Origin of the sequence: Oceanobacillus sp. FSL W7-1293 (genome assembly GCF_037969815.1) — a bacterium.
In the GTDB taxonomy this organism is placed as follows: Bacteria; Bacillota; Bacilli; order Bacillales; family Amphibacillaceae; genus Oceanobacillus; species Oceanobacillus oncorhynchi.
This window is the reverse complement of the sequence record NZ_CP150212.1, coordinates 2,584,189-2,641,859: the sequence shown is the minus strand read 5'-3', so window position 1 is coordinate 2,641,859 and position 57,671 is coordinate 2,584,189. Positions and strand designations below refer to the sequence as shown.

Below are 57,671 nucleotides of genomic sequence, written 5' to 3'. Positions count from 1 at the left end.
GCAATTTGCTTCTTCCAATGCCCAAATAGATACAGTAGGTTTTGGATTTGGAGAGCTGAAAGAAGCTATTTCGCCATACACTAAAGTATCCGTTGCCGGTGAGCTTTCTGTTAATGAGTGGAATGGGAGAAGGAATGCGCAAATAATGATGGAAGATTTAAAAATTACGGAACGGCAGCTCTTTGACTTTCGCGGAAAAAAAGCAGAGCAATTGCTTTCTGAAACAGTAAAAGAAGTTTTTGTTTGCGGAGAACCTCTTCAGCTGAGAGAGCATCAGGAGACATTCACCTATAAAGAGGCGCTTTCTATGGAACTTGACGCTTATCAGACTATTGGTTTTACAGCGTTGCCGGCTTCATTAGATGATATGAAAAAGATTATCCAGCAGATGAAACCTGAAAATATTGTCATCGCAATACGTCAGGTGCCAAACCAATATCCGTTTCAATTCCCTTCCCGGAAAGAATTTGTAGACTATTATAGCTTGATTAAACAGCATAAGAAGTTTCATATTAAAGAGATGCAGAAAGCAATTGAACAGCACCGGGGCTGGAATGAAGCAAAAGTAATGTTTATGTCGGATGTTTTTGCAGATCTAGGTTTTGCAGAGAAAAAGGATGGATGGCTCCATTACGCGGAATCAGGGAATAAAAAAGATTTATCCGAATCCGTAATTTATCAGTCCTGTATGAATCAAAAAGAAGCAGAAAATATACTTATCTATTCGAATTATCAAGATTTAAAAAAATGGTTTGAAGCTTGTATGGACACGCCCAACAACCTGAAGGAGGAAGCAGTAAATGGATTATAAAGAATATATTGAGATCGTGGAGAACTGGCCGAAAGAAGGGGTCCGGTTTAAAGATATTACGCCTTTGATGGCTAATGGACCAGCTTATAAATCGTCTGTCGATGAAATTGTAGAATATGCAAAAGAAAAAGAAATTGATGTGGTTGTAGGTCCGGAGGCAAGAGGGTTTATCGTAGGCTGTCCGGTTTCCTATGCCTTAGAAATTGGGTTTGCACCTGTTCGCAAAGAAGGCAAGCTGCCGCGGGAAGTAATTAAAGTTGATTACGGTCTGGAGTACGGGGAGAATGTATTAACTATTCATAAGGATGCGATTAAGCCTGGACAGCGTGTATTAATTACAGATGACCTTTTAGCTACAGGGGGCACCATCGAAGCAACGATTAATTTAGTTGAACAGCTTGGCGGAATTGTTGCGGGATGCGCTTTCCTGGTGGAGTTAAGTTATCTGGACGGCAAGGATAAGCTGGAAGGCTACGATGTACTTACCATCATGACCTATTAAAAGCTATGGAAAAAGAGTCAAAACAGATCTTGATACTGTGTTGGCTCTTTTTGTATAGATTAATTTATCCGTATATATTAGGTTTTAGTTGGACAGACATATAAAAAAAGTCTTATAATAGTAATTATTATCGAATAATGTATTTAAATCGAAGAAATGTAAGAGATTTTAATTCAAAGGATGGCTTCAAGCTTTAAAATACTTGTTGCTATTTTTATTTTTATTTTTATACAATTTATTGAATACTGAAGGTAAATAAAGGTGATTACATGGCAAAAGATGAAAATGTCAACATTACAGATATTGTAGAAAAAGTAAAAGAGTATTTATCTGATGACGATGTTGCTTTAATTGAACATGCATATGAATTTGCAAAAGAGGCTCATAAAGATCAATTTCGCAAATCTGGTGAGCCGTATATCATTCATCCGGTACAGGTCGCAGGGATACTGGCTGAATTATTAATGGATGCAGAGACAATTTCAGCAGGCTTTCTTCATGACGTTATCGAGGATACCGATGTCACATTTGAACAGATGGAAGAAGAATTCAATCATGAGATAGCTGCGCTTGTAGATGGGGTAACGAAGCTTGGGAAAATCCGCTATGAAACAAAAGAGGCCCAGCAAGCAGAAAACCACCGGAAAATGTTCGTGGCGATGGCGAGAGATATTCGAGTTATCATGATTAAGCTTGCCGACAGGTTGCATAATATGAGAACGCTAAAGCACCTGCCGCCAGAAAAGCAAAGGCGTATTTCCAATGAAACGCTGGAAATTTTTGCTCCGCTTGCCCACCGCCTGGGGATATCAACAATAAAGTGGGAGCTGGAGGATACGGCATTACGTTATCTTAATCCGCAGCAATATTATCGTATTGTTCAGTTAATGAAGCAAAAAAGGGAGGAAAGAGAAACGTATATCCAGGAGGTTATTGCTGATCTCTCCCAGGAATTTGAAGCTGTAAATATTAAAGCAGAAATGTCAGGACGTCCAAAGCATCTATACAGCATTTATCAAAAGATGGTCAATCAGAAAAAGCAATTTAACGAAATATATGATCTTCTTGCTGTCCGTATTTTAGTTGATAATATTAAAGATTGTTATGCTGTTTTAGGTATTATCCATACAAATTGGAAGCCAATGCCTGGCAGATTTAAGGATTATATCGCGATGCCGAAGCAAAATCTGTATCAATCCCTGCACACGACGGTTATTGGACCAAAGGGCGACCCGCTGGAGGTGCAGATTCGTACTAAGGAAATGCATGATATTGCCGAGTACGGAATTGCTGCGCACTGGGCCTATAAGGAAGGAAAGCAGGCAAAAGGCAAAAGCTCTTTTGAGGAAAAATTGTCTTGGTTCCGGGAAATTCTGGAGTGGCAAAGTGAAACACATGATGCAGAAGAATTTATGGAATCGCTGAAGATTGATTTGTTTTCAGATATGGTTTATGTTTTCACGCCAAAAGGCGAGGTAATTGAGCTGCCGTCTGGATCCATTCCCATTGATTTTGCATACAAGATTCATACTGAAATTGGCAATAAAACCATTGGAGCGAAAATCAATGGAAAAATGGAACCTTTGGATTACGAGTTGCAAAATGGAGACATCGTGGATGTGATGACGTCGAAGCATTCCTATGGCCCATCGCAGGATTGGCTGAAAATGGTTCAAACCTCACAGGCTAAAAGTAAAATAAAACAGTTTTTCAAAAAGCAGCAGCGTGATGAGAATATTGTCAAAGGAAAAGAAGCTGTGGAAAGAGAAATTCGCGCCTTTGATATCGAGCCCAAAGAAGTATTGACTCCAGATAACCTGCAGCGTGTATTCGATAAGTTTAATTTTACAAACGAAGACGATATGTATGCTGCTGTTGGCTATCAAGGAATTACCGCAGCGCTGATAGCAACCCGTTTAACAGAACGAATACGTCATTTGAGAGAAGCAGATCAAGATTTAGAGACAAAAATAGAAGAAGTAAAAACCAATAAAGCAAAACCATCCTCTAAGAAGGATTCGGGTATTGAAGTGGCAGGAGTAAATAATTTACTTGTCCGGATTGCAAAATGCTGTAATCCAGTTCCTGGTGACGACATCTTAGGGTATATTACAAAAGGCAGAGGAGTGTCTGTTCACCGTTCGGATTGTCCGAATGTACAAACCGAAGAAGCGAGGCAGCGCTATATCGATGTAAAATGGAAAACCCAATACGCGGAACGAAAACAATATCATGTAGACCTGGAAATTACAGGATATGATCGCCGCGGTCTGCTTAATGAAGTATTGCAGGCGGTCAACGAAACAAAAACAAATATCACGCATGTGAATGGCAGATCCGATCGTAATAAAATGGCAGTAATCCAATTAACTATTTTAATCCACAATACGAATCACTTGAAAAAAGTAGTCGATCGAATAAAGCAAATTCAGGAAGTATATACCGTAACAAGAACAGTTCAATAAGGAGCGTTTGTTTTTTATGAAGGTAGTATTACAACGGGTGAAAGAAGCTTCTGTCACCGTCCGGGGAGAAAAAATAAGCGAAATACAAAAAGGATTTTTGCTGCTTGTCGGTGTTACTCATGAAGACACAGAAGAAGATGTAAAATATCTCGTAAATAAGATTGTTCACCTGCGTGTCTTTGAAGATGAGAATGAAAAAATGAATCATTCGATTAAAGACGCAGACGGAAGCATATTATCTGTATCGCAATTTACATTGTACGGAGATACTAAAAAAGGCAGACGGCCAAGCTTTATCAAAGCAGCGAAGCCGGCCGAAGCAGAAGCATTGTATAATACATTTAATCAAGCATTACGTACAGAAGGCGTCATAACAGAAACAGGAGAATTTGGCGCAATGATGGATGTCCAGCTGGTAAATGACGGGCCTGTTACATTGATTTTAGACAGCAAAGACAGATAAAAACGATTATAGAATAAGTTTCTTGTTTTGTGGAGATGCTATAAAAACTTAAAGAGGCCGAATCAAAAGGAGAAATGAAGTTATGCATCGACACACAAAACAACGCAATGCCAATAATTATTCCGAATTGATGATGACAGATTTCCATCATTTTATGAAAATGGAAAAGTCATCAACCTATTTAGAAATAGCAACGGAGCTTGGAATTTCCATTCAGGAAGTAAAGCAATTGAAAAAAAGCTTAGGTCGTTCTTGACATTGTGAGCAACTAACCTTATTATTATAATCATTCCAAAATTAAATGATAAAAACCATTGAAGGAAAAAGTAATGTAAGTACAGATAGCAAGAGAGTAGTTGTCAACGGCTGGAAGCAACTATCTATACGACTTATATGAAAGACATTCTGGAGGAGTTATATCGAATTAGATGAGTAGATATAAACGTGTTGCAGGCGTTAACTGATAAAGGTGGATATCATTCAGATATCAACTAGGGTGGCAACGCGGGTAAAAACCCGTCCCTTATTTTTTATAAGGGACGGGTTTTTTGTATTGTCCAATAAAAATAAGGGGCAGCCGTCAAACATTGCCTGTTATCATTTTCGCTAACCAGAAAATTACTTTCATCCGTGTTCTGTATATTCGCAAAGGAGGAAATAAAATGGCTATGAAGGCTCCAAGAGGAACAGTGGATATTTTGCCGGAAGATACGGCGAAATGGCAGTATGTTGAAAACAAAATTAAAGAAATTTGTGAAGCCTATTACTATCACGAAATACGCACGCCGATTTTCGAGCACACAGAAGTATTTCAGCGTGGTGTGGGAGATTCTACGGATATTGTACAAAAGGAAATGTATACTTTTGAAGATCGCGGAGGAAGAAGTCTGACCCTCCGTCCAGAAGGCACAGCTGCTGTAGCCCGTGCTTTTGTAGAAAATAAGTTATTTGGCAGTCCCAATTTACCGGAGAAGCTTTATTATTTCGGCTCGATGTTCCGTTATGAACGGCCGCAAAAAGGAAGAATGCGTCAACTAAATCAATTTGGCGTCGAAGCAATGGGAAGTGAAGATCCTGCAATTGACGCAGAAGTAATTGACCTGGCAATGCATATTTATCGCAGCTTAGGCTTGAAATCTCTGAAGCTGGTGATTAACTCATTAGGCGATAAAGAAAGCCGTCAAGCCCATCGTGACGCACTGGTGGCTCATTTTGATCCATATCGTGAGGAACTTTGCTCCGATTGTCAATCACGATTAGATAACAATCCATTACGCGTATTGGATTGCAAGAAGGATCGTGATCATCCAGCGATGAAAACTGCGCCATCCATCTTGACCTATTTAAATGAAAAATCACAGGCTTATTTTGAACAAGTGAAAGCTTATTTGGACGCAATGGATATTTCTTATACCGTAGACCCTAATTTGGTTCGCGGTCTGGATTACTACAATCACACTGCATTTGAAATCATGAGTGAAGCAGATGGCTTTGGGGCAATCACAACACTGGCCGGCGGCGGCAGATATGATGGATTAATCAATGAATTTGGCGGACCTAACACTCCAGGTATCGGTTTTGGGATGGGATTAGAGCGCTTGTTAATGGCTCTTCAGGTAGAAAATGTAGAAATCCCCGTAGATACAAAGTTAGACTGTTTTGTAGCAGGTTTTGGCTCTGAAAAGGTGCGTACGGAAGCTGTGAAAGCTGTTCATCAGCTACGTATGGCCGGTATTCAGGCAGATACAGATTACCAGCACCGCAAAATGAAAGGCCAGCTTAAAGCAGCAGACCGGTTAAAAGCCAGATTTGTGATTTTCTTAGGCGATGATGAACTTGAAAAACAAATCGTAACCATTAAAAATATGGAAACCGGGGACCAAAAGGAAGTTCCGATGAAGGATATTGTTAACGAATTTAAAGTGTTATTGGAGGAGAGCTAAAAAATGACAGAACGTGTTTTATCTGGACACTTAACTGAAAAAGAAATTGAAAAGGAGGTCAGGCTGAAAGGCTGGGTCCAAAAACGCCGTGATCTTGGCGGACTAATATTCATTGATTTACGCGATAAATCCGGAATCATCCAAATCGTTTTTAACCCAGATTATTCCGGGGAAGCATTAGAAATAGCTGAAAGCATCCGTTCGGAATATGTAATCGATGTGGTCGGAAAACTGGTTTTACGTGACGAGGCAACCATAAATCCCGCTATTGCAACTGGTAAATTGGAAGTGCTGGCCAGTTCAATCACCGTATTGAATAAGGCAAAAAATCCGCCGTTTATGATTCACGATGATGTAAATATTGCAGAAGATATCCGTTTGAAATACCGTTACTTAGATCTGCGCCGTCCAGGCTTGCAAGAAACGTTTAAATTACGGCATCAAACAACGCAAAGCATCCGCAACTATTTAAATAAAAATGAATTCTTAGAAATGGAAACTCCGATTTTAACGAAAAGCACGCCGGAAGGAGCCCGTGATTACCTGGTGCCAAGCCGTGTACATCCTGGTGAATTCTATGCGCTGCCGCAATCTCCACAGTTATTTAAACAATTGATTATGATGAGCGGTTTTGAACGTTATTACCAAATCGCACGCTGCTTTCGGGATGAAGATTTGAGGGCGGACCGTCAGCCGGAATTTACACAGGTTGATATTGAAACTTCCTTTTTAACAAGTGATGAAATTATGACAATGACGGAAGAAATGATGAAAGAGGTTGTTAAAGAAGTAAAGGGCGTCGATATTCAATTACCTTTACAGCGGATGCCTTATGATGAAGCAATGGACCGTTATGGATCGGATAAGCCGGATACCCGCTTTGGGTTAGAGTTAATCCATGTATCTGATATCGTAGCTGATTCTGGGTTTAAAGTATTTAAACAGGCGGTAGAGAATGGCGGTAAAGTAGCCTTATTAAATGTGGAAGGTGCTGCTGCCGGCTACTCTAGAAAGGATATTGATAAATTAACAGAGTTTGTCAATATTTATGGTGCAAAAGGCTTAGCTTGGCTGAAAGTAGAGGAAGAAGAAGTGAAAGGCCCAATCAGCAAATTCTTGTCAGATGATGAAAAAGCAGCGATTGTAGATAAAGCCAATGCAAGCAGTGGAGATTTGCTGTTATTTGTAGCTGATAAATCAGCTGTTGTCTATGATAGTTTAGGCGCTTTACGCTTAAAGCTTGGAAAAGACTTAGGGTTAATTGATGAAGAAGCGTTTCATTTCTTATGGGTAACAGATTGGCCATTATTTGAATATGATGAGGAACTGGGCCGTTATTTTGCAGCACACCATCCATTTACATCGCCAATTGAAGCGGATAAGGAAAAATTATTGACTGATCCAATCAATGTTCGGGCAAATGCATATGACTTGGTATTAAATGGATATGAGCTTGGCGGCGGGTCCATTCGTATTCACCAAACGGAACTTCAAAACCAGATGTTTAAAGCGCTGGGATTCACAGAAGAAGAAGCAAGAGAACAGTTTGGTTTCTTGCTGGATGCACTAGAATATGGTGCGCCTCCTCATGGAGGAGTTGCGCTTGGTCTGGACCGTATCATTATGCTTCTGGCAGGACGCTCGAATCTGCGTGATACGATTCTATTCCCTAAAACAGCGTCTGCATCTGACTTGATGACAGAAGCTCCGAGTAAAGTGAGCGGAGATCAATTGCAGGAATTGTCAATTGCATTGTCAAATCATGAAATGAAAGAATAGAAATAGTAGAATATGCACGGTATTTAAAATATCGTGCATATCATTTCAGGAATATTTGCTGAAAAATGTGAATTAAAAGCAACAAATCCTCAAGAATCTTGTGTTTATTTGGTTTTTCATATAAAATATAAAAACCTTCTAGTTGAGGAATCGGTTGAAATAAATAAAGGAGATGAATGATAGAAGCCATGGAAAATAAATTACAATATCAAAACAGAACAGCAAAAGAGTACGTGCAGGGAGTCTATGAGGAACTAAAGAATAGAAACAGCCACGAGACAGAATTTTTGCAAGCAGTAGAAGAAATTGTCGAATCTTTAGAAGGCGTTTTTGAGAAGCATCCTAAATATATGGAATTAGGCATTTTAGAGAGAATTGTAGAACCAGAGCGCTTGATTGCCTTCCGTGTACCCTGGGTGGATGATGAAGGCCGGGTTCAGGTAAACCGTGGATATCGTGTTCAATTCAGCAGTGCAATCGGACCTTATAAAGGCGGGCTTCGTTTTCATCCAACAGTAAACACAAGTATTATTAAATTTTTAGGCTTTGAACAAATCTTTAAAAATTCTTTGACAGGGCAGCCTATCGGCGGAGGAAAAGGTGGATCAGATTTTGATCCAAAAGGAAAATCAGACTTAGAAATTATGCGATTTTGTCAGAGTTTTATGTCAGAATTAGCTAGACATATCGGACAGGATACAGACGTGCCTGCAGGAGATATTGGTGTGGGCGCGCGAGAAATCGGCTACCTTTACGGGCAATATAAGAAAATCAAAGGCGCTGTAGAACCAGGCGTTCTAACAGGAAAAAGCTTAGGTTTTGGAGGCAGCTTGGCACGTAAGGAAGCAACTGGTTACGGTACAGTTTACTTTGTACAGGAAATGCTTAAAGATAATGGGCAGGACTTTTCTGGCAAAACAGTTATTGTATCCGGGTCAGGAAATGTATCGATTTATGCCATGGAGAAGGCAGCTGAATTTGGGGCAAAAGTTGTTGCCTGCAGTGACTCTAATGGATATGTCTATGATAAGAACGGCATCGATGTGGAACTTGTAAAGAAAATCAAAGAGGTAGACAGAGAGCGTATTAATGTATACTTAGAAACTTATCCAAATGCAGAATACGTTGCCGGCGGATCCGTTTGGGAGATTCCATGTGAGATTGCTTTACCTTGTGCGACACAAAATGAAATCGACGAAACTGCAGCAAAAACATTAATCAAAAATGGTGTTATTGCAGTAGGTGAAGGTGCTAACATGCCATCATCCTTAGATGCAATTAACCAATTCCAGGGAAATAATGTTTTATTCGCCCCAGCGAAAGCTGCAAACGCAGGCGGTGTAGCAGTATCAGCTCTGGAAATGGCGCAAAATAGCAGCCGCGTTGCCTGGAGCTTTGAAAAAGTCGATGAAAAGCTGCAAGGCATTATGCATGATATTTATCATAATAGCATCCAAGCCGCAAATGAATATGGTAAATCAGGAAATCTTGTTGCAGGGGCTAATATTGCAGGCTTCTTGAAAGTAGCAGATGCTATGGCAGAACAAGGAATTATTTAAATAAAAAATAGGCTTTCATATATTTGAACTTTGAATCAATGTATGCTAAGATTAATTCAAATAAAACGTTAATCATCCTGATGTGTTCGTTAACAATTGGTATTTTGACCGAACACCTATAAGTTAGGGAGTCCGATTGGTCTTTAAAGTGCATGCATGCCTCAAGCAGGAAGCATAAAACCTTTAAAGCAGGACACCCACCTGCCAAAAGCGGGATCAAAACTTTATTGTTTGACGGCACTATCGGGATTACGCAAAAATACTGCACATTTTTTGTGCAGTATTTTTGTATATTGAAAAAAGGAATTCCGACTCCCTCCATCATTCCAATATATATGTCTGGTTCAAACTAGTTAGAGCCTTGTGCAATCTGTTCAAGATTTCCGTTTTTATCCATACGGAAGGAAGGAGAATTCACAAGATTGGTATCCTCAAAAACTGTCATCTTGCGGGCACGATCCATAATCTGGATAAATGTCTGATAATCTTCTTTCATCGCTTGCAGCTGTTGTTCCGTATCTGCTAATTTCTTTTTTAATTCTTCGACTTTTGTCTGCAAGGATTGATTCTCACTCTCTAACGATTGCATCGACGATCTCGATTGATTGGAAGTATATAATTCTTTTTTTAGTGATTTTAAATACTTAATAACAGTATCTAAATTAAATGCTGCAACCGGTTCAGCACTTGTTTGTACGGCCGGCACCTCCACGGAAGTCTCCAGTGGCGGGATATTTTCTGCGCTTTCAACAGGCTCTGCTTTGGGAACAGCCTGAATGGTTTTGTTTAAAGCTCTTTTTCTTTCTTTTCTTTGTCTTTTTGCTAAATCAATTGCATTTTCGTATTTATTACGCACTTCTGCATTCCATCTGAATCCACAAGCTGCTGAAGTACGGTTTAAATGATCTCCCACTTCTTCAAAAGCGTTCAATTGGGTGCTACCCTCACGAATATGCCGCAAGACAGTTTCTGCCAACAGCAAATCATCTTCATGAGACCAAGCGTCTTGTCTTACTTTTACCATGTTATTCACTCCTCATAATTATGAAAATACGTAGAAAATCTGTCATCCTTTATCGTTTAATGAATATACAGTTTTTCTTATACCTGCACGTTAAAAAGTGAGATTTTCTAACGTACTAGAAAGATTATAGTAATCTCTATTCTTTCCAGAGGAGTTTAAAATTATACATTGCTTTAAAATTATAATGTGAGTTCAAAAGTTTGATAAAATGAAGCCTCTTGTTCTTTAAAGAGAGTGGAGAGTGCAAAAAAGCCCATACACATCAGGTCTAGAATGGATGTGTATGGGCGGAAAAAGGTCACTTTATCTAATCTTTGTTAATTCGTTCATATACTTGTTTTAATGCAGTCTCAAATTTTCCTGTGTCTTTGGGTGTATAGTAGTTTCGATTTTTAATGGTCTCAGGTAAATATTGCTGTTTGATCCATGCCCCTGGATAATTATGCGGGTATTTATAATCTACACCTCTGCCAAGCTTAGTTGCCCCTGAATAATGTGCATCCTTTAAATGTGCTGGAATATCACCGCTGTTGCCTTTGCGAATATCCTCCAAGGCTGCGTCCAAAGCTTTATAGGCTGTGTTTGATTTGGGAGAAAGGGCTAATTCCACAATAATATTAGCTAAAGGAATCCGTGCTTCCGGAAAGCCGATCCGTTCAGCTGCTTGAACAGCAGCAATGGCACGCGGGCCAGCCTGCGGACTTGCCAGGCCTACATCTTCATATGCAATGACAATCAGCCTTCTGGCAATACTGTCTAAGTCGCCAGCTTCAATCAGACGTCCTAAATAATGAAGCGCTGCATCCACGTCGCTTCCGCGGATTGATTTTTGAAAAGCACTTAAAACATCGTAATGAGCATCTCCGTCTTTATCGTGAGAAAAGCTTTTTTTCTGCATACATTCTTCCGCAATTTCCAGTGTTATCTCGATTTGCCCCTCTGCGTCCGGCGGGGTAGAGCTGACCGCCAGCTCCAGGCCATTTAAAGCTGATCTCAAGTCCCCATTTGCTGAGATGGCAAAATGTTCTATAGCATCTTCATAGATATGAATCGCTTTATCTCCGTATCCGTTCGATGTATCACGGACAGCGCGCTGCAGTGCCGTTTTAACATTGTCCAGCGTTAACCCGCGTAATTCAAATAAATGACACCGGCTCCGGATTGCCGGGTTGATGGAATGATACGGATTGCTGGTTGTACAGCCTATCAAGGTCAGTAAATTATTCTCTAAATGCGGCAGTAAAAAATCCTGTTTTGCTTTATCCAGACGATGTACTTCGTCTAAGATAAGAACTGTTTGACCTTGCATTTTAGCCTGCTCGACAACAATTTCCATATCCTTCTTTTTGTCTGTAACGGCATTTAAGGTTTTGGAGGGGAGTCCGATTGTTTCTGCAAGGGCAAATGCCATGGATGTTTTTCCTGTTCCGGGAGGGCCGAATAAAATCATGGAAGAAAGCTGGTTAGCTTTTACCATCCGATCAATTATTTTCCCTTGACCTACCAGGTGTTCTTGTCCTATAATATCATCTATGTTTTTTGGTCGCATTCGAAATGCGAGTGGCTGTTTATACATGACATAACTTCCTTCATCTGTTTAGGTATCGTATTCTATTAGCTTAAAGCGAATATAGAAGAAATGCAAGAGGTTAGCAGTCATGCTATAATAGGTATTGATAATATAAATAATCAAATTTGTATAGGTGGAATTAAAAGTTGGTATAATGAAAGAATAGGTTTGAATAGAATCTTTCAGCTATTATTCGTCCGCTTGAAGATTTTTATACTTCAGGGATTAAAAAGGAAGTTTGAGTACGTTTCATAACGTGATGGAGCTGTACTTGCTAAAGTTTTTCAGTGGGGCGGGCAGCTGCAATCCCGTTTATTAGAAAAGGTAAAGTGAACCGGACTGTATGAGGCTTCCCTTTGTAACAGCTTATTATAGTACATTATATAAATGACAGAAGATAGTTAAAAAAATTGAGGTGTAAATGATGAAAATTTCAACTAAAGGAAGATACGGACTGACAATAATGATAGATTTGGCAAAAAACGAGGGGAACGGGCCGATTTCTCTAAAGGTTATTGCAAAGGATAATGATCTGTCAGAACATTATTTAGAGCAGCTAGCTTCTCCGTTAAGAAATGCCGGATTAATTAAAAGTATACGCGGTGCATATGGAGGATACCAGCTTGCTAAAAAACCGGAGGAAATTAAAGCCGGTGATGTGATTCGTGTATTGGAAGGTCCTTTAACCATTGTGGAAGGCATGGAAAATGAGAAGCCGGCACAGGCATCCTTATGGCTGCAAATCAGAGATGCGGTAAAAGATGTATTAGAAAAAACGACTCTGGAAGATTTGGCAAATTATGATGAGAGTGATGAAGGACCTGCAGAGGCATATATGTTTTATATTTAAGGGCTGGAAAGGATTTTGACTCATGGAAGCAATATATTTAGACCACGCCGCTACTTCTCCTATGGCAAGAGGAGTTGCGGAGGCAATGATTTCTGTATATGAAGAAATCATTGGCAATGCATCAAGCGTCCATTCTTTTGGGCGGAAAGCAAGACAGCAGCTGGATGCTTCAAGGCAGGTTCTGGCTGCATCTATTGGTGCAAATGAAAAAGAACTTATCTTCACAAGCGGCGGAACAGAGGCGGATAATATGGCACTCACAGGCGTTGCAGAAGCAAACCGGGATAAAGGGAATCATATTATCACATCCATTCAGGAACATCATGCTGCTCTGCATACAGCTGAAAAGTTAGAGAAACAAGGCTTCCGTGTAACTTATTTACCTGTCGATGAAAAAGGGCTGGTTTCGACGCAAGATGTTGAAGCGGCTTTAACGGACGATACGATTTTAGTTTCTATTATGTATGTAAACAATGAGACAGGTGTTATTCAGCCTATCAGTGAGATTGGAGAATTGCTAAAGGAACATCATGCTTATTTTCATACGGATGCTGTGCAGGCTTACGGTTTGCTGGATATTGATGTACATGCGCAAAATATTGATTTACTGACAGCTACTGCACATAAAATCGGCGGACCTAAAGGGATTGGCTTTTTATATGCAAATGAAAAAGTAGCGATGAGTCCGATTCAATTTGGCGGGGAACAGGAGCGGAAACGCCGCCCCGGTACAGAAAACATTCCGGCGGCAGTCGGTTTTGAACTGGCATCAAATATCGTAATGGAAACGAAAGCAGCAAGAAATCAACAATATGAGAAATATAAACAAATTTTAATAGATACCTTTACAGAATCCGGCATTGATTTTGGTATCAACGGAGATCCGGAGAAGACTGTCTCAACGATAATCAATATCCGTTTTCCAGGGGCGAATGTAGAATCGCTGCTTGCCAATTTTGATTTAAGCGGTGTTGCTGCTTCAAGTGGAAGTGCGTGTACAGCCGGAAGCGTTGAGCCTTCTCATGTATTGTCTGCCATGTTTGGTTCAGAAAGTCCGGTTACGACAAATTCAATTCGATTCAGTTTTGGGCTGGCAAATACAGAAGAAAATGTAAAGGAAGCGGCAGAAAGAATCGCAGGGATCGTAAAACGATTAACAAGCTAAAGGAGGGGCGGAAATGAAAGAGAATAAAAATACACGTGTTGTTGTTGGAATGAGCGGAGGTGTTGACTCTTCCGTTGCAGCACTACTATTAAAAGAACAAGGATATGATGTTGTAGGAATCTTTATGAAAAACTGGGATGATACGGATGAATTTGGAGTCTGTACGGCGACAGAAGACTTTGATGATGTTGTCCGGGTCTGTAACCAATTAGATATTCCCTATTACTCAGTTAATTTTGAAAAACAGTACTGGGACAAGGTATTTACCTATTTCCTGGATGAATATAAAGCGGGAAGAACGCCAAATCCGGATGTGATGTGCAATAAAGAAATCAAGTTTAAAGCATTTCTTGACCATGCGCTTTCTTTAGGAGCAGATTATCTGGCAACTGGCCATTACGCTCAAGTAGCGAAAGACGAAGACGGAGAAATTCAAATGCTGCGCGGGGCAGATGACAATAAGGATCAGACTTATTTCTTAAATCAACTCAGCTCAGATGTATTAGAAAAAGTCATGTTTCCGTTAGGCTACCTGCCAAAACCGGAGGTCCGCAAAATTGCAGCGGATTATGGTCTGGTAACGGCAGCCAAGAAAGACTCTACCGGCATCTGCTTTATTGGAGAGCGGAATTTTAAAAGCTTTTTAAGTGAATATTTACCGGCACAGCCAGGGAAAATGGTGACACTGGATGGAGTCGAAAAAGGTACGCATGACGGATTAATGTACTATACAATCGGTCAGCGTCAAGGGCTTGGCATCGGCGGCTCTGGAGACCCTTGGTTTGTTGTGGGGAAAAATTTAAAAGATAATTATTTATATGTTGCACAAGGCTATCATAATGACTATCTATATTCGGATTCACTCGTAGCAACGGATATTAACTGGATACAGCCGGATCAAATAGAAGAAACATTTACTTGCACAGCGAAATTCCGGTATCGTCAAAAAGATTCAGAAGTAACTGTGACAGTGAAAGATGATAAAGCGTATGTCGCATTTAAAGAGAGCCAGCGGGCAATTACACCAGGACAAGCTGTGGTATTTTATCAAGGTGATGTTTGTCTTGGCGGCGGAACAATCGATGAAATTATTAAAGATAATAAAGCATTACAATATGTTGGTTAGTAGGATGGTTAATAGATGGATAAAAATCAGCAGGCAATTACACTATTAAATGAAAAAAAATATGAAGAAGCAGCACAGCTGTTTAACGAAATCATTGAAGAATCTCCCAACGATCCATTGGGTTATATTAATTTTGGCAATCTTTTAATGCAGCTGAATGAGTCAGAAAGGGCAGAACGCTTTTTTAAGCGGGCTGTTGAGCTGGATGAAAAGGCCGCAACCGCATATTATGGTTTGGGTAACCTTTATTTTGACCAGGAAGATTACCAGAAAGCTTCGCAAAACTTTCTAAAGGCAATTGAGCAGGGGCTGGAGGAAGCGGATGCTTACTTTATGCTCGGGATGTGCTTTCGGAATCAGGAACAGTGGAAGTTATCTTTACCATATTTACTGCGGGCAACAGAACTAGATTCTCAGGATGAAAGCTTTCTGTTCCAATATGGTCTGTCTCTGGCGCAGGGCGAACTGCTGGAGGAAGCGCAAAAGACATTTGAAAAAGTGCTTGAATTAAATAAAGAACATAGCGATGCTTATTATAATCTGGGCGTGATTGCCTTATTCCATGAGAAGACAAAGGAAGCTTTGCATCACTTTGAAAAAGCACTGGAATTGCAGTCAGATCATGTCTTAGCTGCAAATGGAAAGAAAATTGCATTACAGTATATGGAGCAATTTGAGGATAAATAAGGGGTAATCATCATGGGAAACCAGATAGAAACAAAGGAAGCACTGCCTTTTGTAACAGGGAGCGTCATCAATACAATTTTTCGCAATGAGGCAGAACATTTCTCTATCGTCCGAATTAAAATAACAAAAACAAACCTTGATTATCAAGATAAAGAAATCATTGTGAAGGGGTATTTTGATCAGCTCCAGGATCAGACTGCCTATTGTTTTTATGGAGTGATGGAGAAGCATCCCCGCTATGGTTCACAATTAAAAGTACAATCCTATGAGACCATTCTGCCGACCACAAAGGATGGGCTTGTCCAATATTTATCCAGTGATTTATTTTACGGCGTCGGAAAAAAGAGTGCCTTAAAAATTGTAGAAAAGCTTGGAGAGAATGCTGTGTCTAAAATTATGGATGATCCCTCTGTTTTAGACGGCGTTTCCGGCGTATCCAAGGAAACAGGAAAAAAGCTGGCTGAGCGTCTCCGGGAAAATCAAGGATTTGAACGGGTTGCTGTTAAATTATCAGAGTACGGAATTGGTCTGAAAATGGCTCAGGTCATTTATCAGACTTATCGAGATGAAGCATTAGAGGTTCTGAAAAAAGATCCGTATCAATATGTTTTTGATATTGAAGGATTTGGGTTCAAAATGGCAGATCAAATAGCTTCCGGACAAGGGATTTCACATACACATGAAAGCCGTATTGGTGCAGGTGTCATTTATATTCTGCAGCAAAGCATGCAGGCAGGTCATGTATACCTTCCGTTTGAAAAATGTATGCAGGAGGTTATTTATTTACTTCATCTGCCTAATCCAGACCAAGGCTCTGTTTCTGATGTTATCATGCAGTTAAATACAGAGAAAAAGATTATTGTCATTGATGAACGTGTTTATCTGCCTTCGTTATATTATGCAGAGGATAACTTTACTGCCAGTCTGAAAAAAATTCTTACCAAACCGATAGAGGATGAAGTGCCTTTAGCGGAGCTTTTGAAGATTACGGGTGAGATTGAGGAAGAAGAGTCATTAAGCTATGGAAAAGAACAATTTGATGCGATTGTCCAGGCAATCCACTCAAAAATTATGATTTTAACTGGCGGACCGGGAACGGGAAAAACAACCGTAATCACCGGAATTATTCAAGCCTTTGCCCAAATCCATGAGCTTTCTTTAAATCTATCGGATTATCAGAAGAAGGATAATTTCCCGTTTATATTAACAGCTCCTACCGGCCGGGCAGCCAAACGAATGTCTGAATCAACTGGTTTGCCGGCTGTGACCATCCATCGATTACTTGGCTGGAACGGAATGGGCAGCTTTGAAAAAGATGAGCATGAACCATTATCCGGAAAGCTGCTGATTGTTGATGAATTTTCTATGGTTGATACCTGGTTAGCCAATCATTTATTTAAAGCTATTCCCGATACAATGCAGATTATTCTGGTTGGTGATGAAGACCAGCTTCCGTCGGTGGGGCCGGGCCAGGTTTTAACCGATTTGATGAAAAGTGAGGTATTGCCAGTTATTTCATTAACGGATGTATATCGTCAAAAAGAGGGCTCTAAAATTATTCAGCTGGCTCATCAAATTAAAAACACCAATTGTGATAAAAGTTCGTTGGAGAATGCGCGTGATTTCAGTTTTATTTCCTGCCATGATTATCAGATGACCGATGTGTTGACATCTATTATTGATAAAGCACAAAAAAAAGGAATTGATTCTTCTTCTATTCAGGTGCTGTCTCCCATGTATCGTTCGCAAGCTGGCATTCATGCAATCAATGAAGCATTGCAGCAATTGATTAATCCTCCCGGCGAGAAAAAACGGGAGATTGCATTTCAGGATGTAGTTTATCGTGTCGGCGACCGTGTAATACAGTTAATCAATCAGCCTGAGGATGGTATATACAATGGGGACATTGGAGAGATTGTCGCCATGTTTAAACCGGAAGAAAATGCAGAGAATGAAGAACAGATTGTAATTGCATTTGAAGATAAAGAAGTTGTTTTCATTCGAAAAGATTATAATAACTTTACTCATGCATTCTGTATTTCCATTCATAAATCACAGGGGAGTGAATTCCCGATTGTGATTCTTCCTGTTGTCTACTCACATCATCGCATGCTGCGAAAAAATCTCTTATATACAGCAATTACAAGAGGAAAAGAGTCATTGATTATTTGCGGTGAAAAAGAGGCTTTTATCAAAGGTGTGCAAACGGAAGATACGAATCGCAGATATACTTCACTGCAGGAAATGCTGCACATTCAATTAGCGAATCAAAAAGCAGAGAAGAAGGAATATGAAACGATAGAGGATATCCCGGAGGAAGAACTGTCTCCTTACGATTTTATGGATTAAATGTATAAAAAATTTTATTTAGGGCAATACTTGGACTGATAGAAGCAGAAAAAGGATGAAGATGTATGCTAGTATGTCCAAATTGCCGGGAAAAACAAATAGGAAAATTAAGTCCCACAAGCTATTATTGCTGGGTTTGCTCAATTGAATTGACGGTGTCTGGAAAGGAATTACACATCCACCAGGTCGAAGCGGACGGGACACTCAGTTCATTAGATGACTTATTTTCAAAAGAAGAGAGAAGATTATTATAATATGGGTTTCTAAAGCGGGCAATGGTTTTCGGCGGGGCGAGTAACCGCAGTCCCAGCCCCATCGGAAAAACCACGTCAGCTAAAAAGAAAAAGTTCGCCGCTTATCATTTAGTAACTTTTTGAACATCCTATTATAAACTCCCAGTCTGTTGGTTACACTACCATGGACTGGGAGTGATTATTATGTGGAAAAAAATAAAAGCAAAACAAGTCGTTTATTTTCTTGTGATTGCTATCCTTTCTTTTATTCTTTTATATTTTTTAGCTATCACCAAACCATATTATGCGGCATTTTTTTCTTTTGTCTTTAAGCTGGTGCTTCCATTTTTGATTGCCGGAATTTTGGCTTTCTTGCTGCACCCATTGATTGAGTGGCTGCATCGGTACCGGATCCACCGCGGAATCGCAATATTAGTTATATATCTGCTTTTTTTTGGAGGTGCCGGCTACGCAATATATCGCGCGTATCCATTAATCGTTGAACAAGTGAAGGAAATGAGCCGTAACTTTCCAGAATTTATCGCGCTGTACCAAGACGGGTTAAATAAGGTATATACCTCTACTGCTTTTTTACCGGAGACCGTACATGACCGGATGGATATGTTTATTCAATCCCTAGAGAATGCGATGAACAACTTTTCAGGGAAAATCATCGGCGGTTTTAATGGAATGATGGATGCGGTTATTCTCTTAACGATTATCCCGGTCCTTGTCTTTTATTTCTTAAAGGATTATCCATTTATCAAATCTTTTCTATTTCGACTTATCCCATATAAATATCGAAGCGATACAGGAAATGTATGCAGGGAAATTGGAAAAGGACTTGGCGGTTATATCCGGGGACAGTTTATTATCAGTGCAGCTGTTGGTGTTATTTCCACTCTGAGCTGGATGTGGTTAGATTTACCTTATGCTTTATTGCTTGGTATCATTCTGGCAATCGTCAACATCATTCCTTATTTTGGTCCGATCCTCGGTGCCATCCCGGTTGTAACTGTTGCTTATATGGTGGAACCGGAAAAAGCGTTATTCGTTATCGTAATTATCTTTATCATCCAATTGATTGAAAGCAATCTATTATCGCCGTATATAATGGGGAAAACAGTAAAGATTCATCCAATCGGGATTATCTTCGCCTTATTATTGGGCGGCCAACTGGCTGGCGTCATCGGTATGGTTATTTCTGTTCCTGTTTTTACTATGTTGAAAGTATTGATTCAGCAGTATCAAATGTCAAAAGCCGGCTGAATTAAAATAAGTATTTCACTATATATTTTTTTAAAGGCGAAAAATTGACATACAGCGGAAAAATCACTATAATAACGCTATAATCATACAAACAATAGGAAATGATAAAAAACTGTCATTTTCAATCATGTAGAACACGTTGAAGGTATTAAGTACATGACATGATATTTCAAGAGAGGGACTCCCCCGGCTGAAAGGAATCCTAATTATATTGTTATGGAAAGCTACACTGGAGTACGGCTAATCCCCGTCGGTATCATACCGTTATAATGATGAAAGTGATGAACATGGATTGTTCATAATAAGGGTGGTACCGCGAAATCTCGTCCCTGCAATGATGCAGAGAGGAGATTTTTTGTTTGATAAAAAAAGGAGGGAAAACGATAATGAAATTTTTGAGTTCCGCAGAAATTCGGCAAATGTTTATTGATTTTTTTAAAGAGAAAGGGCATCAGGTTGAACCAAGTGCTTCATTAGTACCGCATGAAGACCCTACACTTCTCTGGATTAATAGCGGGGTGGCAACATTAAAAAAATATTTTGACGGCCGGATTATCCCGGATAATCCAAGGATTGTGAATGCACAAAAAGCAATACGTACAAATGATATTGAAAATGTCGGTTTTACAGCGCGTCACCATACGTTTTTTGAGATGCTAGGAAACTTCTCCATCGGTGATTATTTTAAAGAAGAAGCGATTGAATGGGCATGGGAGTTTTTGACAGATGAGAAATGGATTGGTTTTGACCCGGAAAAATTATCTGTCACGGTTCACCCGGAAGATGATGAAGCGTATGATCTTTGGCTGCAAAAAATTGGTCTGCCAAAAGAGCGGATCATCCGATTGGAGGAAAACTTCTGGGATATTGGAGAAGGACCAAGCGGACCGAATACCGAGATTTTTTATGATAGAGGCGAAAGCTATGGAAATGACCCGGCTGATCCGGAGCTTTATCCGGGGGGAGAAAACAGCAGGTATTTAGAGGTTTGGAATCTCGTGTTTTCGCAATTTAACCATAATCCAGACGATACGTACACCCCTCTGCCAAAGAAAAACATTGATACAGGAATGGGGCTGGAGCGGTTAACCTCCATTATTCAAGAAGTGCCTACAAACTACGAAACAGATTTATTTATGCCAATCATCCAGGCAACGGAACTGATTGCAGACAGCAAATATGGGAAAGACGATGCAGCGGATACGGCATTTAAAGTAATTGCTGATCATATTCGTACAGTCAGCTTTGCCATTGGTGATGGAGCCATGCCGTCGAATGAAGGCAGAGGCTATGTCCTGCGCAGACTGATTCGCCGTGCTATCCGTTTTGCGAAGGATCTTAACATCCATGAAGCCTTTATGTACCGTCTTGTTCCAGTCGTAGCTGAAATTATGAAGGATTTCTATCCGGAGGTTGTGAAGGAAACAGACTACATTCAAAAAATAATTAAAGTGGAAGAGGAGCGCTTCCATGAAACGTTGAATGATGGGTTAGAAATCTTAACTAAGCTCATTGAGTCGGAAAAAGAAAAAGGAAGTAATGTATTTCCTGGAGAAGAAGTATTCCGTTTATATGATACGTACGGTTTTCCAAAGGAATTAACAGAAGAATATGTAGAAAAACTTGGATTTACTGTGAATCAAGAAGGCTTTGATAATGAAATGAAGCTGCAGCGTGAAAGAGCAAGAAATGCACGTCAAAAAGTGGACTCCATGCAGGTTCAAGACACTGTTTTTTCAACGATTGATGTAGAAAGTAAATTTGTAGGATATTCTTTATTAGAAAAAGAAACGGTCATTCAAGCAATCATTCAGGGCAAAGAAACAACAGAATCTGCAGAAGCAGGCCAAGAAGCATATATCCTGCTGAAGGAAACACCATTTTATGCGGAAAGCGGCGGACAAGTTGCTGATATTGGCTTCATTCAAACAAATCATGCCTATGCGGTTGTAACCGATGTACAAAAATCTCCAAATGGGCAGCATATTCACCGTGTAGAAGTAAAAGAAGGCATATTACAGATTGCTGAACAAGTAGAAGCAGTTGTTGACCGTGCATTTCGGAATGATGTCATTAAAAACCACACGGCAACACATTTACTTCATCAGGCTTTAAAAGATGTTTTGGGCTCCCATGTTAACCAGGCAGGTTCATTGAACGGAACTAATCGTCTCCGCTTTGATTTTTCTCATTTCAGCAGTGTAACGGACGAAGAGCTGGAAGAAATCGAAAAAATAGTGAATCAAAAAATATGGGAATCGATTCCGGTTGTGATTGAAACAAAAGAAATTGAAGAAGCAAAAGCGATGGGGGCAATGGCATTATTCGGTGAAAAATATGGCGATGTCGTCCGTGTTGTCCAAATCAATGATTACAGTATTGAGTTGTGCGGCGGGTGCCATGTGAGCAATACGGCTGAGATAGGCTTGTTTAAAATCGTATCAGAAAGCGGGATAGGTGCAGGTACAAGAAGAATTGAGGCTGTTACAAGCAAAGAAGCTTACAGCTATTTAAATAATAAAATTGAATTGCTGAAGCAGTCAGGCGCATTATTGAAAGCCAAAGACGAGCAGATTCCGCAAAAAGTGACGGCTTTACAATCGGAATTAAAAGAAACACAAAAACAGGTAGATTCACTGCAGGCTAAACTATCTAATCTGGAAGCATCCTCTATCTTAGATGAAATAAAAGAGGTAAATAATGTAAAAGTACTAGCTAAACAAGTCGACGTGAAAGATATGAATCAATTGCGTTCGATGGGAGATGAATTAAAACAAAAAATAGAATCAGGTGTAATTCTTCTCGCAGCTGTCAATAATAATAAAGTACAGCTTATTGCAGGAGTGACAAAAGACCTGATGAAACAAAATCTTCATGCTGGAAACTTGGTGAAGCAGGCAGCTGCAATTTGCGGCGGCGGCGGCGGTGGCCGTCCGGATATGGCACAGGCTGGGGGAAAAGACCCATCTAAAGTTACAGAAGCATTACAAAGTGCTTTAACTTATGTAACAGACGTGACAAATGCTTAATCCTTGGTTGTATGTTTTCTCGTTAATAAGTATAATGATAGAGATAAACATGTTAAAATAGAAGAAGAAGGTTAATGAAGGACGAGGTGTCATTATGAGTTCAATTGATAAAACAATGAAATTCAACTTTTCCGAAGAACCATTTGACCAGGATATTAAAAAGATTTTAATGACTGTTCATGAATCATTACAGGAAAAAGGATATAATCCGATCAATCAGATTGTTGGATACCTATTGTCAGGTGATCCTGCATACATTCCTAGATATAATGATGCGCGTAATTTGATACGTAAAGTTGAACGGGATGAAGTTATTGAAGAACTTGTAAAGTTTTATCTAGAACAGAATAAGGAGAATTCATGAAAGCGATAGGTTTAGACGTGGGTTCAAAAACAATAGGTGTTGCCGTAAGTGATGCTCTTGGCTGGACAGCGCAAGGGTTAACCACTATTTATTGGAATGAGAATGAATTTGAATCTGCAGATGAAGAACTAAAGAGTCTGATTGAGGAAAATGAAGCATCTCTGATTGTAATCGGACTCCCTAAAAATATGAACGGCACGATTGGCGAAAGAGGCGAGGCGTCCGAGCGCTATGCCGCGTATGTAAAGGAAAAGTATGAATTGCCTGTGGTATTATGGGACGAGCGTTTAACCACGATGGCAGCGGAACGTGTACTGCTGGAAGCGGACATGAGCCGCAAGAAAAGAAAAAAAGTAATTGATAAGATGGCAGCTACAATGATTTTGCAGGGTTATCTAGATTCAAAAGGAGGCATTATATAATGACATTGGAAGAAAAGGAACGCATTATTATCCCCGACGAAAATGGGGACGAGCATTTGTTTGAAGTGCTATTCACCTTTGATGTGGATGAAACAGAACAATCTTATATAGCTGTCGTGCCTGCTGAACAAGCAGAGGATGAAGAGGTAGAGGTTTACGCATTCCGTTACGAAGAACAGGAGAATGAAGATTTTACTCTGTACCCGATTGATTCCGATGAAGAGTGGAGCATGGTAGAAGAAATGTTAAACACATTAGCTGAAGAAGAAGAGTAAAGAGATAAAAGAAAGCTGACATTCACATTTTGTGACATCAGCTTTCTTTTCCCGTGTAATTGCTGCTTCTCATCCCCTTTCACACCTGCTGACATATATGTTTTTTCAAAATTCCTGTTGAAAATGAATCTTTTTGTTTAAGATGTAGAAGGATGAAATAAAATAACAGGAATATTGGATAATTTTATATGAATTTAGTATAATGAAGCGGATGAAAGGGGGACACAGAGTGTCAAAAGATGACAAGCATAATGGATTCCAAAAGAATCTTATACAAAGAGCAAAAGATGCTTCTAAAGTAAGAAAGATTGTCGCAATTATTATTGTTTGTTTTACGCTCATCTTAATAATCGGCGGGATTTCAGGTTATTTATATATTCATTCAGCACTGCAGCCTATTGATGAAGAAAATTCAACTCCGGTAGAAGTGGAAATCCCGATTGGCTCTTCCAGTTCAACGATAGCCGGGATACTTGAAGAAAACGGAATTATCAAGGATGCACGTGTATTTCGTTTTTATACAAAATTTAATAATGTGAACGAATTTCAAGCTGGGAATTATACATTCAATACAGCCATGAGCATGGATGAAATTATTGAATCGCTGCAGCATGGAAGAATTATTGTCGATGCGGTCCATACGATTACAATTCCTGAAGGATTGACTGTAGACCAAATTGCTGAAATATATAGTGAGCAGCTTTCTTTTTCGGAGGAAGATTTCCTGGAGGTTGCCAATGATCCTGATTTTATTGACGAATTAATGGAGAAATACCCTTCTTTATTGACGGAGGATATTCTGGATGAAGATATTCGTACTCCTTTAGAAGGTTATATGTTTGCTTCCACCTATGAGTTTTATGAAGAAGAACCATCCATTGAATCGATAATAGATCGTATGATCGAACAAACAAACTCTATCTTCCAGCAATATGAAGGAGAGATTGCAGATCGAGGTTTTACTCCACACGAAGCGATAACCTTTGCGTCCGTAGTGGAAAAAGAAACTGCTCATGAAGAGGAGCGCGCTCAAATTGCCGGCGTATTCCAGAATCGTTTGGATGAGGATATCCAGCTGCAGACAGATCCAACGGTATTGTATGCAAAAGGAGAACATCAGGCAGTGGTCACCTTTGATGATTTAGAAACCGAATCACCTTACAACACCTATTTGGTGGATGGACTGCCAATAGGCCCGATATCGAATTTTGCGGAAAACTCCCTGAGAGCAGTAATCTCACCGGAAGATTCCGATTATCTGTATTTCTTACATGATGAAGATGGTAATATTCACTTTGCTGAAACATTTGATGAACATGTAGAAAACCGGGAAGAATATATTAATTAAAGTGTGTTCCAAAAGTGCTCACTCTTAAACGGACTAATGGAGAGCTTCTCCATTTTCCGTTTTCTTTTTTAGCCGTCAGGAAAGGGGCGTGTTTTTCCAAGGGTTGCGATTACTCACCCTGGCATGACCCTCCACAGCGGTTGTTAATATTAAAAATAAAGCTGCATTGTCATCCATCGATTTTGGTGAAGAACCAATTATAATGGTTGAATGTAAAAGGAAATGATGAAATGGAAAAAGATATCGAGAGCTACTTGGAAAATCTGCTTCCTGCTTCTTCAGGAACTGCAGACGTTCTTGAAAAATATGCCGAAGTCAATCATGTGCCGATTATCAACCGGAGCAGCATGCATATGATTAATCTTATTTTACAGATGAAGCAGCCGGAAAAGATTTTAGAAGTAGGCACAGCGATTGGTTATTCCGCATTGCGTATGCTGGAAGGAGCGTCAAAAGCAAATATCGTTACCATTGAAAAAGATACCAATCGTTATCAGGAAGCAATCACGAATATCAAGGAACAGAGACGTGATAATCAAATCGAAGTTATTTTAGGAGACGCTGCAGAAGTCATGCAGGAATTAGCTGAAAAAAAATTACAGTATGATGTTATTTTTATTGATGCAGCAAAAGGGCAATATCAAGTTTATTTTGATTTAGCAGATAAAATGCTGACGCCCGGAGGTGTATTGATTACCGATAATGTATTATTTCGGGGCATGGTCTGCTCGGATGAAGAGGTGCCTAAAAAATATAAAACACTGGTACGGAAATTAAGATCGTACAATGAGATGCTAATGAATCATCCGGATTATCATACATCGATTATACCGATGGATGATGGTGTCTCCATTAGCTATAAAAAGTAAGATGTGTAAGGAGTTAGCAGCATGGAAAAAAATAAACCCGTTGTAATCGGTGTTGCCGGGGGAAGCGGCAGCGGAAAAACCTCCGTTACAAGAGCTATTTATGAGCGTTTTAAGGAAACGTCCATCCTGGTAATTGAACAGGATGCATATTATAAGGATCAGTCGCATCTTCCTTTTGAGGAAAGATTAAAAACAAATTATGACCATCCCTTGGCATTTGATAACGATTTATTAGTAGAGCATCTTCAACAATTACTTGAATATAAATCAATTGAAAAGCCTATATATGATTATAAGGTGCATAACCGTTCAACAGAAACAATCCATGTTGAGCCCAAAGAAGTCATTATCGTTGAAGGAATTCTGATTTTAGAGGATGCTAACCTCGTTGATTTAATGGATATAAAAGTATTTGTCGATACCGATGCTGATTTGAGAATTATCCGCCGTCTATTAAGAGACATTAAAGATCGCGGGAGAACATTGGATTCAGTCATTGACCAGTATATTCAAGTGGTCCGGCCGGCACATATGCAATTTATTGAACCGTCAAAACGGTATGCAGATTTGATTATCCCAGAGGGCGGAGAAAATCATGTTGCAGTGGATATTATGGCATCTAAAATTGAAAATATCTTAGTAAAGAATTCAAATTTATAATTATTTTTCTTGATATTTTAGGTAATATCTGCCATAGTATTGATTAGTATATTTTGAAGAGTTAGCACATAAGCTATATAGCCAATTTTATTAATTAATTTATATATACTTGGAATAGGCAGCTGTGTTCTTTTAGATAAACCAGATTCGAGAATAAGCTGCGATTATTACCAGATAGAAAAGAAATCAGAAGGAGTGTTTAGAAGATGGCTGCAGAAAAAAGCTTTTACATGACACAAGAGGGGAAAGACAAGTTAGAGGAAGAACTGCATTATTTAAAAACGGACCGTCGCCAAGAGGTCGTTGAAAGAATAAAAGTAGCTCGTGATTTCGGAGATTTGTCCGAGAACTCGGAGTACGATGCGGCAAAAGATGAGCAAGCGTTTGTGGAACAGCGTATTACCCAGGTAGAAAACATGATTCGCAATGCCGTCATTATTGAGAATGATAATGAAGATCCTAATGTAGTTGGACTTGGAAAATCAGTTACGTTTGTAGAATTGCCTGATGGGGATGAAGAAACGTATACTATCGTCGGCAGTGCAGAAGCTGATCCGTTCGAAGGAAAAATTTCCAATGATTCTCCAATGGCCAAAAGCCTGTTAGGACAAGAAATTGGACAGGAAGTTTCCGTAGCTACACCAGCTGGAGACATTGAAGTCCGTATAACCAATGTTGAATAAAAATTGGAAAGCGTTTGCGTAAGCTTTTATCTTGATGAAGCTGCTGAGAAAAAGATATTATCTTTGACCAGTAGAAAGGTTGTCCAAACGTATATTTTAGAAGTACGAAAACTTACAGTTAAACATAACTGTAAGTTTTCGTACTTCTATATATTTCTATGCTGTTTGAAAATATAAACCTGCTTGCTGCATTAATGCAGCGATGTTGTGAAACGGGAAACGCAATAGTTTTCTAATTAAAACGTTAAAAACCAAACAATCTGTACGAATAGTATTACATACCCGAAATTTTAAGGATTTAAATAAGGCGTCTATCTTCATCACATTCTCTTAATCCTTTAAGTTTAAACAAGAAATAAACAGCAATTTTGTGCTAAAATAGAATAGACAAAAATCGCTGGATTCGATAGGATAGTATAAAGTAAATAGTGTAGCGAGGGGGAATCTCTGGTGAGTCAGACAAGATCAAACAAATTTGAAAAAAGAAGAAAAAATACAAACGCAATTACCATTCTATCTATTGCTGCAGGAATCGTCTTAGTTATTTTTCTTGCGGTATGGGTGTTTGGCGGCGGAGATGATACAACAGAGGAAGGTACTGAATCGGATGCATCCGAAAATACGTCAGAGGAAGATAATGGGGATGCCGGCGGAGAAGATGATAATGGCTTTTTAATAACCGATCCGGATTCTAATGAAGATGAAGAAAATAACAATGAATCTGACAATGAGGACGCAAATAGAGAAGAAGACAATGAAGACGAAGACGAGAATGCAGATGATGATGCAGCCAATGAAGAAGATGAGAATGAGGAAGAAAATGAAGAAGATAATTCCTACGAAGACAGAGAGTCTGCAGAACCATCCGGTGATGACGTTGCGGAGGCCTATACCGGTGACTGGGATCCGATAGGTACAGAACAGGAAGGCGAGCATAATACAGATTTTAGTGATGGATCTGCAGACCGTGTTGAAATTAAGAGTGCAGTCTCCAAGGTCACTGGTTTAAGTGAAGATGGTATGATAGAGCACTGGGTTGGAAATAATGGACCTGACAAAGTAATTGCTACCGTTTCTGATTCAAGCAATTCAGAGAATTATCGTGTATTCCTAGATTGGGTAGACGGTGAAGGCTGGCAGCCGACTCAGGTAGAAGAATTGAATTAAATTGACGCGGGACAATAATGGAGGATTAGAATGACTATCGGAATTATTGGAGCAATGGATGAAGAAATTGAATTACTGAAGCAAAGCATGACTGATGTACAAGAAATTGAAATAGCAAAGACTTATTTTTATCAAGGTCACCTGGAAGGGAAAAAAGTTGTCCTCATGCTATCCGGTATCGGGAAAGTAAATGCAGCCATGTCTGCAACCATCTTACATGAACGGTTTAATCCGGATAAAATTATTAATACCGGGTCTGCTGGAGGTTTTGCTGAAAATCTGGAGGTTGGAGATGTTGTTATTTCCACCGACGTATTGCATCATGATGTGGATGCGACAGCATTTAATTATGTCTATGGACAAGTTCCGGGGATGCCTGCAGTCTATACAGCCTCTTCGGATTTGATAGATTTGGCAGGTAAGGTAGTATTAGAATCAGGTATTCAGGCGGAAACAGGTATCATTGCAACTGGTGATTCGTTTATACAGCGTGAGGATCAGACAGCTGTTGTCCGTGAACGTTTTCCTGAAATGCTTGCTTTAGAAATGGAAGCTGCTGCAATTGCGCAGGTATGCTATCAATATCAAACGCCATTTGTCATTATTCGAGCATTATCAGATATTGCCGGAAAGAAATCATCGGTTTCATTCGATGTATTTTTAGAAAAAGCAGCAAAGAATGCAGCGGATGTGATTATAAAAATGGTTCAAAGAGTATAAGTTATAAAAGAATTTATAAAAAGGTTTCTATTTCAGGTAGAAACCTTTTTTATCGCAAATAGTCGTTAGTAAAACCCAACTGATTAAATTTTTAAGCGCCTAAAGTAATAAAAGGAGTGGTAAAAATGCCTATTTCAGATTACTATAAAAATATACGGGCGAAAATAGGAACTAATTTAATTTTTATGCCAAGTGTTGCAGCAATTATTAAAAATAACCAAAATGAAATACTTTTTCAATATATTGAAGTAGAGGAACAGTGGAGTTTGCCTGCTGGGGCTATTGAAATTGGTGAGCCTCCCGCAAAAGCAGTTATTCGGGAAGTTTTTGAAGAAACAGGTTTACTTGTAAAGCCACTTCATTTAATAGGTATATTTGGAGGAGAAGATTTTCGATTTACATATCCAAATAAAGACCAAGTAGAATATAATATATTTGTATTTAATTGTAAAATCATTTCTGGTGAATTAACAGCTATTGATGGAGAATCAGCAGACTTAAAATTTTTTAATGTTTATAGTAAACCTGAATTAGCATTACCATATCCGGAAGCACTGTTTCATAACTTAACAGTATCGGATGCGTATTTTCAATGGAATAATGATTGGCTTAAATTGAATAATTAACGTTATCAAGGAAACCGTCCGTAAAACTCCCACTCAGTGAAGTTTCGTTTTATGCTTGAAGATGGTTATCCTTATATTGATTAGGAAAAGACAGTAAAAACCATAGAATATCAAAAATTTCTCATTTGATATTCTATGGTTTTTTAATCCCTAATTTCAAAATAATCCTGAATAAAATGATAAAAAACCTTTTGGGATGGTGCCAGATTACGATTTTTAGGAATAATGATGCCGACAGTTCGCTGGAGAGGCGGATTATCAATAGCAACTTTAGCGCTATAAGCGGTATTTAAATCATTAAAGGCACTTTCAGGAAGTAACGTAATCCCCATCCCGGCCGCAACTAATCCTTTAATGGCATCTAAGTCCTCTCCCTGGGATTGAATATTCGGTGTAAACCCTGAACGGATACAAGCATCAATAACGAGCTGGTGAAGCACATACCCCTCAGGAAACAATACGAAATTTTCCTCTTCTAACTCTGCGACAGAAATTTTTTCTTCGTTTGATTTGGCGTGAGAACTGGGAATAAGAGCATAGAAATTTTCCATAAATAGAACCTTGCCAATGATGTCCGGCTGATTATCGGGGACAGGACCAAGAAATGCTAAATCAATTTCTCTATTCCGGACAGATTCAATTAGAAAATTGTAAGAGCCCTGTCTTAATTGAAAACGGATATTTGGATAGCTTTTCTTAAATGCGGATAAAACGGTTGGCAAAAGGTTACTGGCTAAGCTTGTCGGAAAGCCAATTTTTATTGAACCGCCTTCCGGGTCTAAGTATTCATCGACCTGTTTCTTAGCATAATCCACTCCTCTTAAAGCGGATTTTATATGCGTTAAAAATATTTTTCCGATTGGTGTTAAATGTACATTTCTTCCGACTCTTTCAAAAAGCTGAACCCCTAATTCACTTTCTAAATTGGAGATTTGCCGGCTGATTGCAGACTGGGCAACGTGCAGCTCAAAGGCGGCTTCTGATACATGTTCTCTTTCTGCTACAGCAACAAAATATCTTAATTGACGCAGTTCCATATTTCCACCTCATATCAAAATTAGATTATTCCTATGTTTATTATATATTGTTTCGATAAATAAAAAAACATAAAATATATCTTACCCACTTTTATTGATTACGGAATGGAGGAACAAAGATGATATTTCAAGATTTGCCAAAAGCACAAGGTCTATACCACCCGGATTTTGAACATGATGCTTGCGGCATTGGCTTATATGCACATATTAAAGGGAAGCAGACGCATGACATAGTTACAAAAGGGCTGGATATGCTTTGTAAGCTAGAGCATCGTGGCGGACAGGGAAGTGATCCGATGACGGGCGACGGTTCTGGTTTAATGGTACAGATTCCCGATCAATATTTCAGAAGAGTCTGTCCGGAATTTCAACTGCCATCTACAGGAGAATATGCTGTGGGTATGATCTTTCTTTCTCAAGATAAACAAGAGCAAACAGCAGTCATAAACCAAGTCAATCAGTTGATTGCTGAGGAGAGACAGCAGTTGATTGGATGGAGAGATGTGCCTGTAGACACTGCTTGTATCGGGAAAGGCGCAGTAGAAACGCTCCCGGAAGTTAAGCAGGTATTTATTCGGTCGACTATGGCGGCAGATGAAATGGCTTTTGAAAGAAAGCTGTATGTGATTCGTAAACAAGCAGAGCATTGGGCTGAGGAAAAGAATATTCGCTTCTATGTTCCGAGTCTTTCTGCCAGAACCATTGTATATAAGGGCTTGCTGACTCCGGAGCAGGTGAACGGATTTTATTTAGATTTACAGGAAAAAGATTTTGTTTCAGCTTTTTCACTTGTTCATTCCCGTTTCAGTACTAACACATTTCCATCCTGGGAACGGGCGCATCCGAACCGCTATTTAATCCATAATGGCGAAATTAATACATTACGGGGAAATGTCAATTGGATGCGGGCGAGAGAAAAACAATTTGTTTCTGATGCATTTGGCGATGATTTAGAAAAACTGCTGCCAATTATCCGCAGTGACGGAAGTGATTCAGCAACATTAGATAATGCACTGGAATTTTTAACACTTGCAGGAAGAGAGCCTGCTCATGCGGCGATGATGCTGATTCCTGAACCATGGGATAAGAATAGCCATATGAATCAGGAAAGACGCGCTTTTTATCAATATCACAGTCTGATGATGGAACCTTGGGATGGGCCAACATCAATTACCTTTACGAATGGGAAGCAAATCGGAGCAATATTAGATCGAAATGGACTGCGCCCGGCAAGGTATTATGTGACAAAGGATGATTACATTATCTATTCCTCTGAAGTAGGTGTCGTTGACGTAGAGGAAAGCAATGTTTTATTAAAGGAACGATTAAGCCCGGGGAAAATGCTGTTAGTAGATATCGAGAAAGGAAGAATTGTTTCCGATGAAGAGATAAAATCTGCTATTATAACAGAATATCCTTATCAGGATTGGGTAAAGGGACAAACCGCCGTCTTAGCTCCAGAAGTTGATGAAAGCATAGAAATGGATCCGCAATTGTACCATAAGCAAAAAGCATTCGGTTATACGATGGAGGATATTGAAAAGTATTTGATTCCGCTTGTGCAGGATGGAAAGGATCCGATCGGTGCAATGGGGAATGATGCTCCGTTAGCTGTTCTATCCGAACGTCCGCAAAGTCTGTTCAATTATTTTAAACAGCTCTTTGCTCAGGTGACGAATCCGCCGATTGATGCTTATCGGGAGCAGTTAGTGACATCCATGCTGACCTGGCTCGGAAGCGAGGGGGATATACTTCACCCGGAAACTGAAAAGAAAAGACGAATCCGCTTAGATTCACCAATTCTATCGAATGTGCAGATGAAAAGAATTGAAAATAACGAAATAGACGGCTTAAAAGCGGAGGTCATTGAAACGTTATTTACAGATGATTTGGAAGCTGCGCTGAAACAAGTATTTGAACAAGCGAAAGCTGCAATCTATAAAGGGAAAAATATACTGGTACTTCGGGATACAGAAATGGATCAAATGCAAAAAGCGATACCTGCCCTGCTTGCGGTCAGCGGGCTGCATCAATATTTAATTCGTGAAGGTATCCGGACAAAAGCAAGTATCCTTATCCAGTCAGGAGAAGCGCGTGAGGTCCATCATTTTGCAGCCATGCTTGGTTATGGAGTCGATGCGATTTACCCATATCTCGTGTATCAAACCTACCATCAGGCATTTGAAATGGATAAGTTAGCGTTAAATCCAAAAGAAGCACAGGCAAAATACATTGCCGTGGCGACAGAAGGTATTATCAAAGTAATGTCTAAAATCGGAATTTCAACTGTACAGAGCTATCGCGGTGCTCAGATTTTTGAGGCGGTCGGCATCAGCAAGCAAGTCATTGAAGATTATTTTACCGGAACGGCTTCGCAAATAGACGGAATTGATTTGGGTGTGATTCAGCTTGAAACAGAGAAACGTCATCAGGAAGGGTATCAGGAAGCATTTGATCAGCTTCTGGATTCAGGAAGTGAGTTTCAATGGCGAAAAACAGGTGAACATCACGCATTTAATCCATCAACGATTTATAAGCTGCAATGGTCCTGCCGGCGCGGGGACTATAAGCTGTTCAAGCAATTTTCTAAAGAATCAAATGAAGCGCGTATCGGCTTTTTACGAAATCTATTTGACTTTAAAAAGACAAACTCGATTTCTATCGATGAGGTAGAATCTGTGGACACGATTGTAAAACGATTTAAAACAGGAGCGATGTCGTTCGGATCTATTAGTAAAGAGGCGCATGAGACATTGGCAATTGCCATGAATCGTCTCGGCGGTAAAAGCAACAGCGGAGAAGGCGGCGAGGATACAGCACGCTTCACCCCGGATGCGAATGGGGATTTACGATCCAGCGCAATTAAGCAGGTAGCATCCGGCCGCTTTGGTGTTACGAGCAACTATTTAGTAAATGCGAAAGAACTGCAAATTAAAGTTGCGCAAGGAGCGAAGCCTGGAGAAGGCGGTCAGCTGCCAGCGGAAAAAGTATATCCATGGGTTGCTGATGTGCGCAGGTCGACATCTGGAGTCGATTTAATTTCTCCGCCTCCACATCACGATATTTACTCAATTGAAGATTTGGCGCAGTTAATCCATGACTTGAAAAATGCGAATCGCAACGCAAGAGTAAGTGTCAAGCTAGTTGCTAAATCAGGTGTCGGAACGATAGCTGCCGGTGTGGCTAAAGGAAATGCAGATGTTATTTCTGTAGTCGGTTATGATGGAGGAACAGGAGCTTCGCCAAAAACAAGTATTAAGCATACTGGTCTGCCGTGGGAACTGGGTTTGGCAGAGGCGCATCAGACATTAATGATAAACGGACTGAGAGACCGTGTTATTTTAGAAACAGACGGTAAGCTGCTAACTGGAAAAGACGTTGTAACAGCAGCTTTGCTGGGAGCGGAGGAATATGGGTTTGCTACAGCGCCGCTCGTTGTAGTCGGCTGTGTGATGATGCGCGTCTGTCACAAGGATACCTGCCCAGTCGGTGTCGCTACCCAAAATCCGGAGCTTCGTAAAAAGTTTGCCGGAGACCCGGACCATGTTGTGAACTATATGCAGTTTATTGCGGAAGAGGTCCGGGAAATTATGGCAGAGCTTGGCTTCCGGACAATGGATGAAATGATTGGGCGTACAGAATATCTGGAAAGGTCAGCGCGTGCTGACGCACATTGGAAAGCGAAGCATCTCGATTTATCAACGCTTGTTTATCAGGTGGAAGGAACCAAAAGAAACACCACACAGCAGGATCATAAATTAGATCAATCCTTAGATATAAAAGAAATTCTGCCTGCTGTTCAAGAATCATTGGAAACAGGCGAAGCAATGGAAGCCAGCTTCTCTATAAAAAATACGGATCGTGTTGCCGGTACGATTGCCGGCAGTGAGATTACAGCTAAATATGGAGAGGAAGGCCTGCCGGAGGATACCATCAATCTACATTTTACCGGTTCAGCCGGTCAAAGCTTCGGTGCGTTTATTCCAGCAGGTATGACCATGACAGTAACTGGAGATGCCAATGACTATGTAGGCAAAGGGCTTTCAGGAGGGAAAGTGATTGTGCGTGCGCCGGAAGAAACAACCATTGACGCAAGCCATAATGTCATCGCAGGAAATGTTTCCTTCTATGGTGCAACAAACGGTGAAGCATATATTCATGGCTATGCCGGCGAGCGTTTTGCAGTCAGAAACAGCGGTGCAAAAATTGTTGTAGAAGGCGTCGGAGATCATGGATGCGAGTATATGACAGGCGGCAGAGTGGTTATCCTTGGCAATGTCGGTAAAAACTTCGCAGCTGGAATGTCTGGCGGAATTGCTTATGTAAGGCCGGATGATGTTCCTGCTTTCCGAGCTTTGACAAATGCGACGCTGATTCAATTTGAAGAAATAACTGATCTGGGAGAACAGGAAGAAGTAAAAGATTTGATTATCAATCATTTAGATTATACCAACAGTGAGAAAGCAGCATTTATCTTAAAGCACTGGAAGGAAGAAGTGAAGAAATTTGTCAAAGTAATCCCGGCAGACTATAAATTAATGCTTCAGCAGATTCAATGGTTTAAAGAACAGGGATTAAGTGCTGAAGATGCGCGTTATGAAGCGTTTATGGCAAAGAAAAATAACGAAATGACCGTAAAGCTAGATGAGGAATCCTTGATGAAGGAAGAGAAAGGAGCCAGAGTAAATGGGTAAAGCAACTGGATTTATGGAAATTAAAAGAAAAAAAGCAACGGAGCGTGACCCGCTTGAAAGAATAAAAGACTGGAAAGAGTACGCTGGCACCTTCTCTGATGATGCAGCAAGCCAGCAGGGTGCGCGCTGCATGGATTGCAGTATTCCGTTTTGTCATATCGGCATGGAAATCGAGGGGGCAACCTCAGGCTGCCCTGTCTATAATCTGATTCCGGAGTGGAATGACCTTGTTTATAAAGGCAGATGGAGAGAAGCGTTAGACAGGTTGATGAAAACTAATAATTTTCCTGAATTCACCGGGAGAGTTTGTCCTGCCCCATGTGAAGGCTCTTGTACCGTAGCAATTAATGACCCTGCTGTATCGATCAAGAATATTGAGCAGAAAATTATTGATAAAGGCTTTGAAGAAGGCTGGATTGAACCGCGAATTCCAGAAGTGCGTACTGGCAAAAAAATCGCTGTTATTGGTTCGGGACCAGCTGGATTAGCGGCAGCGGATCAATTAAACCAGGCGGGGCATGAAGTAACTATTTACGAACGTGCAGACCGCGCCGGTGGATTATTGACCTATGGTATTCCAAACATGAAGCTGGATAAGGGAGTCGTGGAACGGCGTATTCAATTGCTTGGGCAGGAAGGGATTCGTTTTGTGTTAAACACCGAGGTAGGAAAGGATATTTCAGCTGAGGAAATCAAAGCAAGCTTTGATTCTGTGCTTATTTGTACTGGTGCCCAAAAGCATCGTGATCTGCCGTTAGAAGGAAGAGATGGAAAAGGAATCCGCTTTGCGATGGATTATCTGACCCGCTCAACGAAAAAGCTGCTTGATGCAGATATCGAATTGGAAGAGGAGTTAAATGCAGAAGGAAAAGATGTGATTGTTATCGGTGGCGGAGATACAGGTGCGGATTGCATCGCAACAGCCCTTCGTCAGGGTGCTAAAAGCATTGTTCAATTCGGAAAGCATCCGCAGCTGCCAGTGATGCGGGCCGGATCCAATCAATGGCCGGCTTATCCGCAGGTATTCAGCCTGGAATACGCGCACAAGGAAGCAAAAGAAAAATTCAGGAAGGATATTCGTGAATATTCCATTCAGACACAAAAATTTGTAACAGATGAGCTGGGGAATTTAAAAGAACTGCATACGATTCAAATGGAGAAAAAACAGGATGAAAATGGCGTATTCTTTTTTGAGGAAATACCAGGAACTGAAAAAGTATGGCCGGCACAGCTTGTTTTAATTGCTATCGGTTTTGAAGGTGCTGAGGAAACAGCTGTCAAAGCATTTGGGGTGAAAACGATGCGAAACCGTGTGCTTGCAGCTTATGGAAAGTTTTTAACAACAGAAGAAAATATATTTACAGCAGGAGATGCCCGCCGTGGTCAGAGTTTAATTGTCTGGGCGATTAATGAAGGAAGAGAAGCGGCTTATCAGGTTGATGAATATTTAATGGGAACCACTTCCTTGCCGACTGTTGCAAATATGTAAAAACAAAGCGATAAATAAGCGAGTTACCTGTCTGTTATTAGATGGGCAGCTCGCTTATTGTATGAATATACTTTTTTAATGAAGGTAAAAGCATTATGCTTTGATAAGCCTATGGCGAATCTTTATAGGCATCTGTCACTTCTTTTTAGGTATTTGCGTATATTGTTAGGGAATAAGGGGTGATGGAGAATTGGCACAGGCAGAAGGGTATAAAAACGGCCGTATTAATATTATATTAAGTGAGAATACACCGCAATCCGGCGCGAATCTCCGTGTAAAAAAACAAAAGCATTCGCCGCTTGAAATCGTCGATAAAGAATTTGCATCGTTTGTCGGGTTAAATGATTTAAAAACGTCCATTAAAGAGATTTATGCAAGTATTCTTATCAATGAAAAGAGAAAGGAAGAAGGATTAAAAAGCACGAAACAGGTTCTTCATATGCTGTTTAAGGGAAATCCGGGAACGGGAAAGACAACGGTAGCCCGGAAATTAGCAAAGCTTTATCATGATATGAATATCCTCTCAAAAGGGCATTTTATAGAGGCGGAGCGTGCTGATTTAGTCGGAGAATATATCGGCCAGACAGCGCAAAAAACAAGAGCAGTTATTCAGAAGGCGATGGGCGGTATTCTGTTTATTGATGAAGCTTATTCATTATCCCGCGGCGGAGAAAAGGATTTTGGTAAAGAGGCGATTGATTTGCTTGTGAAGCATATGGAAGACGGACGGGAAGATATGGTTCTCATCCTTGCTGGTTATCCGCGTGAAATGGACCGGTTTCTTTCGATGAATCCCGGCCTTGAATCCCGCTTTCCATTTATTTTAGATTTTGATGATTACTCTGTGGATGAATTATTGAATATAGGAAATCGCATGCTGAGTGAAAGACAATATCAATTATCAAAACAGGCGGAATGGAAGTTTCGCAATCATTTGGCAAAAAAACTGCGGGAAGATAATTATAATTTTTCGAATGCGAGATATGTACGAAATATAATTGAAAAAGCAATCCGGCTGCAGGCGGTCCGGCTGCTAACCTCTGATAAATTGGTATCCAGGGATTTAATTGTTTTAACAGATCAGGATTTGTTGCTAGAATAGAAATAATGGGAATGATAATAGTAAAAACTATTTTAAGAAAGAGGTAGGCTATGACAGTAGAAAATGTATTAGTAATTGCGGTTAACCAATCCGAAAGATCTGAACGTCAATTCCAGTCTTCTTTAGATGAGCTTGTTTCTTTATGTAAAACTGCAGGAGGGCAGGTTCAAGGCGTTATCACACAAAACAGGGAACGTATCCATCCAGCAACCTATATCGGTGAAGGAAAGCTTCAGGAAGTTGCTCAGATCGTTCGTGCAGAAGAAATTAATTTAGTGGTAGCTAATAATGAGCTGTCGGCTGGTCAGGTTCGCAATTTAGCAGATACGCTGGATGTTCGTGTCCTGGACCGAAGTCAATTGATATTGGATATTTTTGCAATGCGTGCACAAACGAAGGAAGGGAAGCTCCAGGTCGAGCTGGCTCAGTTGGAGTATTTGCTTCCCCGTTTGCATGGACAAGGGGCTAATCTATCCAGACTTGGCGGCGGAATCGGGACAAGAGGCCCTGGGGAGACAAAATTGGAAACAGACCGCCGGCATATCGAAAGAAGAATCTATGATATCAAGCGCCGATTACAGCTGGTTGTAAAGCAGCGGGATCAATATCGGAAGCGCAGACGATCAAACGATGTTTTTCAAATAGCGATTGTCGGATATACGAATGCGGGGAAATCAACGATATTTAACCGGTTGACAAACAGCCGCTCATTAGAAGAGGATCAATTATTTGCGACATTGGACCCGCTCACGCGCCGTATTCAATTTCCCGGCGGCCTGAAGAGCTTGATAACAGATACAGTCGGGTTTATCCAGGATCTCCCGACGGCCCTGATTGCTGCGTTTAAATCAACACTGGAGGAAGTGACAGAAGCAGATTTTCTTCTTCATGTGGTTGATATTTCAGACCCGGATTTATTACAGCAGCAGGAGACTGTCCGCAAATTATTGCAGGAATTAGATGCCGGCCACATTCCGGTATTGACCGTGTATAATAAAAAGGATCAGCTGGAAGCCGATTTCTTTTTGGCAAACCAATTCCCTAATATTCAAATCAGTGCGTTAGAGGAAGAAGACTTACATGCATTATTAATCAAAATGGAAGAAGTATTAAAAGAAGAATGGGATTTATTTGACATTGTGTTAGATTCAAGTGAAGGAGATTTGTTGTACCAGCTTCAGTCAGCAGCGTTAGTTGTCAAAAAAGAACTGCTGGAGGAAACGAACCAATTTCATGTGCAGGGCTATGTCAGAAAAAATCATCCATTTCACCGATTTGTAGAGGAGAAGTAAACGATGCAAGCAGAATCACTTATAATAGAAGCAGAAAAAGATTGTTTAGAAGGTCACCAGTATATTCAAAAGATTGTAGAGAAAAATCAGCAGCGTGTTTTGGAGGCCTTCCGAAATCATCGGATTAGTGACGCACACCTGCAAGGGACGACAGGCTATGGATACGATGATTTAGGCCGGGAAGGCTTAGAAGCTGTATATGCGCAGGTTTTCGGCGGAGAGGATGCCGTTGTGCGTCCGCAGATTGTTTCGGGCACACATGCTATTACAACAGCTTTATTCGGTATCCTCCGCCCGCAGGATGAGCTTGTTTATATTACGGGGCATCCATATGATACCTTGGAGGAAGTAATCGGGAAGCCCGGCAAAGAAGAAGGATCGCTTGCTGATTTTCAAATTGGGTATCGTGAGGTTGCCTTAAAAGAAACAGGGGAAATTGACTTTGAAGCGATAAAAAGCAGCTGGACAAAGCAGACGAAAGTTATTGCTATCCAGCGTTCAAAAGGTTATGATGCCAGACCTTCCTTCACGATTAGTGAAATAAAAGAAATGGTGGATTTTGTGAAAGCCATTGATCCATCCGTTATCGTATTTGTTGATAATTGCTATGGGGAGTTTACAGAAACAAAAGAACCGCTGCATGTCGGTGCCGACTTGATTGCCGGTTCACTCATTAAAAACCCAGGCGGCGGATTAGTCCGGGCAGGAGGATATATTGCAGGCCGTCAAGACCTGATCCATTTATGTGCAAACCGTCTGACAGCTCCTGGTCTGGGCAAGGAAACAGGAGCTTCTCTCGGTATGCTTCAGGAAATGTATCAGGGTTTCTTCATGGCGCCGCATACTGTAGGGGAAGCCTTAAAGGGCGCCTTGTTCACAGCGCGTTTTCTGGAGCTGGCCGGGTTCCGGACAGCCCCGTCCTATCACGAAAAAAGAACAGACCTGATACAAACAGTTACTTTTCATACAGCGGAGGAAATGATTGCTTTTTGTCAGGCGATTCAAGAGAACTCTCCTATTAATTCTTATGTTACACCTTATCCGAGTGAAATGCCGGGATATGAAGATGAAGTGATTATGGCAGCAGGAACGTTTATACAAGGGGCGAGCATCGAGCTGTCTGCGGACGGGCCTATCCGTGCTCCATATACAGCTTATGTTCAGGGCGGTTTAAACTATACGCATGTGAAAATTGCCATTATCGAAGCAGTAAAAACATTGAAAAATCAAGGTTTTATTTCTTAGTGAGAGGGTAAAAACAAGTATGGAATAATTTATATGTTAAATAACCTAACATTTAATTGACATTAAATCTGACATCCATTATACTGAATGTATCATATAAAGAAGGGGGTCATCTTTTGAATGATCAAGACCGTCGTTCAATGCCCTTATTCTCAATAGGAATAGTTATGAAATTAACCGAACTGACTGCGAGACAAATTCGTTACTATGAAGCAAATGATTTAATTGCTCCCGAGCGGACAAAAGGAAATCAGCGTCTATTTTCATTTAATGATGTAGACAGGCTGCTTCAAATCAAGGATCTCTTAGACAAAGGATTAAATATGGCTGGCATCAAGCTTCTGCTGGATGAAGAAAACAAAGAAACCCCGGAAGAAGCACCGAAGAAAGAGAAAAAAACGCCGGCTAATTTAACGGATAAAGAGCTTAGAGGAATCTTGAAAAATGAATTAAACGAAGCGGGAAGGTATGGAAAAGCCAGCATGAGGCAAGGAGAACTGGCACGCTTTTTTATAAAGCATTAACATCAGGTTAAAAGAGTTTTCGCTGCAAAGACAGTGTAGTGGAGGTTTTCTTTTCATACTTAAATGAATTTTTAGGAGGAGAACAAATGGCTAAGAAATTAACCAGAGAAGAAATTATTACACAGATTAAAGAGGAGAATGTACGTTTTATCCGCCTGCAGTTTACAGATATGCTCGGAACCATTAAAAACGTTGAAATTCCTTTAAGCCAGCTTGACAAAGCATTAGATAATAAAATGGCTTTTGACGGGTCCAGCATCGAAGGGTTTGTCCGTATTGAAGAATCAGATATGCTCTTACATCCTGATTTGGATACATTCATTGTATTCCCTTGGACTTCTGAAAAAGGAAAAGTGGCGCGTTTTATCTGTGATATCTATAATCCGGATGGTACTCCTTTTGCAGGCTGCCCGCGTTATAACCTGAAACGCAACCTGAAAAAAATGGAGGAACTAGGATTTGATGCATTTAATATTGGTGCGGAGCCGGAGTTCTTCTTATTCAAATTGGATGAAAACAGAGAACCTACACTGGAATTGAATGACCACGGCGGTTATTTTGACTTAGCGCCGACAGACCTTGGTGAAAACTGCCGACGTGATATTGTATTAGAGCTGGAAGAAATGGGCTTTGAAATTGAAGCATCCCACCATGAGGTTGCCCCTGGACAGCATGAAATTGATTTTAAATATTCGGATGCAGTGAAGCATGCAGACGATATTCAAACCTTCAAGCTGGTAGTAAAAACCATTGCCAGAAAGCATAATTTACACGCTACATTTATGCCGAAACCATTATTCGGAGTGAATGGCTCAGGAATGCATGTAAATATGTCTCTTTTCTCAGGAAAAGAAAATAAATTTTACGATACAAAAGGTGAGTTAGAACTAAGTCAGACAGCTTATCAGTTTATCGCCGGCATTATTGATCATGCGACAAACTTTACAGCAATAACAAACCCTACGGTCAACTCTTATAAGCGTCTTGTACCTGGATACGAAGCGCCTTGTTACGTGGCGTGGTCTGCATCTAACCGCAGCCCGCTTGTCCGTATTCCGAGCTCACGCGGTTTAAGTACTCGTGTAGAAGTACGAAGTGTTGACCCGGCTGCTAACCCGTATATGGCATTATCCGTACTGTTAGCTTCTGGCTTAGACGGCATTAAGAGAAAATTAGACGTGCCAGAATCTGTTGACCGCAACATTTATGTTATGAATAAAGCAGAGCGCGAAGAGAATGGTGTGAAAGATTTACCGTCTACTTTAAAAGAAGCAATGGATTTGCTTGAGCAGGATGAAGTGCTTGTTGAATCTTTAGGCGAGCATTTATTCGAACACTTTATTGAAGCAAAAGATATTGAGTGGGATATGTTCCGCACAACTGTGCACCCATGGGAGCGCGAGCAGTATCTGACGAACTATTAAGTCAGACGTAAAGAAGTATTATCTCTTAAACTTTTAATAAATAACAGCTATTTAGATACTGTGCATAGACTTTTTGTTCTAGCACAGTGTCTTTTTTTGTGAAAGGGAAAGATTTTGGATGCATGGAATAATTCGAAAAAATATGATAGAACAGCGTTTTATTGCTCTTGGTAAATAAAGACACACAAGCAGGTTGAAGCATGAACTGCTTGTGTGTCTTTATTTTTTCACTTTTGATTCCTGCGATATAAGATAAATCCAGTTCCGGCTAAAACAGGTGTAGCTATAGAGAGAGCAAGAATAAAACGAAGCGCCGTCTGATCAGAGAAGTGAGAGGAAATGTAAATGGATTCTATACCTTCGCCCTGACATTGTATGCGGTCAAAATGAGAGTACTCGCCATCGTTAGTAAAAAGATGAGTTACCTCTGTATCTGAAAAGGTGACTTCCGTATTTTTAGAATCCAAAGAAACTTTTTCCCTATCCTTTTCTGTCATGCACCGCACTTCATTTGTGTTAGTTGTTGCCGGGTAGGCCCAAATTTCTGTGGTTTTCCGGTTATCTGCCGGTGAGAAGGGTTCATTTATTTCTAGTTCATTTGCTGTTAAATCTCCTGGGAAAGCTGCTTTTTGATATACTTTCCAAATACCTAACGGACCGACTATAATACAAAGCATGCAAGATATTGCAAGTAAGGAGGTGACTTTTTTGGCATTTTTCATAACTAAAACACCTTTCTGTCAGTAGATAGCTGTTATACGTTTGCATAACGGGATTTGTTTCAAAAAAAGCATCGCATGAGAGCGGAATTTCACTCCTATGCGATGCTTTGTGCTTTTGTATTATTGATGGCCTCTTACGGCTGCAGAAGGGAAAGTTAAATTGGATTCATCTTCTGTGAAAAACTCTTTGTACAGCGACTGAATCGCTTTTTCCAAATCAACTGCGTGAACACCAAACATCATGGATACTTCTGAAGAGCCTTGGTTAATCATATCAATATTGATACCCGCTTTAGCAAACGACGCGGTAGCTTTAGCGGCTACGCCAATTGTGTTTACCAGTCCTTCTCCGACCACCATAACAACAGCCAGATCACGATGAATACTTACGGTATCCACATGCAATTCATTGCGGATACGGTCGATAACAATCTGTTCCTTTTCAGGTGTGAAAAGATGATCTCTGAAAATAACAGACATATCGTCAATTCCAGAAGGTGCATGCTCGAAGGAGATTCCTTCATCTTCAAAAATATTTAACAGCTTTCGGCCGAACCCGACTTCCCGGTTCATCAGGAATTTACTGACGTACAAGCTGCAGAAGCCGACGTCGCTTGCTATGCCTACTACACATTGGTCAGTGGAATCTCTTTCTGCAACTACCATTGTGCCGGGCGCTTCCGGGTTATTGGTATTTTTGATACAGACCGGGATTTCTTCTTTAAAAGCCGGGATAAGCGCTTCGTCGTGAAATACAGAAAAGCCGGCATACGATAATTCCCGCATTTCCTTATATGTTAAAACAGTAATATCTTTAGGATTTTCCACGAAGTTTGGATTTACCGCAAAAACAGAATCAACGTCTGTGAAATTTTCGTACAAGCTTGCTTTGGTTCCGGCAGCTAAGATAGCTCCGGTAATATCCGAACCGCCCCGTGAAAAGGTGACTAAATCATTATTTTCGGAATAACCAAAGAATCCGGGAACAACAGATACACCGTCACGTTCTCTTAGTTTATAAATTCTGGAAAAGCTTTCAGGAAGTAATTGAGCATTTCCAGGTTCATTACTGACAAAAATTCCTGCCTCTTTTGGATTGACATAGCTTGCGTTTAGGCCTAAATGCTTTAAATAAGCACTTACGATTTTAGCAGAACTGTCTTCACCGATGGATTTTAAAGCATCAAGCTGTGCCATAGGTGATATATCAAATTGAAGATACTTTTCAATGGTTTGCTGAATATCTTCTAAAATAGACTGGCCAAGGCCTAAATCCTCTATTATTTCTTGAAATCTGGCCATGATGTTTTGTAACTGCAAATCATAATCTTGATTTTGCTGTTTTGCATAACAAAGCTCGATTAATAAGTCTGTCATTTTTACGTCATCTGAGAAGCGTTTCCCTGGTGCAGATACAACAATTACTTTTCGGGAGGAATCAGACTTAATGATATTCGCTACCTTTTTAATCTGTTTTGCATTTGCTACAGAACTTCCTCCAAATTTTGCTACTTTCATTTACATGATACCCCATTTCAAAATTCCCACTATAAACTAGCTATTTTAGTTACGAAGATTTTTAGTGCGTGGTATTTTTTATTTTTACTAATATAACATATTTTCTGTTAAATTAAAGAGGAAAATGAAAAAAAGAAAGAAAAATAACGAAAATACCGTTTTTATTCTCTTTGCTGGACAAATGTTTACCATTTTAGGCCATTTGGAAGGAAAAGCAAGTGTTTAGTAAGGATGAATCAAAATTCATTTTTAGTATTACTGCAAGCATGAACAGTGTAGCGGAAATGTAGTTTAAATGAAAAAATCCCGTTTCAATGAAACAGGATAAATCAGCTCGCTGATTCCTTTTCTTGACTGCGCTTCTTCCTGTCTCTGTAGACAATAAAGCCGCCAAGAAATAACAGACCGCCGAGAAAAAGAATCAAACCAACAATAAATTGAATGCTTCCAAAAATAAAAATCGGGTAAAATGTATCAAAAAGCGTATCCCGCATCAATTTAATACCAAAAGCTGCAATCACCCCTGGAATAAATAGGATGATTAAAGCGAGGTTTCTTTGCATAAAAACTCCTGCTCCTTTATAGATATACTTGCAATCATTCATCAATCTTCTGCCCGTTCAGATGCCTCTTTAATTTCTTAAAACTTCATTATAAGTATATCAAAATACGTCGAAAAATAGAAATAGAATTCATTTGCTAAATTATGCATGGTATCGTATGATTAAACTGTGCAAATAAATTCAAGGTGGATGAAAAGTATGAAGCAAATTCTGATAGTCGGCGCTGGTAAAGGTGGTACAGCATTATTCCGCCTGTTTAAAGAAACAAAAAGCATGCAGATTTGTGCAATCGTTGACAAGGAAGCAGACGCTCCTGCTATGAAGCTTGCGGAAGAAATGGATGTTCATACAAGTACAGAGTGGAAAGATTGGATTCACCATGACATTGATATTGTAATTAACGTAACAGGCGAAGAGGAATTATTTGAAAAGATGATTGAGCTGTTTCCAAGAAAGACAATTATCATCCCTGGTTCTGTAGCCAATATTATTTATGAATTAATTCATGAAAAAACTGTTTTAACAGATGAAGTAAAAGTACAGGCGAGCCGTTTGGAATTAATTTTAAACCATATGAATGACGGCATGATTGTTGTCAATAAAATGGAACAGGTTCAGCTGTTGAATCGCCGGGCGGAACAAATTCTCGGCAAAAAAGAAAAAGACTACAAAGGGAAGCATATCAAAGATTTACTCAAAACAAGCCGTTTATCTCACGTGTTAAGGAGTCAAAGAAAAGAGTTAAACCAAAAGACAATTTTAGATAATGGCAAGAAAGTGATTGCTTCACGAATCCCCATTATTAATAAAACAGGAGATTTAGTGGGAGCCTTTGCTGTTTTCAAAGACATTACGGAAGTAGTGCAATTAGCAGAAGAAAATACCGATTTAAATGAAATCAAAACCATGCTGGAAGCCATTATTAAATCTTCGGATGAGGCAATCAGTGTGGTGGATGAGCATGGAAAAGGCTTAATTATTAATCCCGCCTATACGAGAATCACTGGTCTGACCGAAGAGGAAGTAATAGGGAAGCCGGCAACAGTAGATATATCTGAAGGGGACAGTGTGCACATGAAGGTTTTAAAAAACCGGCGTGCTGTTCGCGGTGTACATATGAAGGTCGGACCGTCAAAAAAAGATGTTATCGTTAACGGGGCGCCGGTGATTGTACAAGGAAAGATAAAAGGCAGTGTCGGCGTGCTCCATGACGTCAGTGAATTACAATCTGTGACAAGGGAGTTAAAGCGTGCCAGACAAATCATCCGTAATTTGGAAGCAAGGTATACATTCGATGATATTATTGGTAACTCATCCGAAATGAAGCTTGCTTTAGAACAGGCAAAAGTAGCTGCCAAAGCACCGGCTATTGTTCTTTTGAGAGGGGAAACCGGCACCGGCAAAGAATTATTCGCCCATGCAATACACCATGAAAGTGATCGGAAATTTAATAAATTTATTCGTGTGAACTGTGCTGCATTGTCAGAACCAATGCTGGAAAAAGAACTGTTTGGTTCGGCAGAGGAGCAGGCAGAACAGCTGATAAAAAAGGAAGGTCTGTTTGAACAGGCGAACAATGGAAGTATTTTTCTTGATGAAATTGGTGAATTATCTTTATCAATCCAGGAAAAATTAATCTATGTGCTCAAGGAGAACAGAGTCACTCCAGTCGGCGCATCCAATTCGGTGCCTGTTGATGTCCGTGTGATTGCCGGAACGAATACGAATCTGGAGAAGGCTGTGATGAATGAGAAATTTCGTGAAGATCTTTATTATCTCATTAATAAACTTCCGATATCCATTCCATCGCTGAAGGAGAGAGAAGAGGATATCCCTGAGTTGGTGGAGCATATCATCCATCAGCTGAACGAAGAATATGGAAAAAATGTGCAAAGGATATCGGATGAAGCGTTAAAAAAACTAATGACATATCATTGGCCGGGGAATGTCAGGGAAATGGCTAATGTTATCAGTCATTCCATGATATTTATCGGCAACATGGAGGAGCAGATTGAAGTATCTGATTTGCCTAAATTGCAAACGAAGGAAATGACAGCAGGGCCGGATATGGTACAGACAGATAAACCGTTAAAATTACAGGAAGCGTTAGATCGTTTTGAAAAAAAATACTTGCAGGAAGTGTATCTGCAATGTAATAAAAACAAGACAAAGACAGCAAAAGCGTTACAAATATCTGTCCGCAATCTGTATTATAAGCTTGAAAAATATCAGCTTGAATAAAATGCCCTGCTCTGCAATATTTTGCAGGGAAGGGGAAACGTAAATTGGGAATACTGACAAATGTATCACAACAACCTGCCTAAAAGGATTAATGATCTGTTTGTCAGCTAAAATAAGCACTTAAGAATAGTGAAACAGGATGTATTACAGGAGGGGTTAAGATGGAAATCTTCAGTTACTTAGAAAAATATGATTATGAACAGCTACTTTTCTGTCAGGACAAACAATCGGGGCTAAAGGCTATTATTGCCATTCATGATACGACATTAGGACCTGCATTGGGCGGAACCAGAATGTGGACGTACCAGTCAGAAGCAGAAGCAATCGAAGACGCATTGCGGTTAGCTCGCGGAATGACATATAAAAATGCAGCAGCAGGCTTAGATCTCGGCGGCGGAAAAACAGTAATTATCGGAGATTCCAAAAAGGATAAGAATCCGGAAATGTTCCGTGCGTTCGGCCGTTATATCCAAAGCTTGAACGGCAGATACATCACTGCCGAGGACGTGGGCACGAATGAATCAGATATGGATCAAATTGCGCTTGAAACAGAGTATGTGACCGGTTTATCCTCCTACAGCGGAACTGCCGGCAACCCTTCTCCTGTTACAGCGTGGGGAATTTATCAAGGGATGAAAGCAACTGCAAAAGAAGCTTTCGGATCAGAATCATTAGAGGGCAAAGTGGTTGCAGTTCAAGGCGTCGGAAATGTTGCTTACAGTTTATGTGCATTATTGCATGAAGAGGGCGCAGAGTTAGTAATTACAGACATTAATAAGGAAGCAGTAAAGCGGGCGCAAAATGATTTTAATGCCCAAGCTGTTGACCCAGATGATATTTATGATGTGGAATGCGATATTTACGCTCCTTGTGCGCTGGGTGCTACTATTAATGATCATACGATCCCAAGACTGAAAGCCAAAGTAATAGCAGGTTCTGCTAATAATCAGCTGCAGAGCCATGAACATGGGGATATCCTTCATCAAAAAGGAATTTTATATGCTCCTGATTATGTGATTAACGCCGGCGGAGTAATTAACGTTGCCGATGAATTAGTTGGTTACAACCGTGATCGCGCACTGCAAAATGTGCAGCGCATCTATAAAAATCTGGAGCAGGTCTTTGCCATTTCCAATCGTGATCAAGTCCCAACCTATATTGCGGCTGACCGTCTGGCCGAAGAAAGAATTCAAGCAAAACAACAATCACGCAGCCAGTTTCTTACAAATGAACGAAATATTTTAGATCGCAGGCGATAGATGTTAATACATGCTGCAGATTTGGAAAAGCGGCATATTGGAGGGTATTTTGTGAATCAACGTGGTCGTATTTTAGTGATCTACCCCGACTTGTATTTCACCACGATCGGTGTATTTGAAGGAAATCATCTTTTATATCAGCAAAAAATTTCGCATAACGAAGAGGAACTGCATCGTTTTGAACAGCTGATGGAGCAAGTTTCGTACAGGAAGCAGGCTATATTTGAACAGCTGGATTTGGATGGAATGAATACATCGCGTTTTATAAGTGTGTGCGGCCGGGGCGGGCTATTGCGTCCAATCAGTGGTGGAACGTATAAAGTGAATCATGCGATGCTATATGATTTAAAGACAAATGCTTACGGGGAGCATGTATCGAATTTGGGTGCTGTTTTGGCGTATGAAATTGCGGAGAATTTAAATATACAAGCATATATTGTTGACCCGCCGGTAGTAGATGAACTGCAAGCCATTGCAAAATATACAGGTATTCCGGAAATTGAACGAGCCAGCATCTTCCATTCGCTGAATCACCGTCATGCTGGCAGAATTGCGGCGAAGCAAATTGGTGCAGCCTACCATTCGCTAAAGCTTATTTCGATTCATATTGCAAGAGGGATTACTATCGCCTCCCACCATACCGGCAAAATTATTGATGTCACCAATGGGGTGGACGGGGAAGGTCCATTTACCATTGACCGGTCTGGGAGTGTACCGTTAAAGGGCTTCCTGACCTATCTATCTGAACAATATACTCCAGATGAAGGTTTTCTATGGAATCATGTCCAGCAGGATGGCGGGATCAAAGCATACCTGCATACAGAGGATCCTTCTATCATCCGTTCCAGGCTGATGAAAGAAGATCAGCATACAAAGGAAGTAATTGAGGCGCAGGCATACCAAATCGCCAAAGAAATCGGGGCAATGAGCACGGTATTGCACGGGGAAGTAGACGGAATCGTTTTTACTGGAAAAATCAAAGAAAATGATTTTGTTATTGATGCGATTATTCCAAGAGTCAATTGGATTGCAGATGTGCTGGTGTTTCCTGGGAAGAATGATTTAGAAGCGATGAATGAAGGTGTGTTAGAGGTTTTGAACAATACCCAGAAAGAAAAGATATATGTTGCAGAGGAGGCAAATTAGATGGCAACAGAGTACGATTTAGTCATTTTAGGCGGCGGAACAGGAGGCTATGTTGCTGGTATCCGCGCCAGCCAATTAGGCATGACAGTGGCGATAGTAGAGAAATCCGAGCTGGGAGGGACCTGCTTACATAGAGGCTGTATACCTTCTAAAGCATTACTTCGCAGTGCAGAGGTTTTTCAGCAGACAAAAAAAGCAGATATATTTGGAGTTGAGGTGAATGAACCAACCTTAAACTTTTCAAAAGTACAGCAGAGAAAAAATGCGGTTATTGAACAGCTGCACAAAGGCGTTCAAGGATTAATGAAAAAAGGGAAAATCGATGTCTATCAAGGATTTGGCCGTATCCTGGGACCAAGTATCTTTTCTCCCATGCCTGGAACCATTTCTGTTGAATATGAAAATGGAAATGAAAATGATATGCTGCTTCCAAAAAATGTTTTAATCGCGACCGGTTCGCAGCCGAATACATTACCTGGTCTGGACTTTGACGGTGAGTACATTATCAGCTCAAATGAAGCTTTAGAAATGAAGGACCTGCCTGAATCAATGCTTATTGTAGGCGGCGGAGTTATTGGCATCGAATGGGCCTCCATGCTGAACGATTTTGGAGTTGATGTAACCGTCTTGGAATTTCAAAAGCAAATCTTGCCGACAGAGGATAAAGATATCGCAAAAGAAATGGAAAAACAGTTGAAAAAAAGAGGCGTCAAGATTATAACCGGAGCCAATGTTCAGACGGATGCAATAGAAAAAAATAACGGTATTGTATTAGAAGCAATGATTGGTGATACAAAAGAACGTTTTGAAGCGGACAGACTGCTTGTATCTGTCGGCAGAAAAGCAAATATCGAAAATATTGGCCTGGAGAATACAGATATTCAAATTTCTAATCATACGATTGATACAAATGAGTTTTACCAAACCAAGGAATCTCATATTTATGCTATTGGCGATGTTATCGGAGGAATGCAGCTGGCTCATGTGGCTTCCCACGAGGGGATTACTGCTGTGGAACATATGGCAGGAGAGCATCCTCAAAAGATAGACTATCAGGCGGTATCAAGCTGTATATATGCAAGTCCGGAAGCTGCAAGTGTCGGTTTGACAGAAACGCAGGCTAAAGAAGAAGGATATGAGCTTGTCATCGGGAAGTTCCCCTTCAAAGCAGTTGGAAAAGCACTGGTTTATGGAGAATCAGATGGTTTTGTCAAAATAATGACAGATAAAAAAACACAGGATTTGATTGGGGTTCATATGATTGGCCCGCATGTGACCGATATGATATCAGAGGCTGGATTAGCAAAAGTGCTTGATGCAACGGCATGGGAAATCAGTCAGACCATTCATCCGCATCCATCCTTATCAGAAGTTATCGGGGAAGCCGCGCTGGCAGTCGACGGGATACAAATTCATGGGTAAACTAGCTGAGCAATCCGCATGATGTCATCATGTGAAATGGCTGAAGGAGGGAAAAATAATGACAGAAACATCTTGGGAAAATGTAAGTAATGAGATGGCTTTAGAAATGTTTGAAATGATGTTGTTAGCAAGAAAGATGGATGAAAGAATGTGGTTGTTAAACCGCTCGGGGAAAATACCATTTGTCGTTTCCTGTCAAGGGCAGGAAGCAGCACAGGTTGGAGCGGCTTTTGGTCTGGATCGTACGGTCGATTATACCGCTCCTTACTATCGGGATCTGGGTCTCGTATTAGGCTTTGGAATGACAGCAAAAGAATTAATGTTATCTGCCTTTGCCAAAGCAGAGGATCCAAATTCAGGCGGACGTCAAATGCCAGGTCATTTCGGACAGAAGAAAAATCGTATTTTAACTGGTTCTTCTCCAGTAACAACGCAGGTCCCTCATGCCGTTGGCGTCGCATTGGCGGCGAAAATGGATAAAAAGGAGATTGCGACCTTTGTGACATTAGGAGAGGGCTCCTCTAACCAGGGCGATTTTCATGAAGGATTAAACTTTGCCGGTGTTCATCAGCTTCCGGTGATTACTATGGTGGAAAATAATAAGTATGCAATTTCTGTCCCGTATGATAAGCAGGTAGCCAGCAAAACAGTTTCAGAGAGAGCATCATCTTATGGCATGCCGGGAGTTACTGTGGATGGAAATGATCCGATAGCTGTTTATCAAACCGTAAAAGAAGCGAGAGAAAGAGCAGTAAATGGCGAAGGGCCGACACTGATTGAAGCCGTAACCTATCGTTTTACTGCTCATTCCAGCGATGATGATGACAGTGCTTACCGTGAAATGGATGAAGTGAAAGAAGCTAAAAAGAAAGATTCCATATTTACCTTTGCTGAAAAGCTAAAAGAAAAGAACATAATGGATAAGGCAAAAGAAAAAGAAATACATGACAAAGTTAATACACTTGTGAACGAAGCAACAGAATATGCTGAAGAAGCCCCATATGCAGCTCCAGAGGATACGTTGAAGTATGTTTATGAGGAATTGGATAAGGGAGGGGAATAATCATGCCTGTGATGTCTTATATACAAGCAATTACAACAGCTTTAAAGGAAGAAATGCAAAGAGATGAAAATGTCTTTATTCTTGGAGAAGATGTAGGGAAAAAGGGCGGTGTATTTAAAGCAACGGACGGGTTGTACGCTATGTTTGGCGAAGAACGTGTATTAGATACGCCATTAGCGGAATCAGCAATTGCCGGAGTTGCTATCGGTGCAGCTATGTATGGAAAGCGTCCGATTGCTGAGATGCAGTTTGCAGATTTCATTATGCCTGCGGTCAACCAGATTGTTTCCGAAGCAGCCAAAATACGCTATCGCTCCAATAATGATTGGGATTGTCCGATAACCATCCGTGCTCCATACGGCGGCGGGGTACATGGTGCTTTATATCATTCCCAATCAGTAGAAGCATTGTTTGCGAATCAGCCGGGATTGAAAATTGTTATGCCGTCAAATCCGTATGATGCGAAAGGATTATTAAAGGCATCTATCCGTGATAATGACCCTGTTCTATTTTTTGAACATAAACGCGCGTATCGTCTGTTAAAGGAAGAAGTTCCAGAAGAGGATTATGTTCTGCCGATTGGTAAAGCAGATGTGAAAAGAGAAGGAGACGATATTACCGTCATCACTTATGGTCTTTGTGTTCACTTTGCATTGCAGGCCGCAGAAAGATTAGCAGCAGATGGTATTGATGCACATATCCTTGATTTACGTACGGTATATCCATTAGATCAAGAAGCGATTATAGAAGCAGCCAGCAAGACTGGAAAGGTTTTACTTGTTACAGAGGATAATAAAGAAGGAAGTGTAATGAGTGAAGTGGCTGCAATTATTTCGGAAAACTGCTTATTTGATTTAGATTCGCCTATCGAGCGCCTTGCAGGTCCGGATGTTCCGGCAATGCCTTATGCGCCGTCCATGGAAAAATACTTTATGTTAAATCCAGATAAAGTGGAAAAAGCAATGCGCGACCTTGCAGAATATTAATTGGAGGTAGAAATATGAGTGTGGAAAAAATGACAATGCCTCAGCTTGGTGAGAGTGTAACAGAGGGAACGATTAGTACCTGGCTGGTTTCCGTCGGAGATCAAGTGAATAAATACGACCCGATTGCTGAAGTGATGACGGATAAAGTAAACGCCGAAATCCCATCTTCTTATACAGGTACAATAACAGAGCTTGCTGCAGAAGAAGGGGAAACAGTAGAAGTTGGTTCCCTCATTTGTTATATAGAGACAGAGCAAGCCGCTTCAGAGGATGCAGAAGCAGTTCCTGAAAAAGAAACAAATACAGTGGAAAAGGACGCAGCTGAGCAAGCTGAAGATACAGACAGCTCTATGAAAAAAAGATATTCACCGGCAGTACTGCGTTTATCTCAAGAGCACAGCATTAATTTGAACCAAATCGAAGGAACGGGCAGAGGCGGAAGAATTACCAGAAAAGATGTGGAAAAACACATTGGAAGCAGTACCGCTGCACAAGAAGAACCAAAACCTTCACAAGACAAGAAATCCGAAACTGCTGCTGTAAAAGAAACGCCTGCTCCGCAAAAAGAAAGTATCCAAAGCGCAGCCGGAGATATTGAAATTCCTGTAAAAGGTGTCCGGAAAGTAATTGCAGAGAATATGGTCCGGTCCACACAGGAAATCCCGCATGCCTGGATGCAGGTGGAAGTAGATGTTACGGATTTAGTAAAATACCGTAACAATGTCAAGGAATCATTTAAACAGCAGGAAGGCTTTTCTTTAACGCCTTTTGCTTTCTTTGTAAAAGCGGTGGCGCAAGGTTTAAAAGAATATCCTGAATTAAACAGCATGTGGGCTGGAGATAAAATTATTCAGAAAAAGGATATACATTTATCCATTGCTGTAGCAAAAGACAAGGAATTATTTGTTCCAGTGATTAAGCATGCAGATGAAAAAACGATTAAAGCCATCGCCCGTGATATTACTACCTTAGCGTCAAAAGCGCGTCAGGGTAAGCTGTCACCGGAGGATATGCAGGGAGGCACATTTACTGTCAACAATACGGGCTCCTTTGGTTCGGTCTCGTCGATGGGAGTAATCAATTCTCCGCAAGCGGCGATTCTGCAAGTCGAATCCATTGTAAAACGGCCGGTCATTATCAATGATATGTTTGCTGCCCGCGATATGGTGAATTTGTCGCTTTCCTTAGACCACCGTATTTTAGACGGTTTAGTATGCGGAAGATTTTTATCCCGTGTAAAAGAAATCCTTGAGGGGATGAATGACTCATCTGTATCCCTTTATTAAGCGGAAACGAATAAATTGAATTTTTAACCGCTAGCTGATAAGCTATAACTATATTTTAAGTAAAAAGGGTGAAGTACAATGGATTTCGATTTATTTATGCAGGATGTTGTTAACGTTGCAAGAACAGATATAACAGAATCAGGTTACGAGGAAGCACGTACAGCAGAGGAAGTAGATGCCGCGCTGACTCGTGAAGGAACTACACTTGTCATGGTGAATTCAACATGCGGCTGTGCCGGCGGTGTAGCCCGTCCAGCAGCAGGGAATGCGATTCATTATGATAAGCGTCCAGATCATTTAGTAACGGTGTTTGCCGGACAGGATAAAGAAGCGACCGAGCAGGCAAGAACTTATTTTGAAGGATATCCGCCATCCTCTCCTTGTTTCGCATTGCTTAAGGACGGAAAAATCCTTAATATGGTAGAGCGGAATGAGATTGAAGGACATAGCGCCATGGAAGTATCTGCGAAGCTTCAAGGCCTGTTTGATCAATATTGTGAAGAAGTATAAGAGGTATTAAGAGGCTGTCATCTGGCAGCCTTCTTTGTGTCTGTTAAAATTTATCAGGAGGTCCATAAAGGGTGAAAATAGGATATCGTACCCTAAAAACTGCAATTGGTACGCCAATTGCTATCTCGTTAGCACAATGGGTTGGTCTTTCAAATTTTATTTCCGCAGGGATATTAACGATTCTCTGCATTCAGCCGTCAAGAAAGTCTTCCTTTCTGAGCGCCTGGCAGCGGTTTATTGCATGTACGGCAGCTGTTGTCTTTTCATGTGTTATTTTTGAATTGATTGGTTATCATGCACTTTCTATATTTTTGCTGCTTCTTTTATTTATCCCGGCAACAGTAGCATTGAAAGCAACTCCAGGGATTGCCTCGAGTTCCGTCGTGATGCTGAATCTATATGGTTCCGGAGGCGTAACACTTTCTCTGGTTGGAGAACAGTTTGTTCTGATTACAATTGGCCTTGGAGTAGGGCTTTTACTGAACATTTATATGCCGAGCTTAGATAATAAATTAAAGAAACTGCAAACCCAGCTGGAAAAGAACTTCAGCCGTGTTTTATATGAATACTCCTTATATATCCGGGATGAAAACGACGCGTGGCAAGGAAAAGAAATAGCAGCTACAGAGGATATTCTGGCTGAAGCAAAACAATTAGTCATCCGGGATAAAGATAACCATTTATTACGAAATGAGCATACCTATTATAATTATTTTAGGATGAGAGAAAGACAGTTTGAGCTGTTGAAGAAAATGCTTCCGCTTGTTACGCATCTTCCAAAGACAGATCATATTGCCCTTGAGATTGCAGATTTCTTTGAGCGATTATCTAAATCCGTCCACCCAGGAAATACAGCAATTACTTTTTTAGAGCAGTTGAAAGAATTAAAGCGGGAATTTCACGCGGAGGAGCTGCCGGAAACGAGAGAAGCGTTTGAAACAAGGGCGCACTTATTTCAATTATTACATGAAATAGAAGAATACTTGATAATAAAAAATAAATTCAAGAAAAGTGACGTAACGCCTTGGAAGAAAAGGAAAAAAGATGCTTAGCTTTTCCTTTTTTACATAAGATTGGAACCATATCAAAAGGCTGTGCCAAAATGAAATAATCATTTTGGCACAGCCTTCTATTTTTAAACAAATGCAGCCAGTCCAGCTGTAATTGCTGAAATAAGCATTAGAGCGACCATGAAATAGATAATAATTTTCGTGCGGCGTTCGCGTTTTGAACGCTTTTTTTGCACGGATTGCTTTGCTGCCATGAAATATCCCCCTTTAGAATCCGATATCATCTACCGCTATTTTAACGTGAAATGATTCATCCGACAAGCTAATCGTATGGTTTTTCTCAAAATGTTCTTCCGGATTTGAATTAACGGATGAGGGAAACAGAGATTCCAATTCATTCTACTGTAAAAAAAAGAGAAAATATAGTAGCCTAGAAGGTAGGAGGTTACGCAAATGAGTGTGAATGAAGAAAGATTAGTTAATGAATTTTTAGAACTTGTGCAGGTAGATTCTGAAACAGGTTTTGAAAGTGAGATAGCATCGGTTTTAACCAAAAAAATGGAAGCTCTAGGTGTGCAGGTGGAAGAAGATAATGCAAAAGAGCAGACAGGTCATGGTGCAGGAAATTTAATTTGTACATTGCCTGCAACTAAAGACGGCGCGGATGCTATTTATTTTACTTCCCATATGGATACGGTTGTTCCCGGGAAGAGTATACATCCAATTATTAAAGAAGGCGTGATTTCTTCAGAGGGAGAGACAATTCTAGGTTCAGACGATAAAGCAGGCTTAGCTGCCATGTTTGAGCTGATTAAAGTGCTTCAGGAAAATAACATTCCTCACGGCCAGATCCAATTTATTATTACTGTAGGAGAAGAATCTGGCCTGGTAGGCGCTAAAGCGTTAGATTCCTCGAAGTTAGATGCGCGTTATGGATATGCGTTAGACAGTAATGGAAACGTTGGTGATATTGTTGTGGCTGCACCTACGCAGGCGAAAATCCATGCAACCATAACCGGCAAAACAGCACATGCTGGATTGGAGCCGGAAAAAGGTGTTTCTGCCATTACGATTGCCTCTAAAGCTATTTCTAAAATGCCTTTGGGGCGTATTGATAAGGAAACAACTGCTAATATCGGACGCTTTGAGGGCGGCAAACAGACAAATATTGTTGTAGATC

General features: G+C 40.4%; 50 protein-coding genes, 1 other RNA gene and 2 other annotated features (2 of these 53 only partly in view). Of the genes, 44 read left to right on the top strand and 7 right to left on the bottom strand.

Annotated features, from left to right (window positions below; all coding sequences use genetic code 11):
* From recJ to ssrS, 9 genes are all read left to right on the top strand, one after another.
* Positions 1–811, top strand: the 3' end of a protein-coding gene (gene recJ / locus MKY65_RS12995; protein ID WP_339177445.1) for a single-stranded-DNA-specific exonuclease RecJ. It extends 1,499 nt beyond the left edge of the window; the window shows 811 of its 2,310 coding nt (coding positions 1,500–2,310); its start codon lies beyond the left edge, outside the window; the stop codon is at positions 809–811.
* A complete protein-coding gene (locus MKY65_RS12990; RefSeq protein WP_042534345.1) occupies positions 801–1,313 on the top strand; it encodes an adenine phosphoribosyltransferase in 513 nt (170 codons plus the stop codon). The genes recJ and MKY65_RS12990 overlap by 11 nt, the downstream gene beginning before the upstream one ends.
* A gap of 269 nt (positions 1,314–1,582) precedes the next feature.
* Complete coding sequence (locus MKY65_RS12985) at positions 1,583–3,778, top strand: bifunctional (p)ppGpp synthetase/guanosine-3',5'-bis(diphosphate) 3'-pyrophosphohydrolase (RefSeq protein WP_339177441.1); 2,196 nt, start codon at positions 1,583–1,585, stop codon at positions 3,776–3,778.
* 16 nt (positions 3,779–3,794) lie between these two features.
* Complete coding sequence (gene dtd / locus MKY65_RS12980) at positions 3,795–4,241, top strand: D-aminoacyl-tRNA deacylase (RefSeq protein ID WP_339177440.1); 447 nt, start codon at positions 3,795–3,797, stop codon at positions 4,239–4,241.
* An 82-nt stretch (positions 4,242–4,323) separates the two neighbouring features.
* Complete coding sequence (locus MKY65_RS12975; RefSeq protein ID WP_256704747.1) at positions 4,324–4,497, top strand: hypothetical protein; 174 nt, start codon at positions 4,324–4,326, stop codon at positions 4,495–4,497.
* A 49-nt stretch (positions 4,498–4,546) separates the two neighbouring features.
* Positions 4,547–4,768, top strand: a binding site (T-box leader).
* Positions 4,769–4,903: 135 nt separating this feature from the next.
* Positions 4,904–6,184, top strand: coding sequence for a histidine--tRNA ligase (gene hisS / locus MKY65_RS12970; protein ID WP_339177436.1), 1,281 nt, complete (start codon positions 4,904–4,906; stop codon positions 6,182–6,184).
* A 3-nt stretch (positions 6,185–6,187) separates the two neighbouring features.
* Positions 6,188–7,963: an aspartate--tRNA ligase gene (gene aspS, locus MKY65_RS12965; RefSeq protein ID WP_339177433.1), complete on the top strand. Its 1,776-nt coding sequence runs from the start codon at positions 6,188–6,190 to the stop codon at positions 7,961–7,963.
* 176 nt (positions 7,964–8,139) lie between these two features.
* Positions 8,140–9,522: an NADP-specific glutamate dehydrogenase gene (gene gdhA, locus MKY65_RS12960; RefSeq protein WP_339177430.1), complete on the top strand. Its 1,383-nt coding sequence runs from the start codon at positions 8,140–8,142 to the stop codon at positions 9,520–9,522.
* A 71-nt stretch (positions 9,523–9,593) separates the two neighbouring features.
* Positions 9,594–9,776, top strand: a non-coding RNA gene (ssrS, locus tag MKY65_RS12955) — 6S RNA.
* Positions 9,777–9,871: 95 nt separating this feature from the next.
* Here ssrS and MKY65_RS12950 read toward each other — a convergent pair.
* Together MKY65_RS12950 and MKY65_RS12945 are read right to left on the bottom strand one after the other, a co-directional pair.
* Positions 9,872–10,546, bottom strand: coding sequence for an RsfA family transcriptional regulator (locus MKY65_RS12950; RefSeq protein WP_339177428.1), 675 nt, complete (start codon positions 10,544–10,546; stop codon positions 9,872–9,874).
* Between the two features lie 307 nt (positions 10,547–10,853).
* The gene (locus MKY65_RS12945; RefSeq protein WP_339177427.1) at positions 10,854–12,122 is read right to left on the bottom strand and encodes a replication-associated recombination protein A; all 1,269 of its coding nucleotides are present in this window, start codon (positions 12,120–12,122) and stop codon (positions 10,854–10,856) included.
* 418 nt (positions 12,123–12,540) lie between these two features.
* Here MKY65_RS12945 and MKY65_RS12940 point away from each other — a divergent pair, with 418 nt between their 5' ends.
* The 18 genes from MKY65_RS12940 to MKY65_RS12855 all read left to right on the top strand — a co-directional run bounded on the left by MKY65_RS12940 (position 12,541) and on the right by MKY65_RS12855 (position 29,958).
* On the top strand, positions 12,541–12,966 hold the full coding sequence (locus MKY65_RS12940; RefSeq protein ID WP_042534331.1) for an Rrf2 family transcriptional regulator: 426 nt from the start codon (positions 12,541–12,543) through the stop codon (positions 12,964–12,966).
* 22 nt (positions 12,967–12,988) lie between these two features.
* Positions 12,989–14,131, top strand: coding sequence for a cysteine desulfurase family protein (locus MKY65_RS12935; RefSeq protein WP_339177425.1), 1,143 nt, complete (start codon positions 12,989–12,991; stop codon positions 14,129–14,131).
* A gap of 13 nt (positions 14,132–14,144) precedes the next feature.
* A complete protein-coding gene (gene mnmA, locus MKY65_RS12930) occupies positions 14,145–15,257 on the top strand; it encodes a tRNA 2-thiouridine(34) synthase MnmA (RefSeq protein WP_339177423.1) in 1,113 nt (370 codons plus the stop codon).
* A 15-nt stretch (positions 15,258–15,272) separates the two neighbouring features.
* Positions 15,273–15,944 carry a tetratricopeptide repeat protein gene (locus MKY65_RS12925; RefSeq protein ID WP_339177421.1) on the top strand — a complete coding sequence of 224 codons (672 nt, stop codon included), beginning with the start codon at positions 15,273–15,275 and terminating at the stop codon, positions 15,942–15,944.
* 12 nt (positions 15,945–15,956) lie between these two features.
* Positions 15,957–18,293 carry an ATP-dependent RecD-like DNA helicase gene (locus MKY65_RS12920; RefSeq protein ID WP_339177420.1) on the top strand — a complete coding sequence of 779 codons (2,337 nt, stop codon included), beginning with the start codon at positions 15,957–15,959 and terminating at the stop codon, positions 18,291–18,293.
* A gap of 65 nt (positions 18,294–18,358) precedes the next feature.
* Positions 18,359–18,547: a hypothetical protein gene (locus MKY65_RS12915; RefSeq protein WP_339177417.1), complete on the top strand. Its 189-nt coding sequence runs from the start codon at positions 18,359–18,361 to the stop codon at positions 18,545–18,547.
* Positions 18,548–18,730: 183 nt separating this feature from the next.
* Positions 18,731–19,795, top strand: coding sequence for an AI-2E family transporter (locus tag MKY65_RS12910; RefSeq protein WP_339177415.1), 1,065 nt, complete (start codon positions 18,731–18,733; stop codon positions 19,793–19,795).
* A 130-nt stretch (positions 19,796–19,925) separates the two neighbouring features.
* Positions 19,926–20,129, top strand: a binding site (T-box leader).
* A gap of 52 nt (positions 20,130–20,181) precedes the next feature.
* Positions 20,182–22,824 carry an alanine--tRNA ligase gene (gene alaS, locus MKY65_RS12905; protein ID WP_339177414.1) on the top strand — a complete coding sequence of 881 codons (2,643 nt, stop codon included), beginning with the start codon at positions 20,182–20,184 and terminating at the stop codon, positions 22,822–22,824.
* 94 nt (positions 22,825–22,918) lie between these two features.
* Positions 22,919–23,188: an IreB family regulatory phosphoprotein gene (locus tag MKY65_RS12900; protein WP_042534321.1), complete on the top strand. Its 270-nt coding sequence runs from the start codon at positions 22,919–22,921 to the stop codon at positions 23,186–23,188.
* Entirely contained in the window at positions 23,185–23,610 is a 426-nt protein-coding gene (gene ruvX, locus MKY65_RS12895) for a Holliday junction resolvase RuvX (RefSeq protein ID WP_193062264.1), read from the top strand. Before MKY65_RS12900 ends, ruvX begins: the two co-directional genes overlap by 4 nt.
* A complete protein-coding gene (locus MKY65_RS12890; protein ID WP_042534317.1) occupies positions 23,610–23,885 on the top strand; it encodes a DUF1292 domain-containing protein in 276 nt (91 codons plus the stop codon). Before ruvX ends, MKY65_RS12890 begins: the two co-directional genes overlap by 1 nt.
* Positions 23,886–24,114: 229 nt before the next feature.
* Complete coding sequence (mltG, locus tag MKY65_RS12885; protein WP_193062262.1) at positions 24,115–25,233, top strand: endolytic transglycosylase MltG; 1,119 nt, start codon at positions 24,115–24,117, stop codon at positions 25,231–25,233.
* A 230-nt stretch (positions 25,234–25,463) separates the two neighbouring features.
* Complete coding sequence (locus tag MKY65_RS12880; protein WP_193062260.1) at positions 25,464–26,102, top strand: O-methyltransferase; 639 nt, start codon at positions 25,464–25,466, stop codon at positions 26,100–26,102.
* Between the two features lie 21 nt (positions 26,103–26,123).
* Positions 26,124–26,762, top strand: a complete 639-nt coding sequence (gene udk / locus MKY65_RS12875; RefSeq protein ID WP_042534315.1) for a uridine kinase — start codon at positions 26,124–26,126, stop codon at positions 26,760–26,762.
* A 206-nt stretch (positions 26,763–26,968) separates the two neighbouring features.
* Positions 26,969–27,445, top strand: coding sequence for a transcription elongation factor GreA (gene greA / locus MKY65_RS12870; RefSeq protein WP_193062258.1), 477 nt, complete (start codon positions 26,969–26,971; stop codon positions 27,443–27,445).
* A 450-nt stretch (positions 27,446–27,895) separates the two neighbouring features.
* Positions 27,896–28,612, top strand: coding sequence for a YrrS family protein (locus MKY65_RS12865; protein WP_339177409.1), 717 nt, complete (start codon positions 27,896–27,898; stop codon positions 28,610–28,612).
* A gap of 30 nt (positions 28,613–28,642) precedes the next feature.
* Positions 28,643–29,332, top strand: coding sequence for a 5'-methylthioadenosine/S-adenosylhomocysteine nucleosidase (gene mtnN, locus MKY65_RS12860; protein WP_193062256.1), 690 nt, complete (start codon positions 28,643–28,645; stop codon positions 29,330–29,332).
* A 125-nt stretch (positions 29,333–29,457) separates the two neighbouring features.
* Positions 29,458–29,958 carry an NUDIX domain-containing protein gene (locus MKY65_RS12855; RefSeq protein WP_193062254.1) on the top strand — a complete coding sequence of 167 codons (501 nt, stop codon included), beginning with the start codon at positions 29,458–29,460 and terminating at the stop codon, positions 29,956–29,958.
* A 143-nt stretch (positions 29,959–30,101) separates the two neighbouring features.
* On the opposite strand, the gene MKY65_RS12850 is transcribed toward MKY65_RS12855, so the two are convergent.
* Positions 30,102–30,995 (bottom strand): LysR family transcriptional regulator, encoded by an 894-nt coding sequence (locus MKY65_RS12850; RefSeq protein ID WP_339177405.1) that lies wholly within the window; start codon positions 30,993–30,995, stop codon positions 30,102–30,104.
* Positions 30,996–31,114: 119 nt separating this feature from the next.
* Here MKY65_RS12850 and gltB point away from each other — a divergent pair, with 119 nt between their 5' ends.
* From gltB to glnA, 7 genes are all read left to right on the top strand, one after another.
* Positions 31,115–35,689: a glutamate synthase large subunit gene (gltB, locus tag MKY65_RS12845; protein ID WP_339177403.1), complete on the top strand. Its 4,575-nt coding sequence runs from the start codon at positions 31,115–31,117 to the stop codon at positions 35,687–35,689.
* A complete protein-coding gene (locus MKY65_RS12840; RefSeq protein WP_339177400.1) occupies positions 35,682–37,178 on the top strand; it encodes a glutamate synthase subunit beta in 1,497 nt (498 codons plus the stop codon). The genes gltB and MKY65_RS12840 overlap by 8 nt, the downstream gene beginning before the upstream one ends.
* A 229-nt stretch (positions 37,179–37,407) precedes the next feature.
* Entirely contained in the window at positions 37,408–38,280 is an 873-nt protein-coding gene (spoVK, locus tag MKY65_RS12835) for a stage V sporulation protein K (protein WP_339185239.1), read from the top strand.
* 50 nt (positions 38,281–38,330) lie between these two features.
* Positions 38,331–39,572: a GTPase HflX gene (hflX, locus tag MKY65_RS12830; protein WP_339177397.1), complete on the top strand. Its 1,242-nt coding sequence runs from the start codon at positions 38,331–38,333 to the stop codon at positions 39,570–39,572.
* Between the two features lie 3 nt (positions 39,573–39,575).
* On the top strand, positions 39,576–40,817 hold the full coding sequence (locus MKY65_RS12825) for a methionine gamma-lyase family protein (RefSeq protein WP_339177394.1): 1,242 nt from the start codon (positions 39,576–39,578) through the stop codon (positions 40,815–40,817).
* A gap of 116 nt (positions 40,818–40,933) precedes the next feature.
* Positions 40,934–41,341, top strand: a complete 408-nt coding sequence (locus MKY65_RS12820) for a MerR family transcriptional regulator (protein ID WP_042534297.1) — start codon at positions 40,934–40,936, stop codon at positions 41,339–41,341.
* Positions 41,342–41,427: 86 nt separating this feature from the next.
* A complete protein-coding gene (glnA, locus tag MKY65_RS12815; RefSeq protein ID WP_042534295.1) occupies positions 41,428–42,765 on the top strand; it encodes a type I glutamate--ammonia ligase in 1,338 nt (445 codons plus the stop codon).
* A 227-nt stretch (positions 42,766–42,992) separates the two neighbouring features.
* Here glnA and MKY65_RS12810 read toward each other — a convergent pair whose 3' ends face one another.
* From MKY65_RS12810 to MKY65_RS12800, 3 genes are all read right to left on the bottom strand, one after another.
* Complete coding sequence (locus MKY65_RS12810) at positions 42,993–43,487, bottom strand: hypothetical protein (RefSeq protein WP_339177388.1); 495 nt, start codon at positions 43,485–43,487, stop codon at positions 42,993–42,995.
* A 120-nt stretch (positions 43,488–43,607) separates the two neighbouring features.
* On the bottom strand, positions 43,608–45,005 hold the full coding sequence (locus MKY65_RS12805) for an aspartate kinase (RefSeq protein ID WP_339177387.1): 1,398 nt from the start codon (positions 45,003–45,005) through the stop codon (positions 43,608–43,610).
* A 329-nt stretch (positions 45,006–45,334) separates the two neighbouring features.
* Positions 45,335–45,568: a DUF2627 family protein gene (locus MKY65_RS12800; protein ID WP_339177385.1), complete on the bottom strand. Its 234-nt coding sequence runs from the start codon at positions 45,566–45,568 to the stop codon at positions 45,335–45,337.
* Positions 45,569–45,766: 198 nt separating this feature from the next.
* On the opposite strand from MKY65_RS12800, the gene MKY65_RS12795 reads away from it, so the two are divergent.
* The 9 genes from MKY65_RS12795 (at position 45,767) to MKY65_RS12755 (ending at position 56,533) form a co-directional block, all read left to right on the top strand.
* Positions 45,767–47,809: a sigma 54-interacting transcriptional regulator gene (locus MKY65_RS12795; RefSeq protein WP_339177383.1), complete on the top strand. Its 2,043-nt coding sequence runs from the start codon at positions 45,767–45,769 to the stop codon at positions 47,807–47,809.
* 161 nt (positions 47,810–47,970) lie between these two features.
* Positions 47,971–49,068 carry a Glu/Leu/Phe/Val dehydrogenase gene (locus tag MKY65_RS12790; protein WP_339177382.1) on the top strand — a complete coding sequence of 366 codons (1,098 nt, stop codon included), beginning with the start codon at positions 47,971–47,973 and terminating at the stop codon, positions 49,066–49,068.
* A 51-nt stretch (positions 49,069–49,119) separates the two neighbouring features.
* On the top strand, positions 49,120–50,214 hold the full coding sequence (gene buk, locus MKY65_RS12785) for a butyrate kinase (protein WP_193062232.1): 1,095 nt from the start codon (positions 49,120–49,122) through the stop codon (positions 50,212–50,214).
* Positions 50,215–51,636, top strand: coding sequence for a dihydrolipoyl dehydrogenase (gene lpdA, locus MKY65_RS12780; protein ID WP_339177380.1), 1,422 nt, complete (start codon positions 50,215–50,217; stop codon positions 51,634–51,636).
* A 58-nt stretch (positions 51,637–51,694) separates the two neighbouring features.
* Positions 51,695–52,699, top strand: a complete 1,005-nt coding sequence (locus tag MKY65_RS12775; protein ID WP_339177378.1) for a thiamine pyrophosphate-dependent dehydrogenase E1 component subunit alpha — start codon at positions 51,695–51,697, stop codon at positions 52,697–52,699.
* Positions 52,700–52,701: 2 nt separating this feature from the next.
* Complete coding sequence (locus MKY65_RS12770) at positions 52,702–53,685, top strand: alpha-ketoacid dehydrogenase subunit beta (protein WP_193062226.1); 984 nt, start codon at positions 52,702–52,704, stop codon at positions 53,683–53,685.
* 14 nt (positions 53,686–53,699) lie between these two features.
* Positions 53,700–54,971 (top strand): dihydrolipoamide acetyltransferase family protein, encoded by a 1,272-nt coding sequence (locus MKY65_RS12765; protein WP_339177376.1) that lies wholly within the window; start codon positions 53,700–53,702, stop codon positions 54,969–54,971.
* A gap of 78 nt (positions 54,972–55,049) precedes the next feature.
* Positions 55,050–55,481 (top strand): BrxA/BrxB family bacilliredoxin, encoded by a 432-nt coding sequence (locus MKY65_RS12760; protein WP_339177374.1) that lies wholly within the window; start codon positions 55,050–55,052, stop codon positions 55,479–55,481.
* Between the two features lie 71 nt (positions 55,482–55,552).
* Positions 55,553–56,533, top strand: a complete 981-nt coding sequence (locus MKY65_RS12755) for an aromatic acid exporter family protein (protein WP_339177372.1) — start codon at positions 55,553–55,555, stop codon at positions 56,531–56,533.
* Positions 56,534–56,616: 83 nt separating this feature from the next.
* On the opposite strand, the gene MKY65_RS12750 is transcribed toward MKY65_RS12755, so the two are convergent.
* Complete coding sequence (locus tag MKY65_RS12750) at positions 56,617–56,745, bottom strand: DUF4044 domain-containing protein (RefSeq protein WP_193062207.1); 129 nt, start codon at positions 56,743–56,745, stop codon at positions 56,617–56,619.
* Between the two features lie 199 nt (positions 56,746–56,944).
* Here MKY65_RS12750 and MKY65_RS12745 point away from each other — a divergent pair, with 199 nt between their 5' ends.
* Positions 56,945–57,671 carry the 5' portion of a M20/M25/M40 family metallo-hydrolase gene (locus tag MKY65_RS12745; RefSeq protein ID WP_339177369.1) on the top strand. 395 nt of this gene lie beyond the right edge of the window, so 727 of the gene's 1,122 nt are visible here — the first part of the coding sequence; its start codon is at positions 56,945–56,947; its stop codon lies off the right edge, out of view.

What these genes read in the sequence shown, in the direction of transcription:
- MKY65_RS12990 (WP_042534345.1), top strand. Translation starts at nt 801, where the DNA reads ATGGATTATAAAGAATATATTGAGATCGTGGAGAACTGGCCGAAAGAA.
- MKY65_RS12985 (WP_339177441.1), top strand. Translation starts at nt 1,583, where the DNA reads ATGGCAAAAGATGAAAATGTCAACATTACAGATATTGTAGAAAAAGTA.
- dtd (WP_339177440.1), top strand. Translation starts at nt 3,795, where the DNA reads ATGAAGGTAGTATTACAACGGGTGAAAGAAGCTTCTGTCACCGTCCGG.
- MKY65_RS12975 (WP_256704747.1), top strand. Translation starts at nt 4,324, where the DNA reads ATGCATCGACACACAAAACAACGCAATGCCAATAATTATTCCGAATTG.
- hisS (WP_339177436.1), top strand. Translation starts at nt 4,904, where the DNA reads ATGGCTATGAAGGCTCCAAGAGGAACAGTGGATATTTTGCCGGAAGAT.
- aspS (WP_339177433.1), top strand. Translation starts at nt 6,188, where the DNA reads ATGACAGAACGTGTTTTATCTGGACACTTAACTGAAAAAGAAATTGAA.
- gdhA (WP_339177430.1), top strand. Translation starts at nt 8,140, where the DNA reads ATGATAGAAGCCATGGAAAATAAATTACAATATCAAAACAGAACAGCA.
- MKY65_RS12950 (WP_339177428.1), bottom strand. Translation starts at nt 10,546, where the DNA reads ATGGTAAAAGTAAGACAAGACGCTTGGTCTCATGAAGATGATTTGCTG.
- MKY65_RS12945 (WP_339177427.1), bottom strand. Translation starts at nt 12,122, where the DNA reads ATGTATAAACAGCCACTCGCATTTCGAATGCGACCAAAAAACATAGAT.
- MKY65_RS12940 (WP_042534331.1), top strand. Translation starts at nt 12,541, where the DNA reads ATGAAAATTTCAACTAAAGGAAGATACGGACTGACAATAATGATAGAT.
- MKY65_RS12935 (WP_339177425.1), top strand. Translation starts at nt 12,989, where the DNA reads ATGGAAGCAATATATTTAGACCACGCCGCTACTTCTCCTATGGCAAGA.
- mnmA (WP_339177423.1), top strand. Translation starts at nt 14,145, where the DNA reads ATGAAAGAGAATAAAAATACACGTGTTGTTGTTGGAATGAGCGGAGGT.
- MKY65_RS12925 (WP_339177421.1), top strand. Translation starts at nt 15,273, where the DNA reads ATGGATAAAAATCAGCAGGCAATTACACTATTAAATGAAAAAAAATAT.
- MKY65_RS12920 (WP_339177420.1), top strand. Translation starts at nt 15,957, where the DNA reads ATGGGAAACCAGATAGAAACAAAGGAAGCACTGCCTTTTGTAACAGGG.
- MKY65_RS12915 (WP_339177417.1), top strand. Translation starts at nt 18,359, where the DNA reads ATGCTAGTATGTCCAAATTGCCGGGAAAAACAAATAGGAAAATTAAGT.
- MKY65_RS12910 (WP_339177415.1), top strand. Translation starts at nt 18,731, where the DNA reads ATGTGGAAAAAAATAAAAGCAAAACAAGTCGTTTATTTTCTTGTGATT.
- alaS (WP_339177414.1), top strand. Translation starts at nt 20,182, where the DNA reads ATGAAATTTTTGAGTTCCGCAGAAATTCGGCAAATGTTTATTGATTTT.
- MKY65_RS12900 (WP_042534321.1), top strand. Translation starts at nt 22,919, where the DNA reads ATGAGTTCAATTGATAAAACAATGAAATTCAACTTTTCCGAAGAACCA.
- ruvX (WP_193062264.1), top strand. Translation starts at nt 23,185, where the DNA reads ATGAAAGCGATAGGTTTAGACGTGGGTTCAAAAACAATAGGTGTTGCC.
- MKY65_RS12890 (WP_042534317.1), top strand. Translation starts at nt 23,610, where the DNA reads ATGACATTGGAAGAAAAGGAACGCATTATTATCCCCGACGAAAATGGG.
- MKY65_RS12880 (WP_193062260.1), top strand. Translation starts at nt 25,464, where the DNA reads ATGGAAAAAGATATCGAGAGCTACTTGGAAAATCTGCTTCCTGCTTCT.
- udk (WP_042534315.1), top strand. Translation starts at nt 26,124, where the DNA reads ATGGAAAAAAATAAACCCGTTGTAATCGGTGTTGCCGGGGGAAGCGGC.
- greA (WP_193062258.1), top strand. Translation starts at nt 26,969, where the DNA reads ATGGCTGCAGAAAAAAGCTTTTACATGACACAAGAGGGGAAAGACAAG.
- mtnN (WP_193062256.1), top strand. Translation starts at nt 28,643, where the DNA reads ATGACTATCGGAATTATTGGAGCAATGGATGAAGAAATTGAATTACTG.
- MKY65_RS12855 (WP_193062254.1), top strand. Translation starts at nt 29,458, where the DNA reads ATGCCTATTTCAGATTACTATAAAAATATACGGGCGAAAATAGGAACT.
- MKY65_RS12850 (WP_339177405.1), bottom strand. Translation starts at nt 30,995, where the DNA reads ATGGAACTGCGTCAATTAAGATATTTTGTTGCTGTAGCAGAAAGAGAA.
- gltB (WP_339177403.1), top strand. Translation starts at nt 31,115, where the DNA reads ATGATATTTCAAGATTTGCCAAAAGCACAAGGTCTATACCACCCGGAT.
- MKY65_RS12840 (WP_339177400.1), top strand. Translation starts at nt 35,682, where the DNA reads ATGGGTAAAGCAACTGGATTTATGGAAATTAAAAGAAAAAAAGCAACG.
- hflX (WP_339177397.1), top strand. Translation starts at nt 38,331, where the DNA reads ATGACAGTAGAAAATGTATTAGTAATTGCGGTTAACCAATCCGAAAGA.
- MKY65_RS12825 (WP_339177394.1), top strand. Translation starts at nt 39,576, where the DNA reads ATGCAAGCAGAATCACTTATAATAGAAGCAGAAAAAGATTGTTTAGAA.
- glnA (WP_042534295.1), top strand. Translation starts at nt 41,428, where the DNA reads ATGGCTAAGAAATTAACCAGAGAAGAAATTATTACACAGATTAAAGAG.
- MKY65_RS12810 (WP_339177388.1), bottom strand. Translation starts at nt 43,487, where the DNA reads ATGAAAAATGCCAAAAAAGTCACCTCCTTACTTGCAATATCTTGCATG.
- MKY65_RS12805 (WP_339177387.1), bottom strand. Translation starts at nt 45,005, where the DNA reads ATGAAAGTAGCAAAATTTGGAGGAAGTTCTGTAGCAAATGCAAAACAG.
- MKY65_RS12800 (WP_339177385.1), bottom strand. Translation starts at nt 45,568, where the DNA reads ATGCAAAGAAACCTCGCTTTAATCATCCTATTTATTCCAGGGGTGATT.
- MKY65_RS12795 (WP_339177383.1), top strand. Translation starts at nt 45,767, where the DNA reads ATGAAGCAAATTCTGATAGTCGGCGCTGGTAAAGGTGGTACAGCATTA.
- MKY65_RS12790 (WP_339177382.1), top strand. Translation starts at nt 47,971, where the DNA reads ATGGAAATCTTCAGTTACTTAGAAAAATATGATTATGAACAGCTACTT.
- lpdA (WP_339177380.1), top strand. Translation starts at nt 50,215, where the DNA reads ATGGCAACAGAGTACGATTTAGTCATTTTAGGCGGCGGAACAGGAGGC.
- MKY65_RS12775 (WP_339177378.1), top strand. Translation starts at nt 51,695, where the DNA reads ATGACAGAAACATCTTGGGAAAATGTAAGTAATGAGATGGCTTTAGAA.
- MKY65_RS12770 (WP_193062226.1), top strand. Translation starts at nt 52,702, where the DNA reads ATGCCTGTGATGTCTTATATACAAGCAATTACAACAGCTTTAAAGGAA.
- MKY65_RS12765 (WP_339177376.1), top strand. Translation starts at nt 53,700, where the DNA reads ATGAGTGTGGAAAAAATGACAATGCCTCAGCTTGGTGAGAGTGTAACA.
- MKY65_RS12760 (WP_339177374.1), top strand. Translation starts at nt 55,050, where the DNA reads ATGGATTTCGATTTATTTATGCAGGATGTTGTTAACGTTGCAAGAACA.
- MKY65_RS12750 (WP_193062207.1), bottom strand. Translation starts at nt 56,745, where the DNA reads ATGGCAGCAAAGCAATCCGTGCAAAAAAAGCGTTCAAAACGCGAACGC.